The organism is uncultured Paraglaciecola sp. (assembly GCF_943787955.1).
GTDB lineage: Bacteria > Pseudomonadota > Gammaproteobacteria > Enterobacterales > Alteromonadaceae > Paraglaciecola.
The window spans coordinates 115,343-173,013 of the sequence record NZ_CALSOK010000008.1; the positions used below are offsets into that span (position 1 = coordinate 115,343).

Annotated in this window: 52 protein-coding genes, 1 tRNA gene, 4 pseudogenes and 1 riboswitch (1 of these 58 cut by a window edge); of the genes and pseudogenes, 36 read left to right on the plus strand and 21 right to left on the minus strand. The window is 39.6% G+C overall.

The genetic code is table 11. From position 1 onward, the window contains the following. The 8 genes from Q0Y52_RS06860 to Q0Y52_RS06895 form a co-directional block, all read left to right on the plus strand. A protein-coding gene (locus tag Q0Y52_RS06860) for a prolyl oligopeptidase family serine peptidase (RefSeq protein ID WP_297819791.1) crosses the window boundary here: on the plus strand, positions 1-181 show its end. Its footprint begins 1,763 nt before the window's first position; the window shows 181 of its 1,944 coding nt (coding positions 1,764-1,944); its start codon lies off the left edge, out of view; it ends in the stop codon at positions 179-181. Between the two features lie 1,075 nt (positions 182-1,256). Further along, complete coding sequence (locus Q0Y52_RS06865; RefSeq protein ID WP_297819794.1) at positions 1,257-2,021, plus strand: DUF3450 domain-containing protein; 765 nt, start codon at positions 1,257-1,259, stop codon at positions 2,019-2,021. 5 nt (positions 2,022-2,026) lie between these two features. Next, positions 2,027-3,379, plus strand: a complete 1,353-nt coding sequence (locus Q0Y52_RS06870) for a MotA/TolQ/ExbB proton channel family protein (RefSeq protein WP_297819796.1) — start codon at positions 2,027-2,029, stop codon at positions 3,377-3,379. Position 3,380: 1 nt separating this feature from the next. Beyond that, entirely contained in the window at positions 3,381-3,905 is a 525-nt protein-coding gene (locus tag Q0Y52_RS06875) for a MotA/TolQ/ExbB proton channel family protein (RefSeq protein ID WP_297819799.1), read from the plus strand. Between the two features lie 12 nt (positions 3,906-3,917). Beyond that, the gene (locus Q0Y52_RS06880) at positions 3,918-4,319 is read left to right on the plus strand and encodes a biopolymer transporter ExbD (protein WP_297819802.1); all 402 of its coding nucleotides are present in this window, start codon (positions 3,918-3,920) and stop codon (positions 4,317-4,319) included. A gap of 1 nt (position 4,320) precedes the next feature. Continuing rightward, on the plus strand, positions 4,321-4,932 hold the full coding sequence (locus Q0Y52_RS06885; protein WP_297819805.1) for an energy transducer TonB: 612 nt from the start codon (positions 4,321-4,323) through the stop codon (positions 4,930-4,932). Then, on the plus strand, positions 4,932-6,194 hold the full coding sequence (locus Q0Y52_RS06890; protein ID WP_297819808.1) for a hypothetical protein: 1,263 nt from the start codon (positions 4,932-4,934) through the stop codon (positions 6,192-6,194). Before Q0Y52_RS06885 ends, Q0Y52_RS06890 begins: the two co-directional genes overlap by 1 nt. A 409-nt stretch (positions 6,195-6,603) precedes the next feature. Then, complete coding sequence (locus Q0Y52_RS06895) at positions 6,604-8,391, plus strand: spermidine synthase (RefSeq protein ID WP_297819810.1); 1,788 nt, start codon at positions 6,604-6,606, stop codon at positions 8,389-8,391. 7 nt (positions 8,392-8,398) lie between these two features. Here Q0Y52_RS06895 and Q0Y52_RS06900 read toward each other — a convergent pair whose 3' ends face one another. Continuing rightward, positions 8,399-10,510: a GNAT family N-acetyltransferase gene (locus Q0Y52_RS06900; protein ID WP_297819814.1), complete on the minus strand. Its 2,112-nt coding sequence runs from the start codon at positions 10,508-10,510 to the stop codon at positions 8,399-8,401. A 783-nt stretch (positions 10,511-11,293) separates the two neighbouring features. Then, a riboswitch (TPP riboswitch) is annotated at positions 11,294-11,397 on the plus strand. 57 nt (positions 11,398-11,454) lie between these two features. Between Q0Y52_RS06900 and Q0Y52_RS06905 the strand changes: the two genes are divergently transcribed. The 8 genes from Q0Y52_RS06905 (at position 11,455) to Q0Y52_RS06940 (ending at position 16,533) form a co-directional block, all read left to right on the plus strand. After that, a complete protein-coding gene (locus tag Q0Y52_RS06905; protein ID WP_297819817.1) occupies positions 11,455-13,560 on the plus strand; it encodes a TonB-dependent receptor plug domain-containing protein in 2,106 nt (701 codons plus the stop codon). Between the two features lie 59 nt (positions 13,561-13,619). Then, a complete protein-coding gene (locus tag Q0Y52_RS06910) occupies positions 13,620-13,877 on the plus strand; it encodes a hypothetical protein (protein WP_297819820.1) in 258 nt (85 codons plus the stop codon). Next, positions 13,877-14,482, plus strand: a complete 606-nt coding sequence (pnuC, locus tag Q0Y52_RS06915; RefSeq protein ID WP_297819823.1) for a nicotinamide riboside transporter PnuC — start codon at positions 13,877-13,879, stop codon at positions 14,480-14,482. The genes Q0Y52_RS06910 and pnuC overlap by 1 nt, the downstream gene beginning before the upstream one ends. Continuing rightward, positions 14,479-15,270: a choline/ethanolamine kinase family protein gene (locus Q0Y52_RS06920; protein ID WP_297819825.1), complete on the plus strand. Its 792-nt coding sequence runs from the start codon at positions 14,479-14,481 to the stop codon at positions 15,268-15,270. The genes pnuC and Q0Y52_RS06920 overlap by 4 nt, the downstream gene beginning before the upstream one ends. Positions 15,271-15,383: 113 nt before the next feature. Further along, positions 15,384-15,460 (plus strand) — tRNA-Trp (locus Q0Y52_RS06925). 98 nt (positions 15,461-15,558) lie between these two features. Then, positions 15,559-16,002, plus strand: a complete 444-nt coding sequence (locus Q0Y52_RS06930) for a hypothetical protein (protein WP_297819828.1) — start codon at positions 15,559-15,561, stop codon at positions 16,000-16,002. Positions 16,003-16,085: 83 nt separating this feature from the next. Beyond that, positions 16,086-16,376 carry a hypothetical protein gene (locus Q0Y52_RS06935; protein ID WP_297820030.1) on the plus strand — a complete coding sequence of 97 codons (291 nt, stop codon included), beginning with the start codon at positions 16,086-16,088 and terminating at the stop codon, positions 16,374-16,376. Then, complete coding sequence (locus Q0Y52_RS06940) at positions 16,297-16,533, plus strand: GNAT family N-acetyltransferase (protein WP_297819831.1); 237 nt, start codon at positions 16,297-16,299, stop codon at positions 16,531-16,533. Before Q0Y52_RS06935 ends, Q0Y52_RS06940 begins: the two co-directional genes overlap by 80 nt. Before the next feature lie 79 nt (positions 16,534-16,612). Here the strand turns inward: Q0Y52_RS06940 and Q0Y52_RS06945 are convergent, their stop codons facing one another. Continuing rightward, complete coding sequence (locus Q0Y52_RS06945; RefSeq protein WP_297819834.1) at positions 16,613-16,804, minus strand: XRE family transcriptional regulator; 192 nt, start codon at positions 16,802-16,804, stop codon at positions 16,613-16,615. A gap of 115 nt (positions 16,805-16,919) precedes the next feature. Beyond that, on the minus strand, positions 16,920-17,069 hold the full coding sequence (locus Q0Y52_RS06950; RefSeq protein ID WP_297819837.1) for a hypothetical protein: 150 nt from the start codon (positions 17,067-17,069) through the stop codon (positions 16,920-16,922). Positions 17,070-17,343: 274 nt separating this feature from the next. On the opposite strand from Q0Y52_RS06950, the pseudogene prfC reads away from it, so the two are divergent. The 3 genes and pseudogenes from prfC to Q0Y52_RS06965 all read left to right on the plus strand — a co-directional run bounded on the left by prfC (position 17,344) and on the right by Q0Y52_RS06965 (position 21,438). Then, a pseudogene (gene prfC / locus Q0Y52_RS06955) lies at positions 17,344-18,929 on the plus strand (peptide chain release factor 3). Positions 18,930-18,971: 42 nt separating this feature from the next. Then, positions 18,972-20,708, plus strand: a complete 1,737-nt coding sequence (gene argS, locus Q0Y52_RS06960; protein WP_297819840.1) for an arginine--tRNA ligase — start codon at positions 18,972-18,974, stop codon at positions 20,706-20,708. Positions 20,709-20,856: 148 nt separating this feature from the next. After that, positions 20,857-21,438: an NAD(P)H-dependent oxidoreductase gene (locus tag Q0Y52_RS06965; RefSeq protein ID WP_297819842.1), complete on the plus strand. Its 582-nt coding sequence runs from the start codon at positions 20,857-20,859 to the stop codon at positions 21,436-21,438. Between the two features lie 49 nt (positions 21,439-21,487). Here Q0Y52_RS06965 and Q0Y52_RS06970 read toward each other — a convergent pair whose 3' ends face one another. The 3 genes from Q0Y52_RS06970 to rimK are packed head-to-tail and all read right to left on the minus strand — an operon-like array spanning position 21,488 to position 23,863. Beyond that, positions 21,488-21,916: a RimK/LysX family protein gene (locus Q0Y52_RS06970; protein WP_297819845.1), complete on the minus strand. Its 429-nt coding sequence runs from the start codon at positions 21,914-21,916 to the stop codon at positions 21,488-21,490. 15 nt (positions 21,917-21,931) lie between these two features. After that, complete coding sequence (locus Q0Y52_RS06975; protein WP_297819848.1) at positions 21,932-22,957, minus strand: succinylglutamate desuccinylase/aspartoacylase family protein; 1,026 nt, start codon at positions 22,955-22,957, stop codon at positions 21,932-21,934. Next, positions 22,958-23,863 (minus strand): 30S ribosomal protein S6--L-glutamate ligase, encoded by a 906-nt coding sequence (gene rimK, locus Q0Y52_RS06980; protein WP_297819850.1) that lies wholly within the window; start codon positions 23,861-23,863, stop codon positions 22,958-22,960. A gap of 155 nt (positions 23,864-24,018) precedes the next feature. On the opposite strand from rimK, the gene Q0Y52_RS06985 reads away from it, so the two are divergent. The 3 genes from Q0Y52_RS06985 to lysS all read left to right on the plus strand — a co-directional run bounded on the left by Q0Y52_RS06985 (position 24,019) and on the right by lysS (position 27,677). Beyond that, on the plus strand, positions 24,019-24,873 hold the full coding sequence (locus Q0Y52_RS06985) for a mechanosensitive ion channel family protein (protein WP_297819853.1): 855 nt from the start codon (positions 24,019-24,021) through the stop codon (positions 24,871-24,873). Between the two features lie 94 nt (positions 24,874-24,967). Then, a protein-coding gene (gene prfB, locus Q0Y52_RS06990; RefSeq protein WP_297819856.1) for a peptide chain release factor 2 occupies positions 24,968-26,066 on the plus strand; the annotation gives its coding sequence in 2 pieces (ribosomal slippage) (positions 24,968-25,042 and positions 25,044-26,066; 1,098 coding nt in all). Between the two features lie 66 nt (positions 26,067-26,132). Beyond that, positions 26,133-27,677, plus strand: coding sequence for a lysine--tRNA ligase (gene lysS, locus Q0Y52_RS06995; protein ID WP_297819859.1), 1,545 nt, complete (start codon positions 26,133-26,135; stop codon positions 27,675-27,677). A gap of 210 nt (positions 27,678-27,887) precedes the next feature. Here lysS and Q0Y52_RS07000 read toward each other — a convergent pair whose 3' ends face one another. The 3 genes from Q0Y52_RS07000 to Q0Y52_RS07010 are packed head-to-tail and all read right to left on the minus strand — an operon-like array spanning position 27,888 to position 30,054. Next, positions 27,888-28,799, minus strand: a complete 912-nt coding sequence (locus tag Q0Y52_RS07000; protein ID WP_297819862.1) for a 2-dehydropantoate 2-reductase — start codon at positions 28,797-28,799, stop codon at positions 27,888-27,890. Then, the gene (locus Q0Y52_RS07005; protein WP_297819866.1) at positions 28,789-29,496 is read right to left on the minus strand and encodes a TIGR01621 family pseudouridine synthase; all 708 of its coding nucleotides are present in this window, start codon (positions 29,494-29,496) and stop codon (positions 28,789-28,791) included. Before Q0Y52_RS07005 ends, Q0Y52_RS07000 begins: the two co-directional genes overlap by 11 nt. A 9-nt stretch (positions 29,497-29,505) precedes the next feature. Continuing rightward, entirely contained in the window at positions 29,506-30,054 is a 549-nt protein-coding gene (locus tag Q0Y52_RS07010; RefSeq protein ID WP_297819868.1) for an Hpt domain-containing protein, read from the minus strand. A gap of 191 nt (positions 30,055-30,245) precedes the next feature. Between Q0Y52_RS07010 and gshA the strand changes: the two genes are divergently transcribed. The 7 genes and pseudogenes from gshA to Q0Y52_RS07045 all read left to right on the plus strand — a co-directional run bounded on the left by gshA (position 30,246) and on the right by Q0Y52_RS07045 (position 38,409). After that, the gene (gene gshA / locus Q0Y52_RS07015) at positions 30,246-31,850 is read left to right on the plus strand and encodes a glutamate--cysteine ligase (protein ID WP_297819870.1); all 1,605 of its coding nucleotides are present in this window, start codon (positions 30,246-30,248) and stop codon (positions 31,848-31,850) included. 149 nt (positions 31,851-31,999) lie between these two features. Continuing rightward, positions 32,000-32,594, plus strand: a pseudogene (locus Q0Y52_RS07020) (hypothetical protein). Positions 32,595-32,850: 256 nt separating this feature from the next. Next, positions 32,851-34,038: pseudogene (locus Q0Y52_RS07025) on the plus strand (IS3 family transposase). A gap of 392 nt (positions 34,039-34,430) precedes the next feature. Next, the gene (locus Q0Y52_RS07030) at positions 34,431-35,126 is read left to right on the plus strand and encodes a sugar transferase (protein ID WP_297819873.1); all 696 of its coding nucleotides are present in this window, start codon (positions 34,431-34,433) and stop codon (positions 35,124-35,126) included. A 214-nt stretch (positions 35,127-35,340) separates the two neighbouring features. After that, positions 35,341-36,117 (plus strand): O-antigen ligase family protein, encoded by a 777-nt coding sequence (locus tag Q0Y52_RS07035; RefSeq protein ID WP_297819876.1) that lies wholly within the window; start codon positions 35,341-35,343, stop codon positions 36,115-36,117. Between the two features lie 241 nt (positions 36,118-36,358). Continuing rightward, positions 36,359-37,453, plus strand: a complete 1,095-nt coding sequence (locus Q0Y52_RS07040) for a polysaccharide pyruvyl transferase family protein (protein ID WP_297819878.1) — start codon at positions 36,359-36,361, stop codon at positions 37,451-37,453. 35 nt (positions 37,454-37,488) lie between these two features. Then, positions 37,489-38,409 (plus strand): glycosyltransferase family A protein, encoded by a 921-nt coding sequence (locus Q0Y52_RS07045; RefSeq protein WP_297819881.1) that lies wholly within the window; start codon positions 37,489-37,491, stop codon positions 38,407-38,409. A 307-nt stretch (positions 38,410-38,716) separates the two neighbouring features. Here Q0Y52_RS07045 and Q0Y52_RS07050 read toward each other — a convergent pair. Beyond that, positions 38,717-39,873 (minus strand): IS3 family transposase gene (locus tag Q0Y52_RS07050; RefSeq protein WP_297817955.1). Its coding sequence is split into 2 segments (ribosomal slippage): positions 38,717-39,627 and positions 39,627-39,873, totalling 1,158 coding nucleotides; the frame shifts between segments, so codons are not numbered across the junction. Between the two features lie 133 nt (positions 39,874-40,006). On the opposite strand from Q0Y52_RS07050, the gene Q0Y52_RS07055 reads away from it, so the two are divergent. Beyond that, positions 40,007-40,141: a hypothetical protein gene (locus Q0Y52_RS07055; protein WP_297819884.1), complete on the plus strand. Its 135-nt coding sequence runs from the start codon at positions 40,007-40,009 to the stop codon at positions 40,139-40,141. Between the two features lie 1,069 nt (positions 40,142-41,210). Here the strand turns inward: Q0Y52_RS07055 and Q0Y52_RS07060 are convergent. Beyond that, entirely contained in the window at positions 41,211-41,957 is a 747-nt protein-coding gene (locus Q0Y52_RS07060) for a PEP-CTERM sorting domain-containing protein (RefSeq protein ID WP_297819887.1), read from the minus strand. A 1,428-nt stretch (positions 41,958-43,385) separates the two neighbouring features. Next, positions 43,386-43,547 (minus strand): DUF2986 domain-containing protein, encoded by a 162-nt coding sequence (locus tag Q0Y52_RS07065; RefSeq protein ID WP_297819890.1) that lies wholly within the window; start codon positions 43,545-43,547, stop codon positions 43,386-43,388. A gap of 711 nt (positions 43,548-44,258) precedes the next feature. Here Q0Y52_RS07065 and Q0Y52_RS07070 point away from each other — a divergent pair. Together Q0Y52_RS07070 and Q0Y52_RS19420 are read left to right on the plus strand one after the other, a co-directional pair. After that, positions 44,259-44,414, plus strand: coding sequence for a winged helix-turn-helix domain-containing protein (locus Q0Y52_RS07070; RefSeq protein ID WP_297819893.1), 156 nt, complete (start codon positions 44,259-44,261; stop codon positions 44,412-44,414). Between the two features lie 348 nt (positions 44,415-44,762). Then, a complete protein-coding gene (locus Q0Y52_RS19420; RefSeq protein WP_366939259.1) occupies positions 44,763-44,837 on the plus strand; it encodes a hypothetical protein in 75 nt (24 codons plus the stop codon). A 188-nt stretch (positions 44,838-45,025) separates the two neighbouring features. Here Q0Y52_RS19420 and Q0Y52_RS07075 read toward each other — a convergent pair whose 3' ends face one another. The 8 genes from Q0Y52_RS07075 to Q0Y52_RS07110 all read right to left on the minus strand — a co-directional run bounded on the left by Q0Y52_RS07075 (position 45,026) and on the right by Q0Y52_RS07110 (position 53,176). After that, positions 45,026-46,063 (minus strand): ATP-binding protein, encoded by a 1,038-nt coding sequence (locus tag Q0Y52_RS07075; RefSeq protein WP_297819896.1) that lies wholly within the window; start codon positions 46,061-46,063, stop codon positions 45,026-45,028. Continuing rightward, complete coding sequence (locus Q0Y52_RS07080) at positions 46,056-46,595, minus strand: heme NO-binding domain-containing protein (protein ID WP_297819899.1); 540 nt, start codon at positions 46,593-46,595, stop codon at positions 46,056-46,058. The genes Q0Y52_RS07075 and Q0Y52_RS07080 overlap by 8 nt, the downstream gene beginning before the upstream one ends. A gap of 16 nt (positions 46,596-46,611) precedes the next feature. Beyond that, the gene (locus Q0Y52_RS07085) at positions 46,612-47,193 is read right to left on the minus strand and encodes a response regulator (protein WP_297819902.1); all 582 of its coding nucleotides are present in this window, start codon (positions 47,191-47,193) and stop codon (positions 46,612-46,614) included. Between the two features lie 5 nt (positions 47,194-47,198). Continuing rightward, entirely contained in the window at positions 47,199-47,438 is a 240-nt protein-coding gene (locus tag Q0Y52_RS07090; RefSeq protein WP_297819905.1) for a hypothetical protein, read from the minus strand. Between the two features lie 533 nt (positions 47,439-47,971). After that, positions 47,972-48,409 (minus strand): hypothetical protein, encoded by a 438-nt coding sequence (locus tag Q0Y52_RS07095; RefSeq protein ID WP_297819908.1) that lies wholly within the window; start codon positions 48,407-48,409, stop codon positions 47,972-47,974. 227 nt (positions 48,410-48,636) lie between these two features. Continuing rightward, entirely contained in the window at positions 48,637-50,373 is a 1,737-nt protein-coding gene (locus Q0Y52_RS07100; protein ID WP_297819911.1) for a sodium:solute symporter family protein, read from the minus strand. Further along, positions 50,373-50,627: a DUF4212 domain-containing protein gene (locus tag Q0Y52_RS07105; RefSeq protein WP_297819915.1), complete on the minus strand. Its 255-nt coding sequence runs from the start codon at positions 50,625-50,627 to the stop codon at positions 50,373-50,375. Before Q0Y52_RS07105 ends, Q0Y52_RS07100 begins: the two co-directional genes overlap by 1 nt. A gap of 788 nt (positions 50,628-51,415) precedes the next feature. Then, a complete protein-coding gene (locus Q0Y52_RS07110) occupies positions 51,416-53,176 on the minus strand; it encodes a protein adenylyltransferase SelO family protein (protein ID WP_297819918.1) in 1,761 nt (586 codons plus the stop codon). A 1,128-nt stretch (positions 53,177-54,304) separates the two neighbouring features. On the opposite strand from Q0Y52_RS07110, the gene Q0Y52_RS07115 reads away from it, so the two are divergent. Continuing rightward, positions 54,305-54,661, plus strand: coding sequence for a PilZ domain-containing protein (locus Q0Y52_RS07115; RefSeq protein ID WP_297819921.1), 357 nt, complete (start codon positions 54,305-54,307; stop codon positions 54,659-54,661). 298 nt (positions 54,662-54,959) lie between these two features. On the opposite strand, the gene Q0Y52_RS07120 is transcribed toward Q0Y52_RS07115, so the two are convergent. Then, on the minus strand, positions 54,960-55,508 hold the full coding sequence (locus tag Q0Y52_RS07120) for a TrmH family RNA methyltransferase (protein WP_297819924.1): 549 nt from the start codon (positions 55,506-55,508) through the stop codon (positions 54,960-54,962). 968 nt (positions 55,509-56,476) lie between these two features. On the opposite strand from Q0Y52_RS07120, the pseudogene Q0Y52_RS07125 reads away from it, so the two are divergent. The 3 genes and pseudogenes from Q0Y52_RS07125 to tnpB all read left to right on the plus strand — a co-directional run. Then, positions 56,477-56,866, plus strand: a pseudogene (locus tag Q0Y52_RS07125) (IS1595 family transposase); the annotation flags it as partial. A gap of 115 nt (positions 56,867-56,981) precedes the next feature. Next, positions 56,982-57,278 carry a hypothetical protein gene (locus Q0Y52_RS07130; protein WP_297816924.1) on the plus strand — a complete coding sequence of 99 codons (297 nt, stop codon included), beginning with the start codon at positions 56,982-56,984 and terminating at the stop codon, positions 57,276-57,278. Continuing rightward, positions 57,275-57,625 (plus strand): IS66 family insertion sequence element accessory protein TnpB, encoded by a 351-nt coding sequence (gene tnpB / locus Q0Y52_RS07135; RefSeq protein WP_297816922.1) that lies wholly within the window; start codon positions 57,275-57,277, stop codon positions 57,623-57,625. Before Q0Y52_RS07130 ends, tnpB begins: the two co-directional genes overlap by 4 nt. The last annotated feature ends 46 nt before the right edge of the window (positions 57,626-57,671 follow it).

Here is a 57,671-nt window from a genome sequence, read left to right on the forward strand (position 1 = left end):
TGGCCGAGAAGACGTGCGTGTTCCTATGGATCAGTATGATGTACTGAGTGATAATTTAAAACGCATTGGGAAGCCCTACCAATCTATGATAAGAGATGAAGGTCATGGTTATCAACAAGATAAAAATAAGTTTGATTTTTATCGAGCGATGGAAGGTTTTTTTGCGAAAAATCTTAAATAACAGCTTACGTATAAATTTCTAAAATTTAAAAAAGTTACGTTCTCGCGCAGTATCGCGGGAACGATTTTTATAATATTGCAAACGACACTACATTTACGCGCCTTGAGTAAGTGATTAAATTTTTCATAAGCTTCCTAACTTTAAAGCGGTTTTAGCAACAACCAAAGCATTTCTATTTATGTCAATAATATCAAAAGCCGGCTTGTTTTCTTTCAAGTAATTGGCCTCCTGATTGGCTATTAGATTGAATGTGATACTGTTTAAACTGCGACGTCTAAAATACTGAATAAAAGAGATATTTAACAATTGTGTTGAATCGTTTTAATAATGATAGGTTAAAATAGGATTGCCTTTTCTCCAACAGTTTATGTGTGGTGTACACTTTTCAGTGGTTGGCTTTGCCGTAACTATTTCGAAACGGTACGCATCGTTCCTTTTACTCTTGGGTGAAGCCGTCATATATTTTATGCCAAAAATTACAGATATCATGGCAGACGTTAAATATTGTTGTGTCAATAAATTCATTTCTTGGATCCTGTACTTAGGTCAAATTTTTAGAGCAAGATTGTTAATTTAATACCTTGATTATTGAGACGCCTAAACCACTCATTAACTATTTTTCGACCTTGGTGTGAATACTGTGGAGATTATATGCAACTAGTGTCGTTTTTAATATGAGGCAACCCCATAACTCTGACTCGTAGACGCCCATTTTTTCTTTTGCCATATTTTTAATTTTGCTATAGGGGCGAGGGCGTCTATATACTTTAAGGGATGCGTGAAAAAGACAACTAAAAGAATATACAATAGAATTAAACTAGCCACTTAGTATGATCTTTATGCATGTGTGTCTAATTTATAAACGGTGAGCAGTCATTTGTAATAAATTATTGGTTAAAGGCGTGTAGTTTCTTGACAATTTAGTTACATACGTGTGAAAATTCCATTGCATTAGTCTTTATATATATGAATTCTAAGCCCCTTAAACAAACAAAGCTTTAAAGCCCCTTGTCGGCAAATTATATGGCTCGACGAGGATTCAAAACAAGAAAATTGGTTGGGAATTATGTCCAAAATGAGCAAGAGAAACCTTATTGCTTCTGCCGTCGTTGGTGCTTTAGCACTCGGTAGCAGCGCTGTTGTCTCTGCAGACCCGTTAAACGAGCTTCATAAAGAAGAAGCTAAAATTCATGCGGCTGCAGCGAAATCCCAAGAGAAAATAAACAACCTGTATGAACAATCACAGGAATTGTTTGTTGAGTATCGTGGTGTTGTTGATGAAACTGAGAATTTGAAAGTCTACCACGATTATGTTGCAACCCTCGTCGCAGATCAGCAGCGTGGCATTGATTCCTTGCAAACTCAGATCGATGGTATTGGTGGCATTGAACGTGGCATAGTTCCGCTAATGTTTCGAATGATTGACAGTCTTGAACAATTTATAGAGCTAGATGTGCCTATTAAAATTGACGAGCGTAAAGAGCGCGTAGAACGGTTACGCGATATTATGGCTAATTCAGATGTCACAGTTTCTGAACGGTTCCGTCAGGTCATTGAGTCGTATCAAATTGAAAATGAATACGGACAATCTATGGCACCTTATACAGGTACCTTGGATTATCAGGGTACTGAAATCACAGTGGATTTTGTAAACCTAGGAAGAACAGCGCTTCTAGCACTGTCACTCGATCAAAAGAGTGCTTGGGTTTGGGATAATAACGCTAGAGCTTGGGAAGAGCTCGGTGCTGAATATCTAAATGCTATTGTAATAGCTGTGCGTATGGCAAACAAACGATTGCCAGCTAACCTTCTTAAACTACCAATTAAAGCTGCGGAGTGATATTGATGAAAACTATATTTAAATCTGTATTAGCTGCTGCTTCGATTACGTTAATGGCTGCTTCAGTTCAAGCGGCTACCTCCTTAGAGGAGCTCCTTCAAGAAGTTAAAAAAAGTCGTGTATCCGAAGCGCGTATTAACAAAAAGCGTGAAGCAGAGTTTCAATCGGCTCGTGCTGATAAACAAGCATTATTGAGAAAGGCGCAAGCTGAACTTAAATCTGAAAAGGCTCGTGGTGTCAGATTGGCAAAAGCATTTGCAAACAACGAAGTGAAATTGGCTGAGAAGGAAGTTGAGTTAGTAGCCGCAACAGGTAACTTAGGCGAAATGTTTGGTGTAGTGCGTCAGGCATCACAAGAAGCCTATGGTCAAATATCTACTTCAATTGTCAGTGCTGAGTTCCCTGGACGTGGTGCGTTTCTGAAACGTATGTCTGAGGAGTCTAAAGGTCTACCTAATATTAAAGAATTAGAAGATCTTTGGTTCGCTCTACAAACAGAAATGACAGAGTCTGGGCAGGTTTCACGTTTCACTACCGAAGTGATAAGTCTTGACGGCGGTTCAACGCAGCAAGAAGTGGTCCGTATTGGTACGTTTAACTTAATTGGTGAGCAAGGTTATTTAGTTTACGATGATCAAACCGGAATGGTGCAGCCTTTGGGTCGTCAACCTGACAGCTTCCAAACTAACACTGCGTTAGAACTTCATTCTGCAACATCAGGTATTATTCCCTTTTACGCTGATCCATCAAAGGGCGGTATTCTTAGTCTATTGAAAGAAAAAGCGACTATGTTAGAACGTTACCATGCTGGTAAAGAAGTAGGTTACATCATCACCGTTATGCTGCTTATAGGGCTACTAATAGGTATTTATAAAATTGTTACTCTATCATTGGTGGGTATTAGGATGAAAGCACAACTAAAAGATGTGTCTAACCCTTCTAGCGGTAACCCTCTTGGTCGTATTTTAGGGGTTTACTCAGAGAACAAGACAGCAGATGCAGAGAACTTAGAGTTGAAGTTAGATGAAGCTATTTTGAAAGAGTTACCTCAAATTGAAAGTGGTATTAATATCATTAAAATCTTCGCTGCCATCGCTCCTTTATTAGGCTTGTTAGGTACCGTTATCGGTATGATAGAAACCTTCCAACAAATTACTCTGTTCGGAACAGGGGACCCTAAATTAATGGCTGGCAGTATTTCACTTGCATTGGTCACCACTGCTTTAGGTATTATTGCTGCTTTACCACTACTGTTGACTCACAGCATTGTAGCTGGACGCAGTAAATCTATTGTCCACATTCTCGATGAGCAGACTGCGGGCATAATCGCCACGCATGCTGAGACGGAGAAAGCCTAGTATGTTATTTCTGATAGAACAATGGGAGTCTGTCAGGGATTTTATTGCTGCTGGCGGTAACGTACTTTACGTTGTTGCCTTAGCGCTCTTTCTTATGTGGGCATTTATGATAGAGCGTTTTTGGTATTTATCTTCAGTTTACCCAAAGGTTAGAGATGAGATTATTTCTAACTGGGATGCACGTGAAGATACTACCTCATGGTATGCGCATAGAATCCGTGACACATGGATTTCACAAGCTTCAGATGGTCTAGGCACAAGAATGTTATTAATAAAAACACTTGTGGCTATGTGCCCTCTAATTGGTCTGCTGGGAACAGTTACCGGAATGATCGGTGTGTTTGAGACCATGGCGACTCAGGGTACAAGTAACCCTCGTCTAATGGCTGCTGGGATTTCTATGGCTACTATTCCAACAATGGCTGGAATGGTTGCTGCTTTATCTGGTGTTTTCTTTAGCTCTCGTCTTGAGTCTAAAATTAAAATTGCCAGAGAAAAGTTAGTAGATGCCTTGCCCCATCATTAAAGAGAGGATCTTATGGGTCGTAAAGTTCGAGTAGAAGAAGATGCAGCAATTGACATGACACCAATGCTAGACATAGTTTTCATTATGTTGATCTTCTTCATTGTTACTACTGTTTTTGTAAAAGAAGCGGGTATTGAAGTTAATAAACCTAGTGGGACACTGGCAGTCTCGCCAAAAAATGCAAATATTTTCATTGCTATAACTGAAGATGGAAAGGTTTGGATGGATAAACGGGAAATTGATACGGACAGTGTTCGTGCCAATTTAGACCGTTTAATGGCAGAGCAACCGTCTGACGTAATAATTATTCAAGCTGACAGAGAAGCCGAGCATGGTCTTGTTGTTGAAGTGATGGATCAAATTAAAGCGGCAGGTATTGATCGTATCTCAATTGCAGCAACGGCAGGTAGTTAATATGGGTCGATTAATAGTTTCTATATTGTTAGGTGGGTTTATTGCCTTTGCTCTTTTTATTATAATGGCAAAGTTAATTGCAAATACAGGAAGACCTCCTGAAAAAGGTGCTGAAGCAGTTGTGATTGATATTGTTATGGCAACACCAGACGATGCAACACAATTAAGAAAAAGGGTGCCACCACCACCACCACCACCACCTAAACAACCACCTAAAATTCCGCCTGTTGAGCCTGATATTGCTCAAGTTGATACAGATGGTTTAGGTTTTAAAATGCCTAGTGTTGATGTTGGCGGTGCTTCGGTGAATATCGGTAGTGTAGGTGCGATGCGTGATGGCGATGCTACACCTATTGTACGAATTGAACCTAAATATCCAGTTCAGGCCGCACGTGATGGTAAAGAAGGGTGGGTTAAATTATCTTTTACTATCAATGAAGTGGGTGGTGTCGAGGACGTTAAAGTGCTTGATGCGGATCCAAAGCGTGTCTTTGACCGCGAAGCAAGACGTGCTTTGGGTAAATGGAAATACAAACCCAAAATTGAAGATGGTAAACCGATGAAACAATTCGGCCTAACAGTGCAACTAGACTTTAAGTTGGATCAATCATAATGAATAAACATCTAAAACATTTATGTGTGGTTTCAGTGATTTCTGTAGCTACTGTCATACCCACTAGCCTTTATGCTCAAGTTTCTGCACCTATCGCATGCGCAGATTACAAGCGAGGTCCAACTAATATTCCTGGACAAAAAGTAGGTAAAAAGGTCGGTAAGGCCTTAGATGCCTACAATAATGATCTTATCGACGAAGCATTAGATATTCTTTACGAAATAGATACGTCTAACACATTCGATAGGGCATTCACTGATCGGTTTATTGGTAACTTACTGGCTACTCAAACGGGTAAAGCAAAAAAATCCATTGAATATTTACAAAGAGCTGTTGCCCCGAGCAAATTAAATGATTCAGAGCAGGTTGGCACCATAAAACTGATTGCTGATTTAAGCCTTCAGGAAGAGCAATATGATAGTGCGATTAAGTACTATCAACAATGGATGAAGCTTACCTGTAAAGAAAACTTTGATGTCTATTTTAGAATGGCTAATGCCTATTATCAGACCAAAAAGTACTCTGAAATTATTATGCCCATTAATAAGGCCATAGCCTTAGCTGATAAGCCTAATAAAACAGCTTATGCCCTTAAAATGACTTCTTATTACAACCGCAAAATGTATAAAGAAACCATTGAAGTGCAAGAAGAAGCGGTGAGGATATTTCCTGATGATAAGGGACAGTGGACGCAACTAGGCTTCTTCTACATGCTTGTTGAAGATCACAAAAAAGCACTTTCTACATTTGAGATGGCCTACAATCAGGGGTACTTAACCAAACCAGCTGAAATAAAAGCGCTTAGCCAGTTGTATTCTATGAATGATATACCCGTGAAAGCGGCTAAAATATTAGAGACGCATATTAATTCTGGATTAGTTAAGAAAGAGTTAAGAATGATTAATAGTGTCGCATCATCTTATCAACAATCTAAGGAATTCAAAGAAGCTGCTAATTATTATGGTCAAGCCGCTTTATTGAGCTCCGATCCTGATACATATCAAAAGCAAGGTATGGTTTATTATGCATTGGAGCAATACGCTGATGCTATTGTATCTTTGCAAAAAGCTTTAGATGAAGGATCTGATAAAAAGGGAGCAATTTACTTAGCTATGATGCAAGCAAGTTTTGATAATGGTGACTTCAGGTCTGCTTTCAAGTATGTGAATGAAGCGAAAAAGGATAAGTCTACAGCTCGCAACGCACGGAGTTGGGAACCTTACATCAAAGAAAAAGCAAAAAACCGCAACATAAAACTTTAATGTAAAAAGCTCCCTCGGGAGCTTTTTTTACAATAATAAGTTTTTACCTTTTAGAAAGAATAGTCTTTTAGTGCATCTCAATAATGCTAGTTTTAACTTAACGCCTGAATAATCAATGCAATATTTCATCTCGGTTTTTATCAGTGCTTTTCTGATTTTTCAAATACAACCTATCATTTCTAAAATCATACTACCTTGGTTCGGTGGTGGTGCCAGTGTGTGGACCACTTGTATGTTGTTCTTTCAATTCTTTTTGTTGGTAGGTTATTTATATGCATATATCCTGGCCAAGATTTTCAGTGTCAAATATCAGATTGTTGTGCACTTGGTATGCCTATTATTCAGCTTGCTTTTGTTGCCTTACAATATTATGGATGTACAAAATATAATAATTAGCGGGCCACCAACTATGGCTGTATTGAAAGTATTGTTTTTGGGTCTCGGTTTTCCTTATTTAATCTTATCAGCTAACACACCCCTATTGCAGCATTGGTTTACTAGACAAACTAATGGCGCTAACCCTTACAGATTGTATGCTATTTCTAATGTTGGGGCATTTTTGGCTCTGGTGAGTTATCCTGTAGTGTTCGAACCATTTATGACACTGGACTGGCAAGTTAAGTTCTGGTCCAGTATTTATTGGCTATTCGTTCTTTTAGTCGGTTGGATATTATTTGTAGTTGCTAAACAATATAACAAAGAGAGACTAATTACCTCCGAACCATTTATTAATCCTAGGGTGTGTTTTTTCAGGCTTATCTTATGGTTTCTGTTGTCGGCCTTAGGTGTGGTCTTGTTGGTGTCTACCACCAATGCACTAACGCAAAATGTACCTCCGATACCTTTTTTGTGGCTTGCTCCTTTATCGATATATTTGCTGACCTATGTGGTGGCATTCAGTAATTTTGCCATCTATGTTAGATACCTTTGGTTACCTTTCTTTATGTTGCTGTCATTTGTTGCCTTGTTAATTTATTTTATAGGCGGGCAATTTGACATTATTACTCAGTTATTGATTTATCTGTTGATTTTATTGTGTGGTTGTATGATTTGCCATGGTGAATTGGACTCACTTAAACCAAAGCAGGGCAATACAACCCTGTTTTATTTGGTTTTATCTGCTGGTGGTGTTTTCGGTAGTTTTCTAGTTTCGTTCGTGGCTAAAAATCTGTTTAATGAGTTTTTGGAATTCCCATTTGCGATTTTCAGTGTACTAGTACTGGCTATTTTTTCCTTGTGGTGGAACAAACAGGATGAGCATGCTGATGTCAAATCCACTATGTCTGGAGTTGTTGCTAATAGTCAGCTTTTAAGACTAGCGATATGTAGCTCAGTTGTTGCCCTACTTTGGTTATTAGTTTTCACCAAACTCAACAATCAATATCAACAATACGACATCGCTAAGGCTCGAAACTTTTACGGCATTCTGACGGTCAAAGACATAAAAGAGGGGAAAGTTAACGAGAGAAGGTTAATTGACGGTACTACCTCACACGGGAGTCAACATTTGCCTCTGTCTAAATTAGCTTTACCTCTGAGTTATTATCGCCCAGGTACAGGTGTACAACTAGCTATTGAAGGGCTTTCTAGTGACAGCAATTTACAAGTTGGGATTATAGGTTTAGGGGTAGGGGCATTAGCAGCCTATGGTCAATTTGGCGACCATTATACTTTTTATGAGATAAACCCACTAGTATCAGACTTTGCTCATAAATACTTTAGTTACTTGAGCAATTCTAAGGCTGATGTTGAAGTTAAGTTAGGTGATGCTCGGGTATCTTTGCAAAAAGAATTAGATTTAGGGCAAAAAAATGCATTTGATTTGCTTATTATTGACGCCTTTTCAGGTGATTTAATTCCTACACATTTAATGACTCATGAAGCTTTTTTATTGTATCAGCAGCATATCAAGGACCATGGTGTTCTGGCTTTACACATCTCTAATCGGCATTTGTCACTCCTGCCTGTCATTATTAACCATAGTCAAACCTTGGATATGCAAGTTATGTTGTTTGAAACTCCTGGTAATGGCGATGAACATGATGCTCAGTGGGTGGTATTGACAAATAATACTCTATTGACACAATCACCAACATTAATCTATCAGCAAACCGTAATATCTAAAGACCAATATCAAAAGGTCTTATGGACGGATGACTATTCAAGTTTACTGGCTATTTTAAAAGTCTTTAATTAAACAATCATTATTGGCTTATTAGGACTTTTTCCAAGCTAGTCTTTAATACTTGTTCGATTTGTTTTTTGCCACTCAAATTATATTTTGAACAAAGTTCCTTGTCTTCAAAGTTTTGTAATAGTGCAGCCACCAACAAAGCTTGCTCTTGTGTTTCTAATTTTAAGAAGCAAGCAGGATTGACTATCAGGTATTCTTTTAGTAAACGTTTACAGGTGAAATATGCCCGTTTACCTATAGCAAATTGCCTAAGTATTTCCATGTTTTTAGATACACCTACATTTGCAGATGGCCTCAACAAAAGTATTTGAATGAGTAAAGACTCAGACAACCTTTTAAAATTTTTGTCCATCTGATAAAGCAATTCTTGGTAAAAATCTTTATGGATAGAGTCAGATATTTTCAATGCCTCATTTGTCAAAGGTTTAATACAAATAGCACTGTGCTCACCACTTGAAACCTCAGGTTTTACACTGAGTTTAGCTAGAAAAAATTCGCTTTTGTACCAAAAATTTAGGATGTTAGTATTGCAACCAAAAGACGTAGTTAGAAATGAAATATGTTGCTTTCTTGCCTGCTGTTCTATGAAGTCTACTAATTTTTTTCCTAATCCAGTGTGCTGATGCTCAGGTGCCACTGCAATTCTGCTAATTCGCCATTGTTGGGCTAATAGAAAGGGGAGGGTGTTGTAAGATGACGTAATGTTTTGTGCTACTAAATGCCCCTTGACGCGTCGTGTACAATCAGCAATATTATTGGCAATTTCGTCAAGACAATCCCCCCCTTCTTTGATTATTTGGGCCACACCAAGCAAAGTGTTCCCGTTGGTTAATATAAAGCATTCTATTTCAGGAGCGTCTAACAAACGTTGTAAATCATCTTGACTGGTTTGGTAGTGGGCGTCTATCAATAACCTAAATAGACCCCCTAGTAATGTTTTGTTGAGGAGTAATTCTGCTTTTGTTAGGTGTCGACAGTTAATTGATTGGCTCTCAGACTCTAATATTTCAGTTACTTGTTGCACATTATGAAACAAGCTAGTGAACCAGAATTGTTCCAACGTGTCGTGTTTATACCAACGGATCGGTTGTAACATCTGAGACCTTTTAAAGCCTGGTTTAAGAAGTGATAGTTGCCTTATAAAGCGTGTTTCAAAACCACGACCACTGCCCTCATATCCATGAACCGTTGCACTAAAAACGATGCGTGGAAACTTTTTCGCAAGTTTATTAAGGATATACACAGGAATGGCGGATGCTTCATCTATTAATAACAAATCTGCCGATATTTCGTCTGATAATAATACATCGATGGACTTAAATGTTAATGAACTTGACCCATGTAAAACACTATTTTTATACATTACAGCTTCAGGTAATAAGCGTTTGTTATGAATAAATACCTGTTCGAGGCTACGAATATGAGGAGCCGTTATATATATCCTTTTATCTGAAGTTTGCATTAATTTAGCGGCGGCTATCCCTAAAGCTGAAGATTTACCCCGGCCTCTATCTGCGGTCAATATTAAAGGTCTATTTCTATGTCCTTGAGCTACCTTACAGATGTTTGTTACAGTAATTTCTTGCTCGTAATATCGTTCTTTATCTGAGTTGTCTTCTACAAAACTTGTCTTACCAGAAAATTTATCGGCAGATAACATTGCGACGCCACTATCTTCGTTAAAGGAAGATATTAAGTGTTGAATAAAATGACTTTTTGGAAAGTGTTGTTGATAACCATAAGAAATACGATTGATTTGTTCTGGATCCGTATAGTTTGGCCATTCAGATAATTCAGGACATAAAATAACCATTAATCCTTGAGCTCTTATTGTGCCACTTAATGCCATAGCCGCGTTGGCTCTAAATCCACTAAAGCAGTTTAGTACCACCCAATCATATTCGTACCCTAATTTACAGCGGTAGTCTTTTACACTAATGTTTTCATATTTGGTTTGAGTATTTGAGACCCATAAAATACTTTGTATGTCATTCTTATCTAATAAGGTAACAGCAGCGGTTTTTGTCCATTCCTCTTGCCCCGTTATGACCAATAATTGCCTGTGACTTAACCTTGACTGGCGTTGTTGAAACCAATGAAATAGCTGCTTGGGTAAATTCACAAAATATTCTTATTTAAGGCATCTGAATAATGATTGCTAGTGTAAGCAAACTTATTCAAAAATACGAATATGGTTTTGGTTAGTTGCGGTGCTAACCTAATTACAACTCAATTGAGTATTAACTTATTTAATAGGGATGCTTGCGATATCTCACTTAAGTTTTGATTAGTTGTATGGAGAAGACCCTGATACTTAGCGTTATTTTACTTAATGGCATAAATTTATTAAAAATCTGTGGTTCATTCATCACTAGTGCTTCTGTTTATGTCATTTGAGAAGATAATCATTCACCTGATGAGTTGAAAGAAATCTCGGATTTATTCTGTCCAGAAATCGGTTCAGCTTTCATTCTTAATAATTCTGGGAAAAAACTATTATTTACAATATTGATGCCTCTGGTGGGATCATCAGTAAAAATTTGGTCCCTACTAAAAATACAGAGCGGGTATCATTGACTGGAGATAAACAGTTTTTATAGGTGATGTGGGTAACAACAATGGTAAGCGAAAGTTCGTCCAGATCCATCCAGTGCCTAAACAAGAGAACAACAATATAACCTTTGCCCTCTCAAGCTATGGACAAGTTGAGGGAGCATGCGTGGTACCAAATGGTGAGGTATGGTTTACCCAATAAGGTTCTATTTTATGCAATCATAAAATAGTAAAACTAAAAATCATGAAATAAATACTATTATGCTCTTATAAATTTCCATTCATCTATTGCGAAGCTTTATTTGCCTGTTACACTACTTTGCCTGAATACTGGTAAATTAACAACCTGTATTTAGCAACCAAGGGGAGCCTTTTTGGCTGAGATTTGAGAAAACACTCATAACCCTTATACCTGATCCGGATAATGCCGGCGTAGGAATGGTCATGCACTTATCCCCATTTACCTGCCGTACAGCCGGATCTTTTCAAACTATACTGAAGAGATCCCTTAAAATGAAATGTAGTAAAAAGCCACTGGCTAGTTTAATAAGCCTATGTTTAATAAGCACTTATGCATCTGCGCAAAATATTGATGAGCAACTGTCTGAACAAAAAGAATTAGAGCGTATTATCGTGCGAGGTGCATTGTCTGCTACACCTTTGTTTGAAATGGCAACCAGCATTTCTGTATTAGATGCGCAAGCAATACAACAGCGCCAAGCTCAGCACCTTGAGGACATCCTGAATCGCGCTGCCAATGTTAATTTTGCCAGCGGCGCTAGCCGTGGGCGTTTTTTGCAAATACGTGGAATTGGTGAACGCAGCCAGTTTACTGATCCAGTGAATCCTTCTGTTGGTTATTTGGTTGACGGTATTAATTATTCTGGCCTGCTCGCTGGGGCGAGTACCTTTGATATCGAACAAGTAGAAATCTTCAAAGGTCCAAACAGTGCGCGATTTGGTGCTGACGGACTTGCCGGGATGATCAACGTGCTGAGCAAAGATGCATCTGAACAAACCAGTATTGACGCTCAGTTTGGTGTGGCCAACTACGGCAGTTGGCAAATAGGAGCCGCTGTTGGCGGTGGGCTAAGCGACACACTTGACTACCGCTTATCGGTGCATCAAAACACCAGTGATGGCTTTGTAGATAATACTTGGCTGGGTACAGATGATAACAATGGTGTGGATGAGTTAACTGCACGGGCCAAATTGAATTGGCAAGCTAGCGATGACTTATCAATTAAAACAGTCATTCATTTGATAGATGTTGATAATGGTTATGATGCTTTTTCACTTAATAGAGATAGAACCACTTTATCTGATGAGCCTGGATTTGATTCCCAACAGAGCGAAGCTATAGGTTTCACTGCAGATTATCAAGGTCTAGATTGGGCTAATGTGCAGATTCAGAGCAGTTTTATGCAGGCCGATTTAGCGTATGGTTATGATGAGGATTGGAGTTATGTGGGCATAGCCCGGGGTTGGGAATACTCATCTACCGATTATTACTTCCGCGAGCGTAAAGACAGCACCATTCAAGCAAAATTCACCAGCAAAAGTGATAATGCTAACACCTGGGTGTTTGGATTTTACTTTGCAGATAAAACAGAAGATTTAACACGCGAATACACTTGGTTGGCAGGACCGTTTGAGAGTCAAGTCGGACGTGTAGACAGTGCGTTGTTTGGACAATTTAAACATGTATGGTCAGATGAACAGTGGATTACTACAAGTTTACGTTTAGCTTCGCAGACTCTTAATTATGATGACTCCAATGTGATTAATGAAGACCTTGACCATAATGATTGGGGGGCTGAAATTAGCTATCATCAAAAAGTGGGTGACAACAGCATGCTTTACCTCAGCCTACTGCGCAGTTATAAAATGGGTGGGGTAAATGGCCAAGCTCTAGGTAAGATTGACGACGAAGACATTGTAGAGTTCAGACAAGACTTACTCGACAACGCAGTTTTTGATGCTGAATCTTTAGTAGGCGTAGAATTTGGCGTAAAAGGTACCAATCAAGATGGAAGTTTACTGTTGGATTTCAGCACTTTTTATCAAAAACGTGACAACGTACAATACAAAAATTCTATTGTAAACGCACAATCTTTTGTCGATTTTTATAATAACGCCGCAGATGGGAAAAACTACGGTATTGAAGTCAGCTTAAATTATATGTTGACTGATAAACTGAATACCTTTGTTAATATTGGCTACCTGAAAACTGAAATTAGCGGTATTACTCGTCAGGACGGGAGTATTATTGATAACCGAGACCAAGCCCATGCGCCTAGTTACCATGTTAACGCAGGTTTAAATTGGCGTGTTGCTGATAGCTTAAACTGGTTAATTGAATTTGATGCCAAAGATGAGTTCTTTTATTCTTTTAGTCATGATCAGCAGTCAGACAATATTTTTATTACTCATACTAGCCTCGATTATCAGATAGAAAATTGGCAATTTAGTCTATATGCCCGCAATTTGTTCGACCAGCAATATGCTAATCGGGGGTTCTTTTTTGGCAACGACCCAAGAGATGAATATGTAACACATCTCTATGAACAGTTTGGTGAGCCTCGTCGTGTAGGTATCAACTTTACATATCAGTATTAAAAACGTGAATTCAAGCCGGAGATGGTCTGCCACTCTGGCTTTTATCATGAGGAAGCAATATGAAATTAGTTGCCGAAATATCCATGTATCCTCTTAAAGAGCAGTACATTAAGCCAATTCAAGAGTTTATTGACCGTTTAAATACCTATGAAAGCATCAAGGTTGTGACGACTGCCACAAGCACAACGATAAGTGGTGAGTATCTCCCTACTATGCAGTTGCTAGCCGAAGAAATGCAACATAGTCATCAAAAAATAGGACAGGCAATATTTGTCTGCAAGTTTTTAAATGGTGACAAGATGAGTACTGAAATTTAATGGAAAATTTTCTAGGACAACTAGTCGCAACCCCTTTTTTGGAAGGCTTAGCAGTGGCTTTAGCTCTGGCTTATGTATGGCTGGCGGCTAGGCAAAATATCTGGTGTTGGCCCTGTGCTTTGGTGAGCACAGGAATATATACCTGGCTGTTTTGGAGCGTGTCTTTACCTTTTCACACGGGTCTCAATTTTTATTACTTGATTATGGCTGTTTATGGCTTGTTAAAGTGGCGCGGTAATCATGCTGATACTGTGTTTGTAAAAAGCTGGCCGATATATCGGCATGTGATTTGTATTACAGGGATGATCATTGGGGCTCTATTACTGAGTCATTTTGCGAGTACTGTGCTGGATGCAAATTATATACATTTAGATGCATTTATAACCGTTTTTAGTGTTTTCACAACTGTGCTAATGGCCCATAAAGTACGGGAGAATTGGTTGTACTGGATTATCATTAACCTCTTTGCAGCCTATCTCTACTTTGCTAACGATTTAGTGTTAACAGGTGTCTTATTTTTATGTTACAGCGGATTTGCGGTTTATGGTTTTATTCAATGGCGTTTAGAACCTGTTAAATTAAAAGGTCAGACAGAGGCTCTATGAGCGATTTAAAGATCATGCTGGAGGCTGAGTTAGAAAATTTGGAGTGTGTTGAATCAGACTTTCATCTAAAACCTGTTAATGGAGGAACCATAAATAGCAGTTATCGCCTTGAAACATCCAACAAAAATTATTTTGTCAAAACTTTTGAGTCAGATACAATCACGTTGTTAGATAGAAAAAGGCTCTTTGATATTCAACTGGCCCTTGCTGAAAAAGGGCTTGCAGTAAAGCCAATCTATCTTTCAACGTCACTGAATTTTCAAATTGACCAATGGCTGGATACCCCCACCTTAGATCAGGCAGATATATCTAACCTAACCATTACCAAAAGCTTAGCTTCTGCGTTATCAATAATACATAACACTAAGATTAATGCCCCAGAACTAGATTTGCCCAGCCAATGGCAACATTATATGAGTTTGCTTAATGTGCCAATTTCAGCTTCAGAACAGCAAATTGTCGATAGTTATGGGGTTATTTGGCAGCAAGCTTGCTCAACTAAAGCGGTGTTTTGTCACAACGATTTGGCTTTATCTCATGTCACTCATTCTGTGCCCAGTAAATTTTTTGATTGGGAATACTGCGCTATATCTTGCCCGTATTTCGATCTCGCATCATGTATTATTGTAAACGGTTTTAGCTTAACGGATGAAACTAGCTTATGTGTCTCCTATGCACAATATAGTGAGCAACGTTTATCTGAGGTGATTGCTAAAGTAACCATTATGAAACCCCTAGTCGAATTAACCAATAAGCTTTGGTACAAGGCTGCTAGTCAGTCAATTTAAGGTACTTTTGATACGGATAGTTTATTAAATGTGCAGTTGTTCGTTAGATGTCTATAGTAAAAGCAAAATCACTTTACCTTTCGATTCCCGTCAGTATAATTCAGTCGGTCAGCAGGGGTGTAGTTCGAATTGGTAGAACAGCGGTCTCCAAAACCGATGGTTGGGGGTTCGAATCCCTCCACCCCTGCCAAATTTTGTCAAACTCGATATTTCTTAGTCGTAATTTTATTAATTGCCACAAGTATTAAAGCTAACTTATCTAAAGTAAATTCATGTTAATCTGTTGAAATGGAAAAATCCTTTTATCTTGCATTAAGTGATTATCAACACGCCATTTTGAATGAAATGGGTATATCGTCATGGCAGTTAGCCAGTGAAGAGAAAACTCAAGTAAAGGCCGACAACCAACCCCCTGACGTTATGACTTCTTCATCTGTGGTCAGATCAAAAGATGATGCCTTAGCTAAGTTAAAACAACTCAAAGCTCAAACACGAACAAGTGAAGCCATTGATGCTGTTCTAGTGACTTTCCCCCCAAGTGAAACCAAATTTCAAGTTTTTACCGATGTATTAATCGCCTTGGACTTAGAAGCTAAGCCACAAAAACATATTTCAAACGAACAACTGAGTCACTATTCAGCTTATCCCCTAAGTTGGGCACAAGGCGAAAAGGTTAGTTTTAAGCAAAAAAAAACTGATTACACCCGCTTTAATCGATTTACAGCACGGTGATACTAAAAAGCAGCTTTGGTTGGAATTACAAGGCGCTTTACTTCTTGAATCAAATTAACCAAATAGGGGGCTCACGCATTTAGATGAAATCACAATTCTCCCCATTAACGGCTCAAAACAGTGATCCTTATTTTGATTTGCATAAACAAGGACAGTTTTCACCTTGGTCCCGTAAGATCTTTGAAGACTGTTTAACTAAGCCCTATTTTGCTTACTCACTCAATCAATATAATCAGCCATTAGGTTATTATATTGGTATGACAGTTCTCGATGAAGTGACCTTGATGGGACATTGTGGTCAGCGCTGCGCATCAAGGCAAGGGTTTAGGGCAATCCTTGTTGCAACACTTTATGGCACAATGCAACCAAAATAATATTCAACAAATTTGGCTTGAGGTACGTGAATCTAACGCTGCTGCCATTAATCTTTATGACAATGCTGGTTTTATTTTGGTCGAGCAGCGAGTGGATTATTACCCAAGCGCAAAAGGTAAAGAAGATGCTTTGATTATGTGTTGTTATTTAGGGTAAAGATTGAGTAATCTAAAACATAATAATGAGGCATTGTTCAAAATGATGATAAGAGGGGGACCAAGCCCCCACGTATATCTTAACAACTTGCAGCAGTTATATTTAGACTTTCTGACATGTCTTGACGTTCAACTGCTAATTTTACAAAATTAGCATGGTTGTAGTTACAGCCCACACACATAGCAATAAATTGGTTCATATTCGGCGCACCAATATTTTTCTCCGAATTTTCGTAGGTTTTACGAGTTTTAACGTTAACAAGTTTTGCCATTTTAACTGTGGTTAACCTGCATACAAGACACACTTTTCTTACGTTCGAACCATAAATATACATTTTTGACTTAATCTTATTATCGAAACAGCAGAAAATATTGAATTAATTCTTATTAATAATTCCTGCTTTTAGGTTTGTCATCTTCGATAGAAGAGACAGTTTTACCGCTTGTGCCCACTCGTTGAGCCAGCTTTTCTTGGGTATAAACAGCTTCCCTGGACACTGATTTGAGTTGAGCGCGACTAAATTTTTTACGTGACATGATAAAACGTTTCTTGATGGTAAAATGTGAATATTAGTTATTTTAAGGTGCAACGTAAAAATTCTCATTATATTGAATGTAATTTAAACATTGGTTTGAGTAAATAGAAACGTTAATAATAAACAGTGCCGATAAAGGCCTTTTTTATGTTCAAAATTATGAAACCTTATTAAACAATATACAAAGCTACTAAATGACAACAGATCAGCGACTTTTTTATTGGAGTCATATACAATGCGTGCCCAAATTATTTAGTAACCAGTAACTTAAGAGTATTCCATGTCTTTCCAACAAGAAGTTGATAAAACGCCGCACTTTCGCGATTATCTCTCACCCCGATGCGGGTAAAACTACTATCACCGAAAAAGTATTGTTGTTCGGTAATGCCTTACAAAAAGCCGGTACGGTAAAAGGCAAAAAGTCAGGACAACATGCTAAGTCTGATTGGATGGAAATGGAAAAAGAGCGAGGCATATCTGTCACGACCTCAGTGATGCAATTTCCGTATCGTGAATGCACAGTAAACTTATTAGATACTCCAGGGCATGAAGATTTCTCAGAAGATACCTATCGTACATTAACTGCTGTCGATTCTTGTTTGATGGTCATTGACGCGGCAAAAGGTGTAGAAGCCCGCACCATAAAATTAATGGACGTCACCCGCTTACGTGATACTCCCATTATTACTTTTATGAATAAACTCGATAGGGACACGCGTGATCCTATCGATTTATTAGATGAAGTTGAAAAAGTGCTCAATATAAAATGTGCGCCTATCACTTGGCCAATTGGCATGGGCAAAGAATTTAAAGGTGTATATCACCTGCTCAAAGATGAAACTTATCTCTATCAAACAGGTTTAGGCCACACCATTCAAGAAGTGCGTGTTGTTAAAGGTTTACATAATCCTGAATTAGATGATGCCATCGGTGTTTACGCCGAAGAAATACGCGATATGCTCGAACTGGTGAAAGGTGCATCCCACGAATTTAATCAGGATGAATTTTTGGCCGGAGAATTAACCCCTGTATTTTTTGGCACTGCCATGGGGAACTTTGGTGTTGATCATATGCTTGATGGTTTAGTCGAATGGGCACCATTACCCCAAGGACGTGAAACCAGTGAAACGCAAGGTCGAATCTAGTGAACAAAAATTCAGTGGTTTTGTATTTAAAATTCAAGCCAATATGGATCCTAAACACCGCGACCGTATCGCATTTTGCCGCATAGTATCGGGTAAATACGAGAAAGGCATGAAGATGCACCATAGCCGCATAGGCAAAGATGTGAGAATTTCAGATGCTGTGACTTTTTTAGCCAGCGACCGAGAGTTGTTGGAAGAGGCCTATGCGGGTGACATTATTGGTTTGCATAACCACGGCTCTATTCAGATTGGCGATACGTTTACTGCAGGCGAAAAAATACCGCTTTGCGGGTATTCCTAATTTTGCCCCAGAATTATTTAAGCGTATTCGATTAAAAGATCCTCTTAAACAAAAACAATTGCAAAAGGGGTTGATTCAATTAGCCGAAGAGGGCGCTGTTCAAGTATTTAGGCCTTTACAAAATAATGATTTGATAGTTGGGGCTGTCGGCGTATTGCAATTTGATGTGGTGGTGGCTCGTTTAAAAGTTGAGTACAACGTTGATGCAATGTATGAACATATTAACGTCTATACAGCACAGTGGGTGACATCTAAAGACCCAAGAAAGCTCGACGAATTCAGACGCAAAGCAGAAGTTAATTTATCATTAGATGGTGGTGACAATTTGGCTTACATTGCACCCACTAGAGTGAATTTGGCTTTAGCCAAAGAGCGTTACCCTGATATTGAATTTCATACTACCAGAGAGCACTAAGGTGTTTTTAGCAGCCTGAAGCATTTTTAAACAAGAGCAGACATGAACTTACACACATTTTTACTAGCAAAATTTAAAGCCGCGCTTACTGCCATAGGCGCACCAGAAGACGCGTTAGTCCCACTTAGTCGCAGCACCCGTGTTGGGTTTGGGCATTATCAGTTCAATGGGGCTATGGCTCTATCAAAAGTGCTCAAACAAAACCCTCGTGATATTGCTCAAAAAATTGTGGATGCAGTCGATTTAGATGACGAAGCAGAAAAACTCGAAGTTGCGGGTCCAGGTTTTATTAACGTTTACCTAAAACCCCAGTGGCTTGCCCAGCAACTACAAACAGCTAATGCTGACATTCGTCTTGGCATCGAAGCAGAGCAGCAACAAACTGTTGTGGTAGATTACTCAGCGCCTAACCTGGCTAAAGAAATGCACGTTGGACATTTACGCAGCACCATCATTGGTGACGCCGTGGCTAAAACGCTAGAATTTTTAGGTCATAAAGTTATTCGTCAAAATCATATGGGTGATTGGGGGACACAATTTGGCATGTTACTAGCGCACTTAAATGACAAGTTAGTCGCTAATGAAGTAGCCGAAACCGCATTATCTGATTTAGAAGATTTTTACCGAGCTGCGAAAGTTCGCTTTGATAATGAAGAGGGTTTTGCCGATCGCGCCCGAGATTATGTGGTGAAGTTACAGGGCGGCGATGCCCAGTGTATGCTGTTATGGCAAAACTTTATTGATGTATCTATCGCCCACAGCGAAGAAGTGTATGACAAGCTTAATGTAAGCCTCAAGCGCAGCGATGTGATGGGTGAAAGTGCATACAACAATGATTTGGCAGCAACGGTCGCAGAGCTTAAAGCTTCTGGTATCGTAGTCGAAAGTCAAGGTGCACAAGTCGCATTTTTGCAGGAAATGGCTGACAAAGAAGGCAACCCGGCTGCCTATATAGTGCAAAAATCTGGTGGTGGGTATTTGTATGCTACTACCGATCAAGCGGCTATTCGATATCGCAATGGTGTATTAGGCGCCGATCGTACATTGATTTTTACAGATGTCCGTCAAGCTTTGCATTTTAAACAAACAGAAATTGTTGCCCGTAAAGCAGGATTTATTAATGCACAACAAAGTTATGAACATTGCCCATTTGGTATGATGTTAGGTAGCGATAGTAAACCTTTTAAAACCCGTTCTGGTGGAACCGTTAAGTTGGCCGAATTATTAGAAGAAGCCATTGAAAGAGCTGAAATTCTGATTAATAAACGTGAATCTGATTTGTCAGTACAAGAGCGTAAAACCATCGCTGACAAGGTGGGTATTGGTGCTGTCAAATATGCCGATCTCAGTAAAAATCGCACAACAGATTACATTTTTAACTGGGACACTATGCTCAGTTTTGAAGGCAATACCGCTCCTTATTTGCAATATGCCTTCGCACGTGTACAAAGTATATTCAGAAAAGCTCATGCTGATGATGTGAACTTACAAGCGGATATTCAGCTTAAAGAGGTGCAAGAACAACTTCTAGCAGTCAAGTTAATGCAATTTGTTGAAGCTATTAAACAAGTATCAAGCGAAGCAACACCTCATGTGCTTTGTACTTACATATATGAGTTAGCCAGTTTGTTTATGAGTTTTTACGAAGCTTGTCCAATTTTAAAAGATGATATTGATGAGCAAACTAAAAATAGTCGTCTGATGTTAGCTCAGTTGACCGCTAAAACCTTGCAATCAGGTTTGGACTTGTTAGGTATCGAGACTATGGAAAAGATGTAAGCTTTTAGCAACCAGTGAGAGTGTTTAAAACAAAACCCGCCATTGGCGGGTTTACTATTTTTGTAGACTGAAAAAGTAAAATAGACCTAAATGCTGATATATTGGTATCTGCTTTATAATAATATTTACATCAAATGAGAACACCAACATGGTAAAAATTTTAGCGTTTGCAGGCAGTGGTAGAAAAAACTCAGTTAATAAAAAAGTCGTAGCTGTTGCAGCTAAAGGTGCAGAAGAGGCCGGTGCTGTGGTAACGATAGTCAATTTGGAAGATTATGACTTGCCTATTTTTAATGAAGACTTAGAAGCAGAGCAAGGCATGCCTGTTGCAGCTCAAGCTTTTAAAGAGTTGCTGATCAATCATGATGGTTTTTTAATTTCATCTCCAGAATATAATAGTTCTTACAGTAGCCTATTTAAAAATGCGATTGATTGGGCTTCCAGAAAAAGCAGTGATGAGGCTCCCATGGCAGCTTATCGAGGTAAAGTTGCTGCGATTATGGCAGCATCACCTGGTGCTTTGGGTGGTATACGAGTTCTGGTGACCTTGCGTATGTTATTGGAAAATATTGGGACCATGGTGCTCCCATCACAAAAAGCGGTAGGTGGTGCATTTAAGTTGTTTGATGAACAAGGCAATGTCACCGATGAAAAAACAGAAAAAGCCTTAAAATCTCTCGGAAAGGAGTTGGCTGAAACTCTAACTAAGTTAAAAGTTAAACTCAGTTAAAATGTTAGTCAGGTCTGAGCCAGTATATTTTCAATACCAATATATTGGCTTACTCGGCTAGTAAAAACTCGTGTTCAGGGTCAACAATTAAACGCCCAGACATGGCTTCTCTGCCAAGTAGCATAAGATATTTCATTTCTGAGCGGTCTGTGAGTGTGAGCTCGATACTCCAATGCATACCGGCAATAAATATTTCAGTTTCGATTACGTGGCGTTTTTGGTAAGTAGCATTTGAACTTTTAACCTTACGTACACTTTTAACTTTGGCTTGACGTTGTACTACTTGATTCACATCATGTGAGTCTGGATGAATATCAAATCGGATCCAAAGCTCTGAGTTCTTATTAAACTCTTCGATATTATCAACATGCAGTGAAGATGTTGTGGCTCCGGTATCGACTCTTGCTTCTAAGCTTGTTAAATAAAGTTGTGGTAGATCACATAATTCTAATGCGCCTACTAAATGTTTGTCACTCATTATAAATGTCACTCTTTAATAAACAATGGAGGGTTCATCTAACACCAAGTTGTCTTGCAAAAGCTCAAGATGTTCGGCGACTGAATCAGGTTTCCTAAAATAGGCAATGTGGTACATAGCTTCGCCTTCTTGGGTCAATGGAATGTTTTGTTTGCCTATGACCACACCTTCTTCGGGGCAAAGCACTCTACTTAACTCTGTACCGTAAGGGTCGGCAATAATGGCCAGTACCCCACCTTTATTAACGTGATCACCTAACTGTGCAATGTGACTGACAAAGCCGCTTTCTGTTGCACGTACCCAACCACTTTGGCGAGCAACAAACTTAGATATTTTATGACCTTTGCGTTGGCGCTTATTTAACATACCGACTTCACGCATCACGTTGATAATCCCCTTCACCCCAGCACGTATAGAATATTCATCGTACCTAAGGGCTTCTCCAGCTTCATATAGGATCATTTTTACGCCTAAATTCTCTGCTGCTTGCCTGAGTGTGCCAGGTCGGATGTCGGCATTGAGTAAAACAGGTAAACCAAACGATTCTGCCATGGCGAATGTTTCGGCGTCGTCTAAGTTTGCACGGATTTGAGGAAGATTACTGCGATGAATCGCACCTGTGTGTAAGTCAATACCAATATCACACTTGGATACTATTTCATTCAAAAATAAGTGCGCCAGTCTCCCGGCAATAGAACCTTTTGGGCTGCCAGGGAAGCTACGATTAAGATCCCTTCGATCAGGTAAGTAGCGACTTTGACTGAGCACTCCATAACCATTTACGATAGGCACTGCGATAAGTGTGCCTCGTAAAAACTTGATTGATTTACTTTTCAGTAATCGATTGACGATTTCAATACCGTTGAGTTCATCGCCATGCACAGCGGCACTGACAAACATAGTCGGGCCATCTCGTTTACCCCTTTGCACATGGACTGGCATCGACATTCGGGTATCAGTATAAAGAGGTGGCATAGGCAGTTCTATACGTTTTGTTTCACCTGGTTTTATTTTTACGCCTCCAATTTCAAGTACTTGCATTTAGCCTTTCCCTCGTGTTTTGTTGTTATTGGGTTTGGCGTTTTTTTCTAAAAACTGAATAATCATACTGGCGACATCTTTATTTGTAGCGGTTTCAATACCACCTAAGCCCGGTGAAGAGTTAACTTCCATGACCACCGGTCCAGAGTTGGCACGTAAGATATCAACCCCACACATATTTAAGCCCATAGTTTTTGCTGCATCAATGGCAGTTTTACGTTCCGCAGGCGATAGTCTGACTATGCTTGCAGAACCACCTCTATGTAGATTTGAACGGAATTCTCCTTCTGCAGCTTGTCGTTTCATTGCTGCAATGACTTTACCACCTACCACTAAACATCGGATATCGGCACCGCCTGCTTCTTTGATATATTCTTGGACTAAAATGTTGGCGTTTAAGCCCATAAAGGCTTCAATAATAGCTTCTGCTGTTTTTTGAGTATCGGCTAACACTACTCCTATGCCTTGCGTTCCTTCAAGTAACTTAATTACCACGGGTGCACCACCGACATTTTTGATTAAATCGTCAATTTTGTCGGGGTGGTGAGCAAAGCCTGTTCGAGGCATGCCTATGCCTTTTCGGGATAATAGTTGCAGTGATCGAAGTTTGTCTCTGGAGCGGCTAATGGCCACTGATTCGTTAATACTAAAGGTGCCCATCATTTCAAATTGCCTCACTACAGAGGTGCCATAAAACGTTACCGATGCACCTATTCTGGGTATAACGGCGTCATAATAAGGTAAGGGTTTACCTTTATATCTGACTGAAGGGCGACTGCTAGTAATATCCATATAACAGTGCATGGTATCAATTACATCGACTTGATGGCCAAGGGCTGTCCCGGCCTCAACTAAGCGGCGAGTCGAATAAAGTTTTGGGTTACGAGACAAAATGGCAATACGCATGTTAGGCGTCCAATGATGCTAAATTTTTTGCATGTTACTCGGAGCCTATGCTTAAGGTAAAGTGTTATTTTTATATGAAAGAGTAATCAATATATTCTCTTATTCATAGTTGTGTATACTCTGCATTTTAGACCCATTAAAGCTAAGTATTCTATATGGAATCTGTAAAGCACTTTTTTGAAAACAAACTGATGTTAACCATATCTGTCACATTTTTGGCATTGCTGACGAAATATGTACTCGTAAAACTGGTACGTAAATACGCTAAAAATAAAGGTGAAGACAGAAGAGATTTAGTTAACAATGTTAAAAACTTTTTAAATTTTGTACTACTCGTTTCATTGTTTAGCCTTTGGGCTCGAGAGATGCAAACATTCGCATTTTCAATTGCTGCTTTTTCTGTAGCTATTGTCTTGGCGACCCGAGAATTCATTCAATGTGTTATTGGTTTTTTCTATTTAGTTTCAACTCGGCCTTTTCGTATAGGCGACTGGATTGAAGTCGAGCATTTTGTTGGCGAGGTTTCGGCTACAGATTGGATAAAAACCACATTATTAGAAGTCAACATTAAGAGTTACGAATACACAGGTAAAACATTATTTATCCCTAATAATAAATTGATGACTAGCCCAATCAAAAACTTAAATTTTTTAAAACGTTATGCCACACATCATTTTATTATTACCAGGGACCAGAGTGTCAATCCCTTTGTGTTTATTGATAAAATAGTCGAGAACGCAAAATCTTATTGCGCAGATTTTTACGATGTAGCAGTGCGTTATAATCAAATGATTGAAAGACGTTTAGACATTACCATCGCTGGTCCCGACCCACATATTAAAGTATCAACCACTGAACTTGGAGATACAGAAATCGGAATTACTATTTTTTGTCCTACTGAACGAGCGATAGAAATTGAACAAGCTATTTATGCTGATTTTATGGGGCATTGGTATTCTGAAAAAGACAAACCTCAATCTCAATCTAAAGAACTAACGACAAAACAATAAGTTTGCTCACTTAATTCTATGACTCTCCCTATTATTAGCACGTAAAATCCGTTAAAATTATAGTCTTTTTATTTCGAGTAAAACCCAATTATTTATGTTTGAAATCAACCCAGTACATAATGCGTTAGCGGATATAAAACAACGCGCCGATTCGCTTCGGGGGTACCTTTGACTATGATCAAAAGAAAGAACGCCTTGAAGAAGTTAATCGCGAGTTAGAAAGTTCAGAAGTGTGGAACGAACCTGCTCGCGCCCAAGCCTTAGGTAAAGAAAAAGTGGCGTTAGAGTTAGTGGTCGAAACCATAGTTCATCTTGAGCAAGGCTCAGAAGATGTGGCTGGACTAATTGAATTAGCTGTTGAAGCCGAAGATCAAGAAACCTTTGATGAAGCGGAGTCTGAATTAGCCGAACTGATTAAAAAACTCGAAACCTTAGAGTTTAGGCGCATGTTTTCTGGGCCCAATGATGCTAACGATGGATACATTGATATTCAGTCAGGATCAGGTGGTACCGAAGCCCAAGATTGGGCGAATATGTTACTTCGCATGTATTTACGTTGGGGTGAAGCCCACGGATTTAAAACTGAGTTAATTGAATGTTCTGATGGTGACGTGGCGGGCATAAAAAGTGCCACAATTCGTTTTAGTGGTGAATATGCTTTTGGCTGGATACGCACTGAGACTGGGGTGCATCGTTTGGTACGAAAATCACCTTTTGATTCTGGTAGCCGCAGGCATACTTCGTTCGCCTCTGCATTTGCTTATCCAGAAGTGGATGACGATATTGAAATCGAAATCGATCCATCTGATTTACGCATTGATACTTATCGAGCATCGGGCGCAGGTGGACAGCACGTTAACCGAACTGATTCTGCGGTGCGTATAACTCATGAACCCACAAATATTGTGGTGCAGTGTCAGAACGACCGTTCACAACATAAAAATAAAGCACAGGCTATGAAACAATTAAAAGCCAAACTTTATGAATATGAAATGCAAAAGCAAAACGAAGAAAAACAAATCATGGAAGATGGCAAGTCAGACATTGGTTGGGGCAGCCAGATACGTTCGTACGTGTTGGATGACTCGCGCATTAAAGATTTGCGAACCGGGGTAGAAAGCCACAATACTCAAGCCGTTTTAGATGGCGATTTAGATAAATTTATACAAGCTAGTTTAAAATCTGGGCTTTAATCTTAGACAAATGCCTTAAATAAATAGCCATAAACAAGTAACAGTAAACCAAATTTGGAAATGACGATGACTGAACACACCCAAGATGAAAACAAATTGATTGCAGAGCGCCGCGCTAAACTTGCGCAAATTCGCGAGAATTGCCCATCAAATGGTTTCCCCAATAATTTTCGTCGTGAATTTTACAGTGATGAATTACAACAAGCCTTTGGTGAACATGAAAAACTGGCTTTAGAAGAGCTTGGGGAAGTAGTGAGTATTGCGGGGCGTATCTTAGCTAAGCGTGGACCATTCTTGTTGTTGCAAGATATGACTGGTCGGATCCAATCTTATGCTTCCAAAGATACCCAAAGAGATATTAAAGAACGTTATGGTAGCTTAGACATCGGTGACATCATTGGTGTGAAAGGTGTATTACACAAATCAGGTAAAGGTGATTTGTATGTCGACATGGCTGAATATCAACTGCTGACTAAATCATTGCGTCCATTACCAGAAAAGTTTCACGGTTTGGCTGATCAAGAAACAAAATATCGTCAACGTTATGTGGACTTGATCACTAATCAGCAAACCCGTGATACTTTTATGATCCGCAGTAAAGTGGTCAGCGGTATTCGTAATTTTTTAATTGAACGTGATTTTATGGAAGTGGAAACTCCCATGTTGCAAGTGATACCAGGCGGAGCAACCGCTAAACCTTTCACCACTCATCACAACGCACTTGATATTGATATGTATTTACGTGTTGCTCCTGAACTCTATCTTAAACGTTTAGTGGTGGGTGGTTTTGAGCGTGTGTTCGAAATTAACCGTAACTTCAGAAATGAAGGCCTGTCTACTAGGCACAACCCTGAGTTTACTATGCTAGAGTTTTATCAGTCCTATGCTGATTATCATGATTTGATGAACTTAACCGAAGAGATGTTACGCAAAGTGGCTCAAGACGTGTTGGGTACCACCATCATTAAAAACACCACTAAAGATGCTGAAGGCAATATAGTCAGTGAAGTAAACTACGATTTTGGCCAGCCATTTGCTCGTTTAACCATGAATGATGCCGTTGTCAAATATTGGCCTGAAGCTAATGTTGAAGCGATTAATGATCCTGAAAACCATTTAGCCGAGCTTAAAGTCATGGCTAAGCAGCTGCATATTAAAGAGCCAGAAGTCGACGGGATTTGGGGTGCAGGCAAATATTTGTGTGAAATTTTCGAAGCAACGGCTGAAGAGAAACTCGATCAGCCTACCTTTATCACCGCTTACCCTTGGGAAGTATCGCCGCTAGCACGCAGGAACGATAACGACAGTTTTGTCACTGACCGTTTTGAGTTTTTTGTGGGGGGGCGTGAACTGGCTAACGGTTTCTCGGAATTAAATGACTCTGAAGACCAAGCTGCCCGTTTCCGCAAACAAGTTGAAGAAAAAGACGCTGGCGACGATGAAGCTATGCACTTTGACGAAGATTACATTCGTGCTTTGGAGTATGGCCTTCCGCCAACAGCCGGTGAGGGAATAGGCATAGACCGTTTGGTGATGTTATTTACTGACAGCCCAACGATCAAAGACGTGATCTTGTTTCCGCATATGAAGCCAGAAGTACCAGCAGAATAACGAATACAAAACGCAGAGGTTTTATATATTCACAACTGCATGAATATAAGAAAGCCCGCTTGTTGTATGAAGAAACTGATGGTAAACCGTTTGTGCTTATCTATTGAAGGCATCCAAAGCATAAAGAAATCGCTTTAAAGGATTATTGCAACAAAGGTTTAGGGGATGGTTTAGGGTGTTTTAACAGAAGCATCAGAGCAGCCTGGGTTGTTATTCTCGTTGCTTTATTTGCTCAAGTAAACGTAGATTATGTGGCACCTCTATATTTAGCTCTGCAGCTTTAGAGGTGACATAACCATTAATAAACTCTACCTCTGTATGACGTTTGAACTTCAGATCTTGATGCATTGATGAGAAGTTGTTAGCTGTGGCTGTTATCACTTGATGTACAATTTTAACTAGTTCAGCGCTGTCCATCGGGTAATCAAGTGCTCTCATCACCTGTGAGACTTCAAAACAAATATTAGTAATGTTGACGTTATATTTTGTATCCATCAGCCCGCCATTTTTTATGTTGTGAATTGCGGTAAGGGGATTAATCACCGCATTGATGGCTAACTTTTTCCATAATGCTAAACCAATATCTTGATGCCAGTTACTTGGTGGTAGTAGGGATGAAAGTATGGGCTCTACTGATTGTTTTAACGTTGAATCAACTGTGCCAATCCAGCCGAGATGAGTTTGACCTAAACCCGTTTCTATCAGGCTGTTTGCATCAGGTTTCAACGCTCCATAACTGGTGGTGGCAGCGACCAATGGATTGTTAGGGTGCTTATTTTTAACCTGCTCTATGGTACCCATACCGTTATGCAGTAGCATTATAATATGTTTCGGTTGAATAAAAGGTGCTAATTGCTCTAGCACTGACATAACTTGGTAAGCTTTGACGGGTAATATCAGTAAATCAAATGGGGCAGGCTTAGTTATTACACAGGCATTGGGTGTAAAACTATGATACAGACCCGCTATATCGGTTACCTTAATTGGTGGCTGCGATTGATTTTTTATTAAGTGCTGATAATCATAGCCAAGCTGGTGGCACTTAAAACCTACTAATCCGCCGATAGCACCCTTACCAACAATCGCTAATTTAGGAAATCTAAGCCTAGATTTAACCTGCATGTTGTTGGGTCAACGTGATCTTTGGCCATTTGAGTGTCCAAGGTGATACTAAACTGGCGATTTGCTGCTTTGTATTATCACTCACAAATACATCGCCTTTATTTGGAGGGCACATGATGCAAATGGGTTGCTCTTGATAATTAAAACGAATGCAATAAGCATGAAGGTAAGTGCGGTCAGAGCTCGTCCCTTTGTATAACTCATCCCCTAAGATAGGACTGCCTATACTTTTCAAGGCAACCCGAATTTGATGTGTCTTGCCAGTAAGAGGTTTTACCAAAAACAATCGAATACCTGGGTAAATGGAGAAACTAAAAAATTGGCTAATAGCCACAGCAGTATCACTACTTTCCAACATCCACTTACCATCTCGAACTTTTTTCATGCCGCCTTTGACGGTACCTTGTTTTTTCTTGGGTTTTTTCGCTGAGATAGCCAAGTAGTACTTTTCTATTTGTTTTTGCTCAAATAATTGGCCAAACACAGCTGCAGCTTGTGAGTGTTTGGCTAGGATTAAAATACCAGAAGTTACCTTGTCCAATCTGTGTACCAACCATAATTTTTCAACTTTAAGTTGTTGACAAAGGATTGGCAAAAGACCTGATTGGTGAAACTCATTTTGAACAGAAATATTGCTGGGTTTGTTGACCACCACAAAATCAGGATGATCAAACAAAATATCTATCAAATTTAACAAAATATATAATTACTCCAACAGTGCAATGGCGTTGGAATAATCCAAATTATCAATAGCCTGTTTCAGTTCACTTAATTTTTCAGTCGACAAATCTAATGATTGACCATAACTTTTAATCTCACTCTCAGAAATAAACATATTTTGCTTTAATGCAGCGATCAGTAATGCTTTTCTATCTTTTTGTGGGGCAATGTCAGGGATGTCTTCAACACCATTTTTTGCGGAAAAACTTTGTATTAAGGTTAAGGTTTGTTTAAAAACCTGCAAAAGATTTTCTAAGGTATATTCGATTTTTGGGTTAACTAAGTTTTCTTCTAAATTTTTACAAGCCTGGTGCAAGGCCTTCATACCTAAATTACCACTGACACCTTTTAAGGTATGCAATTGTTTTTTGACTGATTGCAAGTCCTCTTGTTGAAGTTGTTCTGTGATCAATGTATCAAAATGCTGATACTCTTTAATAAATTTTTCTAAAATTTGAACCAGTAAAAATTTATTACCGCTAAACTGATTTATTGCAAATTGGGCATCAAAAGTACATGGAACAGAACCATACAAAATAGCGTTTCCTCCAATGTGGTCGAATATATAAATTCATTACATGATATTAGTTTTGTATATTTTAGCAAACAATATGGGGTATTTGTTACTCGATGTAAATTTCCCATATACCTTAGTTACTTTATTTAAGAACTGCAGGTAGACTAGAAGTCACAAGTTGTTTATTTTTATTTTAGTTGGATAGTATTTTGCAAGTAAAACCGACATCTTTTTCAGAGCGATTAATTGTATTACAAGACCAAGCAGTTGCACAAACCTTAACGGGCATTCGTCATGGGATAGAGCGTGAAACCTTGCGTATCAATCCAAACGGCGGTTTGGCACAGAGCCCTCATCAAGAGGCATTGGGGTCAGCCTTGACCCATGAGTTTATTACGACTGATTTTTCTGAATCGTTACTGGAATTTATTACACCGCCAGAGGTATCTGTGCAAAAAACTCTCGGGCAGTTAAATGATGTGCATAAATTTGCCGTGTCCAATATGGGTGATGAACGTTTATGGCCTATGAGTATGCCTTGTTTTATCGAAAATCAAGATGCCATCCCTATCGCTAACTTTGGAACATCCAATGTAGGAAAAATGAAAACGCTGTATCGAGTAGGTTTAAAAAACCGCTATGGCAGTATGATGCAAGCTATATCGGGGGTACATTTTAACTTTTCTCTTCCAGACGAATTCTGGCAAAAATGGTTAGAAAAAACATCATTAGAAAAATCTGATGAAAAAGCCAATAAACACACTATTTCTGCCGCATATTTTGCTTTAATCAGAAATTATCGCCGCTTTTGTTGGTTAATACCCTACCTGTATGGTGCTTCTCCTGCAATTTGTGGATCGTTTATCAAAGGGAAAAAAACTGATCTACCTTTTAAGAAATTGGGCAGTGGCACTTATTATTTACCTTACGCCACATCCCTTAGAATGAGTGATTTGGGATACACCAATAGTGCACAGTCGGGTTTAAATATTTGTTACAATAATGTAGATAGTTATATTGCATCGTTAAAAGCCGCGATTAACCAGCCGTCTGAGGCTTTCCAAAAATATATACCCAGCAAAGATGGAAAGAAGCAACAGTTAAATGCTAACGTATTGCAGATTGAAAATGAGTTGTATTCACCTATTAGACCCAAACAGCCAACTCAGTCGTTAGAAAAACCCTCTGATGCCTTAGATAAAAGAGGCGTGAGCTACGTAGAAATTCGAGCATTAGACGTTAATCCATTTAGTGCAATAGGCATTGAGGAAAATCAATTTTATTTTCTTGATGTGTTTTTATTGTATTGTGTTACCAAACCAAGTGCGATGATGGATGCAGAGCAGTATCATGAAACTGAAGTCAATTTAAGTGCGGTTGTCGATCACGGGCGAGACCCTGAGTTAATGCTTTTAAATGTGCAACAACCAATAGGTTTATCTACCTGGGCATTACAGATGTTTTCTGAAATGCAAGAAGTGGCTTTGGTCTTAGACAATGCGAATAGCACCACAGATTATTCAGTTGCGTTAGAGCTTGAAAAACAAAAAATAATAGATCCTAGTTTGACTCCCTCAGCCAAAATTTTAGAGCGACTAGTTAGACAGCAATCTGATAATGGTAGCTTTGGTTTAGCTTTGGCTGAAGATTACAAACAACAATTGATAGATTCTGATTATGAATTTATGAATGCTGAGGTATTGGCAGAACATGCGAGATTATCTATAGATAAGCAACGTATTATTGAGCAGCAGGACAATGTTTCTTTCGATGATTTTCTAGGTAGTTATTTTGCAGTTACCACAACTGATTAATTTCAGGCAAAAAAAAAGCCTGAAATTAATCAGGCTTGAAAGCTACTACCAGGGAAAACATTTAATAACTAGAACACACCAATTATGAGTAGTTTATGCAACAAAAGTTCACAAATAAAAATCATTTTTTTAAAGTTATTTTAATAACTATGGCTAGCACCCTATTTTTAGCAGCCTGTACTACTAGTCCGCCTCAAAATATTAGTAATATTTGTGATATTTTTACTGAAAAACGCGATTGGTTTGAAACTGCAATCGACATGAAAGAGAAGTGGGGCATACCTATTCATGTGCCTATGGCAATGATGTATCAGGAAAGTTCTTTTAAAGCAAAAGCCCGTCCACCCAAGGATTATTTATTTTTTGGTTTGATACCTTGGGGGCGTATCAGCAGTGCCTATGGTTATTCTCAGGCTAAAACACCCACTTGGGAAGATTACAAGCGTGAAACAGACAATTCTTGGGCTGAGAGAACTGACTTTGGTGATGCTATGGATTTTATGGGGTGGTTTATTAATAAAACCAATAAAATAAACGCTGTGTCAAAATGGAACGCAGAATTACAGTATCTTAACTATCACGAGGGCTGGGGGGGGCTATAGTCGAGGCAGTTATAATCAAAAACCATGGCTTAAGAACGTTGCTAAAATTGTACATTCACGTTCCTTAAAGTATGCAACTCAATTAAAAACTTGTGAAGAAGAGCTATCCAAAGGTTGGTTTTGGCGATTGTTTAGCTTATAACCTGACATAAATACAGGGCATTCATTGGCCTGTATTTATGTTAATGTTTCAAGTCTATTCTATGTTGTTACTGCTTACATTAAGAAGATACCCATCCCAATCTTCACTGCCCTCACGGCTATCCAACCACCCTTAGTTGTAAATCTGGGTTAGGTCAAAAATTGTCAGATATCTGCTCAACAACGGAACGCATTCTCTTTGAACAATCTGTTGCTTTTGTTAACCGTTGTTACCTGCACCTATCTGAGTTTAATCAATAATGCATAAACGTAGTTATAAACAATATTCAAAAGAATTCAAAGACGAAGTTTTTGTGTTGGTATTAGATCAAGGTTACTCGGCAGCAGATGCCGCTAAATCATTGGGAATAGCGACCAGTTTACTGAACCGTTTGAAGGAACCGCATGAGCAGCAAGTAACGGGTAAAGCTATAGCAGAGGATGAGCGTGATGAGTTAAAACGCCAGCGTAAAGAAAATAAAGAATTATGCATGGAGAAATAGATATTAAAAAAGGCGAGTATAGATTCAAGTGAACATCGCAACACATTTTTCAGTCATGTCTGATGGTGTTTTAAATTTCAATGTCTTTCGCGGCCTTTGATTTAATTGAGTCGCCACCTCGTTTAGCCTTTCTTGCAAGTGGAACGATAAATCTGTCTTTTTATACCTGGACAAGACGTTCAGGGCGGTTGATAAACGCTCTAGAGCTGGCACTGTATTGCCAAGCCTAGGTACTGTTCAAATCTAGTAGGAATAGTTTGGGCAGTCGAGAACTGTCTAAAAAGCTGAATGAAGTTGGCTTCAACATCAGCCGAAATTTAACACGTAAGCTAATGAAAAAATTTAAGTTTAAAGTGGATCAGCGACTCGCTTACAAAGTAACTACAACGCGTAAACACAGCAATAATGTGGAGTATAATTTGTTAAACCAGAACTTTAATCCGGTGGCACCTGATGAAATGTGAGCTGGTGATATTACCTATTTAAGGACAGCAGAAGGTTGAATGTATCTGGCGATTGTGACGGGTTTATATTTACGACGAATCGTTGGTTGGCATGCAGAAAGGTCTATGACAACGAATTTGATAAGCAAAGCTATTATTAGTGCGGCAAATTTAAGACAACTCAAAAAAGCTCATATTTCAAAGTGAACGAGGCACTCAATACACTAGTCAGCTCTTTGACAAACTGCTCAAAGGTTTTGGTATTCATGCATCAATTGGCGATGTAGGCGGGTGTTGGGTCAACAAGGTGGTGAAACGATTCTTCGGTAGTGTTAAACATGACTGGATATTAAAAATAGCGCAAACGACCCGCGAACATATGAAGCAATATGTCACGGCTTATATCAAGTATTTTAACCAGGAACGACTACATACTGCCAATAGCAATTTGTCACCGCTTATTCTCGTAATAGAAAAAATTTCTAATTTGCATTATTAAAATGAAAATAACCATTCTGAAAAATTCCTCATAAAAATTAAATCTGCTAAATAACAATGACTTAGGTTATTTTTTGAAGTTGGCACAAGATACGCAACGAGACTACTAAATAGCTCCTAGTGAGACAGCTATTCCATAGGTAAATCAATGTCAGTCGTGATTGGAGAACGATATGTCAACTAAGCCACTTTTTCTGAATGTTAGAAGTCGTGATGTCGATGACGCCCAGCAACAACTTTCAATAGCACCTATGTGGATGTGAGAATTAGGTTTGGAGTGGATATTGATACTCATACAAGAGCCAAAAATAAGCTTAACCGCTTCGTAATTAGTACTCCACTGTTTTTAATTAGCACCTTTGTTTTTAACCGCGCAAATCGAGGATTTTAATCATGATTATTTCTACAATTTTAACTGCCACTACTGATCAGTATGTTTATGCCACTGAACTCATCACGCCTAACCAACAATCAAAGTTGAGCGGTAAACACAAGGGTGTACCCATGTTTATACAACGTTCTGTAGCTTTGACTGCCTTAATTATTTTGTCACCTTTGTTATTGACGGTAATGTTGCTTATTCGCTTAGAAAGCCCTGGCAGTTGCTTTTTTAGCCAAGACCGCATTGGTAAATATGGTCGCCATTTTAAAATGTATAAATTTCGCTCGATGTATTTAAAGTTAGATAGTCGTTATTCTGAGCCTGATCCTAGTACTAGCGACCGAGATGGTATTTGTAAAAAATACAAAAACGACCCGCGTATTTCTAAGGTTGGTGCATTTATTCGCAAGTTCTCAATCGACGAACTTCCCCAGTTAATTAACATTGTTAAAGGTGACATGGCATTAATCGGACCTCGTCCAGCCTTGGCTATAGAGGTAAACGCTTATCCTACTTCAGCGTTATGCCGTCTTAACGGTATGCCTGGGTTATCTGGTTTGTGGCAGGTATCAGGAAGAGCGGATACCGATTTTGATACCCAAGTTGCATTAGATGACAGTTACCTGCAACAGCAAAGCATCGGTTTTGATATTAAAATATTACTCGCAACCTTACCTTGTGTGATTGGCGCTAAAGGAGCGTATTAACTGTTAAGTAAATGAGTACCTGCGATAAACAAGTCGTCACCCTATAGCTTGTTTATCGCCAATTCTCCTCACTGATCCACTTGATATTACTCTCTAATCCCTTCGCAATTCGCACTTTACAAATCAAAAACAACTTAAAATATCTTTGTATTATGCAAACCTCTAATCACATTAATAAAATAGCTATGTTCCCGTAAATTGTTGTTAGCTTGGGATGGGCCACGCTGATTGGTCGTTAGGCACCACTCAAACCATCAAAAGCACAGTGGGTTGGGCTAAAGGGTGGGCTTTATTGGGGTTGTTTCCATTATTAGGCGCGGTTGTTAACCTCAAACCTGAAAGGATAATCAGAGCCGTGTGTGTTGCTGGTAAACACACAGCTATCTTTGGCGTAATCACATTTATCCTATATGTAGCAGGTTTACCAGGACAGTTGTTTATTTCTCCCTTACAAATTTTGGGTGGGGCAGGTGATAACTTCTTTATGGTTAGCTTGTTCGGATTAAGTCCTGAAACAGGGGTGGGTTGCTGGCAGTTTTTTGCGCCGTGGGCATCTTCTGTGTGGTTCTTGAACTGTATTTTTGTGATTTTCTGCTTACAAGAAAAGGACAACGTATGGAGAAACTGGAGCATAGCAGGTTGTGTGGTGATGGCGCTGCTATCACAATCACGAGTGGGCTGGGCAATATTCATCATGATAATTCCGCTGTTCTTGTTTACCCGTCAGTTGAAAACCCCACGGTTATTACTGGGTCTTGGTTTTCTGTTACCCATTATTTTGTTGTCAGGCGAGCCAATCTACGAATCGGTGATAGATGCCTTTCAGCAAGTTAAAGAAGCACGCCCTGCGTCAAATAGAGTGCGAACAGCCTTAGAAAACCTAGGCGTACAACGCTGGCGCGACGAGGCGCCGATGTGGGGCCATGGCAAAGTTGAATCAGGGCCTAAATTGGTCGAGTTTATATCAATAGGCTCACATCATACTTGGTAAAGCTTACTGTTTGTTAAGGGTTTAGTGAGGCTATTTACCTTGGTAATCCCAATGGTTTTAAGCCTTATCTACCTAATTGTATTTTCGGCATACAATGTGCAGGCACGTACTGCAATGTGTATGTTAATTGTGTTTGCTTGCTACAGCTTTTTTAAAAACTTAGAAATTCTTGCATACCTGTATTGGCCTGCTTTTTTTTGGCTGGGTTTCACTTTTAAAAATTTACGAAACGGAGAATCACATGTTTAAACCATACCATGCTTACCTTACAGGCTATTACGGCATGGAAAACACTGGTGATGATGTGCTTTTGTATACTACGCGTTGGGCCAGCCACCATTTACTCGGTGCTACCTATAACAAAGTCAGCAGTGCAGGTTTGATTAAATGTGTAGAATTTGGCGACATTCAAGCTATGTCTGAATCGCGTTTTCGTGGCCATCAGCGACTTTTGCATTATAAGAATGCGTTGCAAAGTGAAAAAGTGATATTTGGTGGTGGCTCAGTGTTACATAGCACTAAAGATATCGAATTGAAGCGCCACCTGATTAAGTTGGCAGGGCGTAAAGCTAGTCGTGCAGTGGGTGTGGGTATTGGCCCATTTGAGTCGCATGAAGCAGAAAAAGTCTGCGCTAAATTTCTTAATGAATGTGGTTTCATAGGCGTAAGAGACCCACAAAGCCTAGTGATAGCCCAAACTATTGCACCTAATGCCAATGTGAAATTAACCTTCGATCTCTCGCCACTCATGCTCTGCCATCAAACTAAGCGGTTAGTAGACATAGAGCGCAATGGGATCATGTTTAACTTTTGCCAGCAAGCCGTTGACGCATTTGGCAATGTAAACAAGGACAACGAGCAAAACCGAGTTGACATGGCTGTAGAGGCAATAGAGCAAACTTGGCAGCAAACCCAAGAGCCAATTTTTTTATTGGATTTTAATAATCATTCGCAATTTGGGGATTTTTATATTCATCAAAAAATTATGTCCCGGGTTTCAAGTGATGTATATATGACCCATATTGCGTACGATCCTAACCCCTTTAAAGTACTCCAACGGATTGCCAGTTTTAAGGCAGCGGTATCCATGAGATTACATTCGGCAATTATGTCTTTTATGGCAAATACTCCATCAATATCAATTAATTACCATAAAAAATGTCGCAGCTGGTGTGAGCAAGTTGGCGTCTCTGAAAAATATCAATTTGATTCGCAAAATATTGATCCACAACAGCTATCACTACAGCTAAAACAAGGCGTTGGCACAGGCTTTGCGGAACCGACTATGAAATCCGATGAAGCGGTACAAGCTGCGTTACTCAATTGGAAAGAATAAATTTTAATTAGTAAGAGTAAATTGGAGTGAATATTATGAGCACACTGAGATTTTCAGTCGTTATACCTTTGTACAATAAGGTTGATAGTGTTAGCCGTACACTTTTTTCAGTCTGTGAACAGCGTTTTGCTGCTGCAGAAATTATTGTGATTGACGATGGTTCAACCGATGGCAGTGCTGCCAAAGTGACCACACTCAACATTCCCAATTTGATTTTAGTGAAGCAAAAAAATAAGGGGGTTTCTGCTGCTCGTAATTTGGGTGTGACATTAGCTCAACATCGACATATCGCCTTCATTGATGCAGATGATCAATGGTCACCGTTTTATTTATATGAAATGTGCAATTTGATCCAGCGTTTTCCTGAGTACCAATGTTTTGCCAGTAATTACCAAAAAGTGTTCGAAGATGGCGTTTATCGAAACCCTAAATTAGCTATAGGTGATATATCACCAACAGGCTGTATTATGGACAATTACTTTGAGGTTTGTGCTAAAGGTGACTTGCCTTTTATGCCTTCAAGTTTAGTGATAAGTCGTCAATTATTTAAGCAGATAGGTGGTTTTCCTGTTGGCGAAGCCATGGGTGGAGATCAAGCGCTTTTTTCTCAAATTGCATTACTGGGTGGCCTTATTTATTCACCGCTAGTATTAATGCTATATCACACCGATAATGAAAATAGGGCCTGTGATAGGCACATACCTCAAGATATATTACCTTTTGCCAAGCGTTTATTGGCAGAAGTAGAAGCAGGTCAGGTAGATAAGCTTACTGCACCTTTTGTGTTGCAGTATTGTGCGGCGCACATTTGTCACTTAGCCAAAATGAATATTCAGACAGGTCAATTAACTGCTGCCAAGCAACTACTCAAACACCCTGTTAGCAAATTAAAACCGTTACATCGTAATTTATTTGGTTTGTGGTTAATCACACAATCCATGTTTCAAAGATGGTAAATTTGAAGCGAGTAAACCGTCAAGCTGCCCGTCCAAATTCATTCTAGTTAGAGGAAAAAACATAAAACTTAACGCAATTTGTATTATTAAAAACGAAGCAGACATTATGCTAGAAACCTTAAATAATGCCCTTAGGTTTTGCGACACTATTTATGTGTTTGATAACGGCTCACTGATGGTAGTTGGGAACTCATTTGTGAAAAAGCACTCAATAATAAGCGTATTGCAGATAACTGCCCATAACGATGAAGTCTACCGCAACCAATTTAGGAACCGTGTGTACAACATGTTTCACCACCTGTTCTGGTCAACTCCAACCGGACACTTTCCTAAAGGAGTTTTCAAATTCAATTGGCGATTGATCCAAATTGGCTGAATGCAGTCGCTCAACATTATAATATTTCATGTACCTAGCAACATCTTCTCGCATATGTGTTCGAGTGGGCTGCGGTACTTTAAACAACCAATCATACTTTAAACTTCCAAAGAAGCGTTCTACAACAGCATTATCCCAGCAAGCTCCAACGTCACCCATACTAGCTCGACAACCTAATCGCGACAGTAGGTTTCTAAAGCCTTTACTCGTGTACTGAGAGCCTCTGTCACTGTGAAACACCAAACCTTTGCCTGGCTTGCGTAAATTATGAGCCTTTGTCAGTGCTTGCTCGACCAAATCACGCGTCATGCGTTTTGATATATGCCAACCTACAATCCGGCGTGAATACAAATCCATGACAATGGCTAAGTACAACCAGCCCTCACCAGTCTTTAAATAGGACACATCACCCGCCCAAATTTGATTGGGTCCAACAGGATTGAAATTCATATTTAGCAAGTTGTCAGCAACAGCATCACTGTGTTTGCGCTTGGTTGTCACTTTATAAGCTATTCGCTGAGTCACAACTAATTTAAGCCGTTCCATTAACTTAATGGCGCGATACCGCGTTATTTCAAAGCCTTCTTTGCGTAGTGCTTTAGCAAGCTCTCTGCTGCCTAAACTGTTTCGACTTGCCTTGAATAATACTTTTGCTCGTCGATACAGTCTAAGCGTTTGAGCGCTAATGAGTTCACCAGGTTTTTTTAGCCATGCGTAATATGCTGACGAACTCACTTCCATCACTTTACAAGCGACTGACACAGGATACTTAGCATCAAGCTCACTTATAAAAGAATATCTTACTTCATTTCTTTCGCGAAGAAGGCACTTGCCTTTTTTAGGATTTCACGCTCCATTTGTAGACGTTTATTATCCTTCCTGAGTTGAATTAACTCTGCTCGTTCATCGCCAGACAACACGTCACCTAGTGCCTCTTTTTTATGCTTGGCTACCCAGTTGTAAAGTAGTTTGTCTGTCACACCCAAAGATGCAGCAGCTTGTAAGATTGGATAGTCTTGCTCTATTACCAGAGCGACCGCTTCTTGTTTAAATTCTTCGGGATAATGTTTATTTGTTCGTTTAGTCATATTCACCTCAATTAACAGGATTATAATCCTTTATTGAAGTGTCCGGTTAATTCAACCACAACAACCGTTATTCACCTTCAGACTGGTGGTACATCTTAGACGCCGATGAAATTCTGACCGAAGATCCAAGGCTATGTTAGAGAAAGCCATGCAACACAGCAAAGAACAAATGCGCGTTTGGCAAGCACAGTTTTACTTCACTGATAATGACCTAGCCGTTTATGACCAAGAAAATAAATCATTAAAGGTATCTGAACGTCGCCGTTAACATCGAATTAACTGGTATCGAATTAACTGGCGCGAACCACTTTTTTTAGAAATTCACCTAGTGAAAAATGGCCAAAAAATATAAGTGGTAAAGTGCCACCTTTCTGTCAAAAACTGTATCGTCCGTCACCAATATGTCGTCATTATGCAAAGCGCACTCCTGAGCAAATTAAGATGCGCCGCGACATTAGACTCAGTAATCCTTACAGCTTTCTGCAAGTTAAAAATAAATTAGATGATGACTGGTTAAAATATTCAAAAGACTGTTTCTATTATCAAGCAGGAGAAAAAATGGTTTTCCCTCTGATTGACAGAGTGACCTACTACGCTAGCCAGATTCGATACTGGTTAATCTGGAGATCTAAGGATTTTTTGTCTTTAAAGACGAAGTTGTTAAATAAGTTCGCTAATTGTTCTTAGTTTTTTAATGAGGTCATGAAGGCAGAGAAAGCTGCCTTTTTTGTTTTCGACTTAAATGGTTTTTGAGTTGGTAACATTGTGTGTCTTTGTAACTCACAAACTGTATTACCGTTTTGAGCGAATTGCAGACGGTTGGAAGATTAGCTTTTCTAACCGTTTAAATACCAAGTACACGCTGAAAGCTGGTATCTAACGGCGAAAATCGAGCACTGCCTCAGATAAGTCTGTTTGAATAAAAGTAGTTCATCATCATAAACAAAAGCAATATTCAAAATTGTTTTGCACAACAGCGGTAGACGTTTGTTTTGCATTTTGAATTATTTGAGAACAGTTGAGTAATAGACGAGAAATCGCCGGTTTGCGCTCCCTCAGGGATATAAAAGATAGGTAAATATGAGGCAAAATGACGTTTTAATCTACCTATACACTGTTTATTTACGTGTTCTTTTGGCGGCCTCTGTTATGAAGGGTGAATACGGGCGATTGACTTGAATAGCGAGGGAGATATTTGCTTATCTTTTTAACCATGCCTGTTCAATTTTATAGGTTGCGTGAGTTCAAAATTTAGTAGTAACACTTTGATAGAGATAGAGATCGAGAGTGGTAAAGTGATCTATTTACCGCTCTACGTTAAGTCGATAGCGTCAGGTTTAAGGTTGTTTTTTTAATCGACGTGATGCTAAGCCAATCATTCCCAAGGCAAGCATGGCAAGTGAAGATGGTTCCGGCACACTTACTGGTGGGCTGATGTCTTCCACGGGAGAAAAGTTGTTAAAAGCAAGGCCTATACCTTTTGTTTTACTACCAGTAAACGTGATATTAATTTGTGTGATATCGCTTAGGCCATTAAAACCGAACGCCCATGGCATACCATCTAAAGTGCGGTCGATGCCCAGTGGTGATTGAATTGAGTCAAGCAAGGTAGATCCATTGAATGCTTGAACTAAGAATCTTTCAGTTGCCTTACCTCCATCAATGTCCCAAATCTCACCAGACGCTGCAGTAACAGGGTTATCTGCTTCATATAAAATGGTAAAGACTCCAAAAGGTTCGTAAGGAGTACTTTGCCTTAAGAAAAAATCACCTAACAACGATGTATAACCAGGAGCTGCAGTATCTTTAGCGGAACCAGCGCCCCAGAACCCAGTATCATTGCCAGCATCACTATTCCCAGCGCCCTCAAAAACAGCTTTAGTGTCTAAAACGCCATCGAAATTACTATCAAAACCAAAACGTACGGTTACTCCATCTGCCATAAAAGCATCCGTAAATTCTATTGTACCATTATCTGTCGGTACACCACCTGATGCTGTTGTTTCAAAATCAATAAGCCCAGCGTTTACGTTTAATGCCATTGGCAAAAAAAGAATACCGCATAAGATTTGTTTCACATTCATAATAACTCCTGATTACAAAAATATTTAGTTCAACAACCTATATCAATATTTGCGCCAACACGCATAAATTGATAAACCATATATTTATCATAAACTTAAGTGCAATCCTCTTTTTGCTGTTTAGATTGTAATTTGCTTTATGCATTGCAATTTGTAAATACCCCAAACGGACAGACTAAAAAAGAACGTTAGTGACCGTATAACATGCTTAACTTGGTGGTAAAAATTACTGTTCCATACAATGAAGGAATCTTTAGTTATTCGCCTAATTACATGGATATACATGGAACTCTTGTGAATTTCCTCTAAATAACCCATATGGTAGTGACATGAAAAATTCCGGAACCACTATGCTGCTGGTTAGCTTAACAAGCAAAGCCAGCGGATAAACCGCTGCTTTAGGCGTTAGAGCGTCAAGTTTAATCTTGATGCATCTTGCAGGGTGTAAGTCCCTGTCGGGTAAGGTCTAACCAACCGCGCGTATCGAGTGTTGCGCTTGTGGCGGAAAGAATCTTTGAACTCGAACAATACAAGTGAAGCGTACACAGATAAATGTATAGGCCGTAGGGGTTTCGCAGACCCTAAGAACTGGCATAGCAGACAGCTTCGAAATAAAAATTGAGGTCGGTGAGGGGCTTAACGCCCACCGAAACCTATACAGAAGCATCCACTAATGGTGAGGATGTGGAGGGCCTCCGGAGTCAAAAGGTTGTGGCATGTACATACAGATGCACTTGAGAACTTGAGAGATCCATTTATTCCCCTCATGATATTATTCCCGCGAATTGAATTGCTAGAGACACGAAGCTCTGCTGAGACCGGACTACGCTGGTGCGCGAGAATAATTAATCAGCATGAGGAACGTCGAGCGTCCCGTAACGGGGATATTGGCCGATGGTTAAATGGAAGTCGGATCATGCATAGTACTCTGAGGTTGGGAGAGCCAACTACATGGGGAAGGACTTGACGGAAGTACATAGCTCTCAGAGGACACTCATCCCCGACGCAGAAGATTGGGAATATTATGAGCTACCCGCACTGAGAGGAATAGCCAGAAAAGCAAAACAAGAACCCACACATCGCTTTCGCGATTTGTCTCGCTGTTTAAACGAAACCCATTGGCGCTATGCATTCAGTAAAATGAACAAAAGGCGGCGAGCGGGGTCGATAATGTTACCTATCAAGATTATCAAAAACACTTTGATGAAAATGCAGAGGAGCTTATAGGCCGTTTAAAGAGGCAAAGCTACAAAGCCCGGTTGGTGAAACGGAATAAAAGGGTCAGTGTAAAATTAAGCAAATCAAAATTGAGGGGGAAGATCACTTGATTTGCCACTCGCTTTATTTGGAGATGTTAATGTCCGCTATTGGCCGATAGCCGAGCATACAATATCTGTTCTCCGACGAGAATTAGAGGAGAAACTAAGGTCACTTCTCAGAATTGACGTTTGTGTCTTCAGCAGACTCAGTGAGTATTGTTTCCCGATCGCCTTTGCTAATATATTTAGGTTTGATTTTTGAAGACAATTTAGCATTTGCTTTTTTCGCACGCGCTTTTAAAATCTGATTACCTTTTTTACGACGGTTCATTGTATTATTCCAATCTATCTGTTCTTATATAATATCACTTTCGAACATGTAACCAAATATAATACCGCACTCTTTGGTGTATGAGTAAAACACTGGTAGTAAATATCTAGTGTGTAAAGTGAAACCGAGCAAACTGTTATCTGTGTGGTATTAAATTGTGGTGAAACATTAATAATAAAACCAACTAAATTTTATCCGCTTCTATTTCGAAACGTGCATAGTCATCTTCATGGAACGTGATACGTTTAGTCGGTAACTGCTCTGTTACGTGACCATCGACCCATCGAAAGTATCACCCTTTGACCTATCTCCGTGATCAATGAAAATACTTGATTTTGCCTGTCTTGAGAATAATGCTTTATATATGATTGATATTTCCTTCACACCTTAGCAAAAGCTGCCATAGGAGCACGGTATATGAAAGCCCGTGACGGAAGGAAACGTGATCGTATTATAGCGCTAATATTGCGAAGTTAAGGTTGGCACGTCACTAAAATTGCACAAGCACTACGTAAAAGTGAAGCCAGCATTACACTGCATATCGGTGATTATGCCAAGCGTCTGAAGCTTAATACAGCGGATGACGGCTCTGCCAGCCACTTAAATACTGAGCAACCCCAGAAATTGGTTACACACTTGTCAGAGATCACTGACTTAAACGCCGCTCAAATAGTGGCCTACATTCAAAAGACGTGGAAGATTACCTAATCAGTGTCTGGGTTAAATAAATGGCTCCACCCAAACGGCTTGAGTTATAAACAACCTAAAGGTGTACTGCATAAGTTTGATGAGCAAAACCAAGCTGTGTTCATCGAAGAATATGAAAGATTACGGACAGCGTATCAGATGATAAGCCTATTCTATTAATGGATGGCGTGCATCCTACTCAAGCGACCAAAGTAACATCTGGATGGATACTTTGAGGAGTAAATAAATCTATTTAAACCACAGGCAGACTTACCACGAATGAACGTGGTAGACGCGAACCGGTCGAATCATTTATCTGTATCCGTGGTAAATAATTATGAGACCGAGAAAGTCAGCACTATCAAGGTTTTTCTGGATCTCGTCAAGCAGAAATACTTATTAAGTCATACGCTTCATTTAGTGTTGGATGGGGCGGGTTATCATCTCTCCAAGGAGGCTAAAGACAAACCGGCTGAATGAGGCATTACACTGGATTATCTTCCCATTTGTAGCCCTAATCTCAACCTAATGGTGCGTTTATGGAAAGTTATGAATGAGTATGCTCGTAATAATCAATATTACTCTAGCGCAAAAGATTTTTGACAACACATTATATATTTTTTTAATGTCACCCTTACCAAAATTGCTGACACGCTAAATAGCCGAATAAATGATAACTTTCAGGTGTTAAAACCTGCAAGTTGAAGTGAATTGGCTATGTATTCTGAACATATGTCTTGATAACGGATAATACGGTGCAAAAGTTGGTTAAGTTTTTGCTGTTCTTACAGTCATGCTGGCGACACGTCTTCACCATTAAGTGGAAGTCGGACTGAGAAAGTAGTACCTACACCAACTTCGCTGTCAACTTCAATTGTGCCGCCATGTCTTTGAATGATCCCATAAGAGATTGAGAGTCCGAGTCCGGTGCCCGACCCGATGGGTTTGGTTGTGAAAAATGGGTCGAATATTGAGCCGATTTTGTTGGCCGGTATGCCTGAAGCATTGTCTCGAAATTCCAAAACTGCGTTAGCGCCGTCGATTTTTGTCGTTATTGTAATTGTGCCTTGTGATTCCATAGCCTGTGCGGCATTGACTATAAGGTTCATGAAGACCTGATTAACCTGCGCAAGATTGCAAGAAACTAACGGCAAAACACCAAAATTTTTAATAACTTCGCAGTTATATTTAATTTCATTAGCTACGACTTTTAGCGTTGAATTGATACCTTCGTGGATGTCTTCGTTCGATACCTGCGCATCGTCTACGCGTGAGAAACTCATCAATCCTTGCACAATATCCTTAATGCGTTTTGATCCCTCAATCGAGTCTGTCAGCAGGCCTTCAATATCCTCCAGTACAAATTCGATGTCTTCTTCTTCTTCTTCCAGTTGATGCATTTTCTCTAGAATGTCGGGTTGCACCGATCCTTGTTTGGCGCATTTTAAGTAACTTCGATAACCTGCGGTTAATTGGGCCATGACTTCTACGTAGCTTTTGAGTGTGCCAAGATTACTTGTGATGAAACTAATGGGGTTGTTGATTTCGTGAGCGACGCCGGCTGCAAGCTGACCGACAGAAGCCAATTTTTCAGACCGAACTAACTGTGCCTGCGCATCTTGCAGTGCTCGATGGGCCCTCTCTATTTCCGATTTTTGTCGTTTGACTAGCCGATGTTCATTTTGCAGCGCTTCGTTTGAAAGATACAGTTCACGCGACTTTGACTCAAGTAGAAACTCCGCTTGTTCGCGCGCTGCTCTTTCCCGCTTCATAGCTCGTTCGAATATTGCCGGCAGACTGTTGTTTGCGAGGACAGGTTGACTAGCCAAAACGCAACTCCAAGCGACATTTTTCCGCTCCGTCGTGCATACATTCTGTTTGTTGAATGTCTATCGACTCATCGAATACTTCACCAACTCCTTCGATAAGACCTTCGGCAAGGTAGCAAAGCTTTCGCTTCGAAGAGTAAATCATTGTTAATGTGTCGGAGCTATTGTCCTCAAATTCGAACGTTGGCAGCAGCGTATCCGGATGCAGTTTCTTCACCTCGACGTGAATCACATTATGAACACTGGCCAGAAACGTTTTGGCAGTGTGGTTATTCAGGAATTTTGGGTGCATCACCTTAAATTTGTGCATCATATATTTGCCGAATACTCTGAAAAGGTCCGCAGCATCTGTATCGGTGATTTTTGAGAGCTCAGTCAGGTATGAAACGAGCTCTTCATCCGGGTAAACTTGTGCGCTGGTATAGATGGCTCCTGATTCGGGTTTAGACTTCTCAATTAGCTGATCCCAAATTTCCAAACCGAATGACTCGGTTACCATGTCGCTTAAAACGTTAAAAACAATACCTTTCATTATGCTGTCTTTTTGGTCATTTTTGTTGGGTTATATAGCGATTAATGTATGTATGTGGCCGCCGATTTCTGTACGTTAGATTTGCCTTTCGGATTGTTGGTTTTCGCGATGAGTTCAGTAGTGTTTGTTGTAACTCAATTAACTCAGCAAACTTCACGCTTTCTTCTTCGAGAACTGTCGCCCGATTTTCCAGAGATGCGCGATCACTGCGCTCTTTAGCTTTGCTCATGGCGACAGTCAAACACTCATTTACGGCACCTATTATCTCCGTGTCGTCCCATGGTTTATAAATAAATCGGTACACATTGCCATCATTGATCGCGGCAATAACGGAGTCCATTTCGGCGTACCCAGACAGGATACATCTTACTGTGTCTGGGTAACTCGCTCTGACATTTTTTAGAAAATCTGTTCCGCACATTTCCGTCATACGTTGATCGGTCACAACGACACTGATCGAATGCTGGTCAAGCAGTTTTAATCCTTCTGCAGCGCTGGGCGCAGTCATGATAGTGACGTTTTCTTTTCGGAATAACCTGTTCAACGCGCGAAGAACGCTGGTTTCATCATCAACAAATAGTACAATTGGTTTGTTCATCTCATCTATCCGCTAAAACCTTTGTGCTGGTGATTTTTTGCGACAGCGAGCGGTTTAGCTTTAGAGTCGCATATATTAGTGCAATCGATGCTGCCGCCATCTATATTAACTTCACAACTATTATAATCTTGAGAAAAGGTCGTATTGAATAACTGATGCAAGAATTCCAATTTATTGCATGCAAGACAAATTACCCTAACTAATGGTAAAGGGGATGTCATTGCTAATATTTCTTTTGCTGCCACTAAATACTCCCTATCTCAGCAACATTTTGATAATGAACTTATCTCAGTTTTGCAGAAACTTTCTAACCAAAACTTCCCATTTATTATTCACTTTTTCTTAATTTATTTATTGATCTAAGTCAGGTTTGTTAGATTTTCATTGTTAATAAGCAATCGCTCACAAACTTTGCCTTGCTGCTGAGTAACAATTCTGAATTACTTTTATACGCATGTTAAAACGTTATGGGATATCTGTTTAATGACAACAAAAATAATATTCTTGATGAAGATATTAAAACTGAAACGTTATCACTAAGTTCATATTGGGCCAGGATATACAAACTAATTCGGCATTCAATCACAGACACTGATGCTCAGGCTTCAGGATACCAAAAGGTGTTTTAGCCGTGGCACGAATTTATAACGTTTATAATTTAAGAGGGCTGCAGTTAATTTAAATAATAGCTTTCTCACTAATCTGGGGGATTCTCATAGAGGTTGAAAATTGATATGGCTTTTATCAGCTATCAGGCAATTTTTGTCGTTAACCAATACTATTTTGTTTTTGTATAAAACTCTGAGATATAACGTCCACCTTTAATGTTCACGATAAGTCGAAGTTTGTAACGTTGTCCTGAATGCCCGGTTAATTCTCTCAAATTAGTTTCTGTATGCCAATAATAAGGGCTTTGTATCATGCCTAATGGATAGGCAGTGGGGTGATTATTTTCATCAACCAAAAATAGTGTTGCGCTGCCTAAGGGAAACGTTGAGTTGACTGTTGTCAGGTTGTTTTTGTCAAAGACGTTCACCTCGAAATCGCCAGCCTTTAAAATACACTGTCGATTAATCACATCACAATCTCCAAAAGGCACTAACTGGATCACTTTCTCTTTTTCAGCTTGGTCTTCTTCATAATAATCTGCAGCAATATATCCAATTACAGCTAAAATTGGTGCCACCATAAATGCAGTTCTTGTATGTTTATTCATTAATTTATCTTTTTTAAGGCTTTACAGTTTTTGATGATTGAATATCAAATAAAAGTGTTTTGCACTTCATTTTTTTGATCCATGCGAACTGATTTTCACTTAAGGTTTTTAATTAAAGCATTTAGAAAAATAAAGGCTAAAGAGCAACTCTTTAACCTTTGATGTGAAATGGTTCATCCTTATCTAATCATGTCAACAAAACGTTCTCTCCAATAGACAATTAATGCCTAGTGATAGTTGACTGAAGCGTTGCCACTAGGGCGACGCATATTTTCAACTAAATCTTGAATGTTTTTTGGCGCAGGCCCTGTGAACTGCAGCACGATAAAAGCGACGCCAAAGTTCACAAGGGCACCTACTACACCAAATGCATTGGGTGAGATACCAAAGAACCAATTTGGACCCATATCGCCTAAGAATGATGTCCCTGGTACAAACATAATGCCTTTGTGTTGGAACACATAAAGCATGGTGACTCCGATACCCAAACACATCCCTGCAATGGCTGCGGTGCCACTCATTCTCTTAGAGAATATCCCCATCATCAATGCTGGGAATATTGATGATGCCGCCAAACCAAAGGCTAACGCCACCGTCCCTGCGGCAAATCCAGGCGGATTTAAACCAAGGTAACCCGAGACTAGTATGGCAAGTGTCATAACAATTCGTCCCGTCAGTAACTCATTTTTCTCAGATAAGTTAGGTGTGAATACCCCTTTCATTAAGTCATGGGAAATGGATGATGATATAGCCAGTAGTAAACCTGCCGCAGTTGACAGCGCCGCCGCTAAACCTCCGGCAGCCACTAATGCAATTACCCAGTTAGGTAAGTTAGCGATAGCAGGGTTGGCTAGTACCATAATGTCATTATCAACTTTTACCATCTCATTGCTTGCTTTGTATGCAGAATATTGAATTTTACCGTCACCATTTTTATCTTCAAATTCTAATAAGCCTGTGTTTTCCCAGTCTTTAAACCACTGAGGACGCTTTGAATATTCTAAATGTTGACCGGCAGTGGGTTCGATTGTACTCATCAAATTCAGACGTGCCATTGCGCCAACGGCTGGAGCAACTGTGTATAATAACGAGATGAAAACTAATGCATACCCTGCTGAAGAACGGGCTGCTTTTACAGAAGGAACCGTAAAGAAGCGCATAATAACGTGGGGTAAACCAGCAGTACCAATCATTAACGACATGGTATAGGCGAACATATCTAATGAGCCATTCATGTTGTCTGTGGTGTATTCTTTAAAGCCTAATTCGGTTACAACCAAGTCCAATTTATCAAGTAAGTAAACACCACTACCATCAGCCAGTGTAGAGCCTAAACCAAGTTGTGGGATCGGATTACCGGTTAATTGGAAAGAGATGAAAACGGCGGGAATGGTATAAGCAAAGATCATGACAACGTATTGCGCTATTTGCGTATACGTAATGCCCTTCATACCCCCTAGTACAGCGTAGAACCAAACAACAGCCATACCAATGGCCAATCCTAAACCGTAGTCAACTTCTAAAAAGCGAGAAAATGCTACTCCCACACCTTTCATTTGACCGATGATATAGGTTAATGATGCAATGATTAAACAAACAACTGCTACAATTCGAGCCGTTTTTGAGTAATAACGATCAGCAATAAATTCAGGAACGGTGAACTTACCGTGTTTACGCATATAGGGTGCTAGCAACATGGCTAATAAGACATAACCACCTGTCCAACCCATTAAAAATACAGAGCCGCCATATCCTAAAAAGGCAATTAAACCAGCCATTGAAATGAATGAAGCTGCACTCATCCAATCCGCACCAATTGCCATGCCATTTTGTATGGGGGTGATGCCACCGCCTGCTACATAAAAGTCACTGGTTGAGGCGGCACGAGCCCACCATGCGATAACAAAATATAGGGTGAAAGTGCCAAAGACTGCAATGTAGGTATAAAGTTTTAACTCATCCACTATGACTCATCCTCAGATGCGTATTTTTTATCAAGTGTGTTCATTTTATGGCTATACCAAAAAATCAAACCAACAAAAGTATAAATTGAACCTTGCTGAGCAAACCAGAATCCAAGCTTATAGCCACCGAGACGGAACTCGTTAAGTGGTTCGACTAATAACAAGCCAAACCCAAAAGACACAATAAACCAAATGACTAGACATATTGCTATTAAGCGAAGATTTTCCTGCCAATATGTTGTCTTTTTTTCCATATTATTCCCCTAGCACTGCATGCTATTTATATATTAGATACGTCGTTTATTATTGTTATCACTCTATATTTAAGAAAAAGCTTGAATATAAACATGCCGCCACGTGCTTTCGCAAAAACTTGAAAACAATTTACAGTAATTTATGTGCAACGTTAAGTGTCTGCAACATTAGCAAGCTTTGTTTTTATCATAAATACCACCTTGGTCTTATATCCGCATTTACCAATTGACTTAATGATATCTTATTGGGGTGTACGATAATATCAAAGGCCAAGTGCCAAGTGCCAAGCGCTATTAGGGTTAACCTTCTTTTAAAAGATGCTGTGGAAATAAATGCAACAGGCCTGCAAGCTGAATGGGTCGTTATGGTACAAAAAGAATTGTGTGCGGTTGCCTGTATGAAGCAAACATTCATCGTTGAACGTTTACCCAAACCCCAAACCCCAAACCCCGAACAGGAAAAACATTGCGACAATTGTTGTGTCAAATCGCAAACAATCAAGAGTTTGCCACCGCCTCAACTATTGATGACCCTGCAAGTATCAATAAAATTAACATTTTTATGCCAAACAATGGGGGGGAATCAATCGCATAAATATGAGGTTAGTACATCAAGCTTTATTGAGTAGATGGGTCACATTGTTTAAGGCAAGTATGGCGTTTTCGAATGCTAAAAAATGGCTAGCCGATCAAGGTTGATGTGAACTAATAATAAGCGTAAAAGTCAGCAATGTAAGCAGTGGGTAGGCTGCATACATTGCTTTGCTGATCCAAGTTGTTTTCGAAAATTACGACGAACAACTATAATGCGACGTACCACCCAGCTCAAAAAATTCAAAGGGTTTTAGCCTGTAGTACTTTTCCTCAATTTCTCTCGATTGCTCGGCATATGGCTGCGTCATGACTGCTTGCAACTCTCTTACTAGCGTGTAGTTTCCACCAGTCGCTTGTTGATAAGCCGGCACCACAAACCATTCTCTCAAAATATATTTTGGATTAACGCGTTTCATCTGCCTAGATATTTCATCGGTGGAGCGGGGCGCAGCAACATTATCACTAGCAATGTGCGAGTGCCATTTTGTGAGCCACCCTGACCATTGTTGGTCCATGCCTTCTGAATCCTTGTAGAAGCTTTTTTTAAGGGGGGCGATGGTCTTAGGCAACATTGAGAGCTCGCGGAAAAAGATAGTATAGTCAACGGGCGTTTGTGTCATCAGAGTTCTAAGCTCAGTAAACAAGCCCTTGTGAAAAGTATTAAGGCCAAGTTTGGCTGCCCACATTTTTTCCATTTGGACTTGCATCACGTCTGAAAATCCATCTTGGATCTCATCAAGCTGCTGTAGATAGTCTTGTTGCAGCGAGTCTGGTTGTAGAGAGCTATGTTGCAATGGCTCCTGATACGATGCCAGCAATGGCCTCAGTGCAGTACAGAAGCTTTTAAAATTTTGTTGTGCTGCAACTGGCTGGTTCATAAACGAGAAGTGATGTCCACCACCGGTCCATGACTGGAAATGCGGGTCAAATACATCACAGAAACCAAATGGACCATAATCAAGTGTGAATCCACCTAATGCGCAGTTGTCACTATTGAAATTGCCCTGACAAAAGCCAACGCGTATCCAGTTTGCCATCAGCGAGGTTAGGCGGCTGCGAAACTCACGCGCTAACATCACCACTTTTTCGGGGCTGGTGAGTTGATTGTCAATCACATCTGCATATTCACGGTCGATTGCGTGCAACACTATTTTCTCTAGCTCTTGTATCGCTTTAGGGTGTGTATTTTTGCGGGCACGGCGACCAAAGAGCTCAAGTTGACCAACTCGAATGAACGAGGGGGCAACGCGAGTCGAGATAGCCACCGCCTCAGATATTAGCATGTCAGGATCCTTCGAACGTGAACCTTCGGAGTACCATGGCCGCTTGACTTCTTCCGTCTTCGAAACATACAAGCTCAAAGCCCGTGATGTTTCCACCCCAAGTGCATGCATATGATCCTGCGCTAGGAACTCGCGAATACTCGAACGCAGCACAGCGCGCCCATCAGCACCGCGGCAATAGGGTGTCCGTCCACCACCTTTGAGTTGCATTTCCCAGCGTTGGTCTTTGATGACAGCTTCAAGTACTGAAACAGCGCGACCGTCGCCATATCCGTTACCCGTTTGGAAGGGACACTGCTGCACATATTCGGTGCCGTAGATGGAAAGGGCATAGCCACTCGCCCAACCGACTTTGCGCATCGGCTTTGGCAGGTGCGATATATCGCCAGAGAACATCCGGATGAAGTCGGGGGAGGTTGCCATACTGTCAGAGAAACCAAGTTCATGAAAAAAACTTTTGCTGTGGGCTATATACTCTGGGTTTTCGATTGGGGTGGGATTGACGGGGACATAATGGCCAGAGAAAACTTGTCGAGGCAAGTAATCATTACCGTTTGCTTTCGCATCAGGATCGCAGCTAAGCGTGTCCATAAGCGAGTAATTTGCCAACTCTGCGAGCTGGTTGAGCGTCACGACTGTTGGGGATGTTTCTTTGGGTAGTTGTTCAGACATAAATTACACCGCACCAAAAGCATTGTCTGTGTAACATTCCATGGGAAAAGCCACACAGCCACAATTGTGGCTTAATGTTATGTGGCACGTGATAGTGTGCACAGTGATATGATTTCGAATTTTTTTATGTAAGTTCATTTTGCATTTCCATAATTATTTGATGGACGGTGTTGTCTAGACTTAGGGTACTATTTTAGTGCCTGATTTTTAATCAATGCCATTGAGATTAATGGTGCTCAAAACAACGTTTAATATCCGCAATAGAATGTGTTTAATCATCATCATCATCATCATTGCTTTTATTCTATGTGTATTTTGTTGCTTAAAATGTCGATTGGAGCAACGTTAATAAAAGATGTGTTTGTGCATAAAGAATGATGTTAACTGCATTTCGACTTTAAGGTGTCCACATTAAATTAATGGTTTTATTTTTTAGGATGTGGGCTCAGCACTCAGTTTTTTGATATTTAAACGATTTTCATCTCAAAGCAGTGACCCAATATATCATTGATGTCTTCAAATTTGTTTAAGTCTAAGACAGATAGGGTCATTGAAATGACGAATTAAAGGGGTAATGCGGGTTAAGTACATCTTAATATTGCATGATGCACGGTTAGTTTAACGATTAACTCTCATCACATTGCAAGGTAAAAACCGTTTTGAACGCATAATTTTACCCTAGTAAATGTCAGTTAACTCACATTGCAAGAAGTAACAGCGGGCGCGGTTTAAGGTATATTTCAATTAGCCCTAAACTGTTTTTTAGTGCTTATTTTCGAACATCCACTTTAATGAAATAGCTATGGTTTATTGGACAATATTAACGTTACTTTGTGTGCATGTCTCATCGCATTGCTAATATCATAATCAATCCATAACTCAGCGCTATTGAGATCCCGTTCGGCGTCGCAAACTTATAAGAAGAACTAGCATAGAAGAGCCCTTGCTTGATTACAGTCCAAGTATTGCCCGTCACTGATTCGTTAATCTGATAATAATGTTTATCCTTATTTTTCTATTATTCTAAATTGATTCAAATCAATTTTATCAAAAGAGATACACATATACTGAACTATACTAATAGTGAATCAAGGCTTACGTCTTCTAAATTGAATCACAGGAGTTGAAGTGTCGCTTCATCATCGTACTTATACCCGAATCCCCTTAGCTTTAGATGTCCAGCTTCAATTTAAGGGGGCAAGCTTGGGGCATGCTATTACACGAAATATTAATCTTTTTGGCGCTTTTATAGAATTACCCGAGCCTGAACTGGTAACGAATGACTTCATTAAAATCTATTTTACCCACAAAGAACAAGACCAGACTTGTTTAGAACAAAAAGGCATGGTGATACATAGCAACAAAGAAGGTGTAGGTATCATATTTGCTTCTGACACTGCAGAATTTCGTGCCATGTTAGATCAGGAAATGAAGCATGCAGGTATCACCGCAATGAGTATTCGACTTAGTGAATTAGCCCCCTGAACTATAAAGTTCGGGTACTTATCTCGCCTAAATATGTATTTTTATGAGCATGTAATAGTATCAATGAATACACTAATTTCACTAAAAGTGCCTTATTTCAAAACCAATCAAGGTTGAGACTACCAAGCGGTCTCATTCAAAGTTATCAGGAGATGAACGTTTTTTGCTCAAACCGTAAGTGATGTATTTTTGTAATGTACTATTTATCTCAATTTATTAAAAAAATGTTAAGGTGATTTGCCTTTTAATATTGTTTAAATTAGCGTTGTTTCAATATGAGGCAATATTTTAAGATTTTTTAAATATATGGCAATTTTCTAATTTGATTAGCACATTCGGCCAAGACAATCGCACCAGCTGTTGAAACATTCAAAGAGTTACCCATACCAAACATCGGAATATGTATGTGTTGATGGCTTAACTTTAATGCGGCTTCACTCACTCCTTTACGTTCATTGCCAAACACCAATACACAGCGTGCCGGATAGGCAACATCACTATAATCAAGCGACTCGTGACATAACTCAACACTGTAAACGGTATATCCATCGTCCAATAATGTTTGCAAGCTTGAAGTGCTACTATCACTGTATTCAACGCAAACCCATTTCGCTTCATTTCTAGAGGCTTTATTTAACTTCTTATCTGAAATGGTTAGCTCACCGCAAACAATCACTTTTTCGATTGCAAACGCGTCAGCCAAGCGGATAAATGCCCCAATATTATGGCTGTTAGTGACATTATCTAACACCACTATTAAGGGGGTTTTGCGTTTAGTTAAGTAGTCATCTCGTGCTGGTTTGTTTTTTCTGAGATCTTCTTTGGTGAGTTGTATTTTTGAATGCATTGATTTTCTCTTCATCACTAAATTAACATGTTGGTTATGCTCATATTGGTTTATGCACTGATGAGCACTGTCATCTCGATAACCGCAGTTGCGTTATTCTACCTTTAACATTCATGTTGGTCCCAAGCTTTTTAAAATTTAACCCTCTTTACCTGATCAACTTTTTGCCTGCTGCAGCAAAATTAAGCATATCGTGTCTAGGAAATATTTTATTCGCTACACAGGTTAGCTGAAACTATTAAGGCCAGTAAGGGCAGACACAATTAAAAGTTGCGCAATCATTTATTTCTGCCCCTCACATATCTTGACTCTGTCGCTGTCTTAAAGCTGGCTATTTTTTTGTGCTTTGTAGAGCAAAAATATTACAGAAACCGTAGAAAAGATAAAACTAACTATAATGGCGCTGATGAACATAGTTAAATATGTCTGTGAGTCAATAAAATTTAGGTTGAAATATTGGGCAATACCACTGGCGGTGTTAATCACAGTATGGACCAAAATAGGCGCTCAGATTGTTTTGGTGTATACCAATAATCCAGCAAAACCAAGACCAAAAAATGTTGCATAGACCATTTGTGCTCAAACAAATAGGGGGTCCAGTATCATTATGTTGACGCTGTGGGCAAAACCAAAGATTATGGCCTGTGCGAATGCAGCTAAACACCAACAACATCGAGAACGTAAACGGACGGTTAGTCAGTTTACTTTTTAAATCATTCATAATGGATCTTTAGGTAAACATATAATGTTGGGCTAACATGATTTTATTGTGAATTTCGGCCAGTGAAATTTTCTGAAACTCATATTTTTCAATTAATTAGAGCTTAATATTTTAGTGACAAATACTATTTTTGATGCCGGATAAAGTCATTTCGAGGCACAAGCTTATTGAATCTCAGGCGGCATCCTTCGTTGATAGCTCGTCAGACATAACATGTTGCCGTCACTGTACTAGCCCACAAATTAAGAAGTGGGGTAAATCAGCAGGTCTGCAACGTTATAAATGCAAAAATATCGAGTGTGGTAAAACGTTTAATGCGCTTACAGGTATTGCTTTATATGGCCTTCGCCAAGAAGACAAGTGGTTCAATTATCTCAAATGTATATACGACAGCTTACCTCAGAGAAAAGCAGCACAGCGAGTGAATATTTATCTGACCACCGCATTCAGATGGCGACATCGTTTTCTAAAAGCGCCAACCGTGATACAAACTAAGAACGTTTCGGGGATCGTTGAGGCAGATGAAACCTTCTTTCTGGAGTCATTTAAGGGTAAACGTACCATTGAGCACAGAAAGCCTCGAAAGCGCGGAGGAGATGGAAAAAAGTCAAAGAAGGAAGATAAAATATCGGTGTTAAACGTTGCTTTAATCAGGCCAACTTAGACGCTGTTACGTAAGCGTCCGGTGATCCACGCCTAGCAGTCATCCATTATTCATTCGAAAATACTTCCTCACTGTAATGGGAGGTATTATGAAGCATAAAACACTAGATGAATGGCAGAAATTGATAAGCCAACAACAAACGAGTGGGTTAGCCATTGTTGATTTCTGTAAAGAGCACAGAGTTAGCACATCAAGTTTTTATAAATTTCGTGGGCGATTACAACAGCAAGTTAACCCGCCTCGTTTTGTAAAAGCTAGCAAGTCTGCTATCGACGCGACTATTCAACCATCAGTATCTGTCAGATTGGGCGAGGTTTCGTTATCTTTTTCGACGTCTTGCGAGCCTGTTTGGTTGGCAAGTTTCGTTAAGGCACTGCAATCATGAGAATGTTCGTTGAGCCAGATGACATTTATTTGCACCTTGAGCATGTTGATTTTAGAAAGTCGATTAATGGCTTGCTGGCGATTATCGAAAGTGAATTAACATTAAACGCATTCTCCGGTGCATTATTTATCTTCTGTAACAAAAAACAAGACAAACTCAAACTCTTATACTGGGATAAAACCGGGTTTGCATTATGGTACAAACGGTTGGAGAAACAACGCTTCAAATGGCCTAAGTGTGGCCAACTCAAACACACTAATTTGAGTGAGCAGCAGTTAACATGGTTGCTCGGTGGCTATGATGTCGTTGGACATCGCAGCTTGGATTACACGGCCTCTGGGTTATAACGTACGATCATAAGTAGCATTTAACGATCACGTTTTAATCTAATTG

Excerpts from the sequence above, each read along its gene's own strand:
- Q0Y52_RS07000 (WP_297819862.1), bottom strand. The coding sequence starts at position 28,799 with ATGCAGGTTAAATCTAGGCTTAGATTTCCTAAATTAGCGATTGTTGGT.
- Q0Y52_RS06975 (WP_297819848.1), bottom strand. The coding sequence starts at position 22,957 with ATGCAAGTACTTGAAATTGGAGGCGTAAAAATAAAACCAGGTGAAACA.
- Q0Y52_RS06930 (WP_297819828.1), top strand. The coding sequence starts at position 15,559 with ATGGAAAAATCCTTTTATCTTGCATTAAGTGATTATCAACACGCCATT.
- Q0Y52_RS06870 (WP_297819796.1), top strand. The coding sequence starts at position 2,027 with ATGAAAACTATATTTAAATCTGTATTAGCTGCTGCTTCGATTACGTTA.
- Q0Y52_RS07080 (WP_297819899.1), bottom strand. The coding sequence starts at position 46,595 with ATGAAAGGTATTGTTTTTAACGTTTTAAGCGACATGGTAACCGAGTCA.
- Q0Y52_RS06875 (WP_297819799.1), top strand. The coding sequence starts at position 3,381 with ATGTTATTTCTGATAGAACAATGGGAGTCTGTCAGGGATTTTATTGCT.
- Q0Y52_RS06950 (WP_297819837.1), bottom strand. The coding sequence starts at position 17,069 with ATGTCACGTAAAAAATTTAGTCGCGCTCAACTCAAATCAGTGTCCAGG.
- Q0Y52_RS07045 (WP_297819881.1), top strand. The coding sequence starts at position 37,489 with ATGAGCACACTGAGATTTTCAGTCGTTATACCTTTGTACAATAAGGTT.
- Q0Y52_RS07105 (WP_297819915.1), bottom strand. The coding sequence starts at position 50,627 with ATGGAAAAAAAGACAACATATTGGCAGGAAAATCTTCGCTTAATAGCA.
- Q0Y52_RS07110 (WP_297819918.1), bottom strand. The coding sequence starts at position 53,176 with ATGTCTGAACAACTACCCAAAGAAACATCCCCAACAGTCGTGACGCTC.
- Q0Y52_RS06920 (WP_297819825.1), top strand. The coding sequence starts at position 14,479 with ATGAGCGATTTAAAGATCATGCTGGAGGCTGAGTTAGAAAATTTGGAG.
- Q0Y52_RS07065 (WP_297819890.1), bottom strand. The coding sequence starts at position 43,547 with ATGAACCGTCGTAAAAAAGGTAATCAGATTTTAAAAGCGCGTGCGAAA.
- rimK (WP_297819850.1), bottom strand. The coding sequence starts at position 23,863 with ATGCGTATTGCCATTTTGTCTCGTAACCCAAAACTTTATTCGACTCGC.
- Q0Y52_RS07060 (WP_297819887.1), bottom strand. The coding sequence starts at position 41,957 with ATGAATGTGAAACAAATCTTATGCGGTATTCTTTTTTTGCCAATGGCA.
- argS (WP_297819840.1), top strand. The coding sequence starts at position 18,972 with ATGAACTTACACACATTTTTACTAGCAAAATTTAAAGCCGCGCTTACT.
- Q0Y52_RS06895 (WP_297819810.1), top strand. The coding sequence starts at position 6,604 with ATGGCTGTATTGAAAGTATTGTTTTTGGGTCTCGGTTTTCCTTATTTA.
- Q0Y52_RS06880 (WP_297819802.1), top strand. The coding sequence starts at position 3,918 with ATGGGTCGTAAAGTTCGAGTAGAAGAAGATGCAGCAATTGACATGACA.
- Q0Y52_RS07030 (WP_297819873.1), top strand. The coding sequence starts at position 34,431 with ATGATTATTTCTACAATTTTAACTGCCACTACTGATCAGTATGTTTAT.
- Q0Y52_RS06890 (WP_297819808.1), top strand. The coding sequence starts at position 4,932 with ATGAATAAACATCTAAAACATTTATGTGTGGTTTCAGTGATTTCTGTA.
- Q0Y52_RS06885 (WP_297819805.1), top strand. The coding sequence starts at position 4,321 with ATGGGTCGATTAATAGTTTCTATATTGTTAGGTGGGTTTATTGCCTTT.
- Q0Y52_RS06910 (WP_297819820.1), top strand. The coding sequence starts at position 13,620 with ATGAAATTAGTTGCCGAAATATCCATGTATCCTCTTAAAGAGCAGTAC.
- Q0Y52_RS06985 (WP_297819853.1), top strand. The coding sequence starts at position 24,019 with ATGGAATCTGTAAAGCACTTTTTTGAAAACAAACTGATGTTAACCATA.
- pnuC (WP_297819823.1), top strand. The coding sequence starts at position 13,877 with ATGGAAAATTTTCTAGGACAACTAGTCGCAACCCCTTTTTTGGAAGGC.
- Q0Y52_RS07040 (WP_297819878.1), top strand. The coding sequence starts at position 36,359 with ATGTTTAAACCATACCATGCTTACCTTACAGGCTATTACGGCATGGAA.
- Q0Y52_RS07120 (WP_297819924.1), bottom strand. The coding sequence starts at position 55,508 with ATGCATTCAAAAATACAACTCACCAAAGAAGATCTCAGAAAAAACAAA.
- Q0Y52_RS06865 (WP_297819794.1), top strand. The coding sequence starts at position 1,257 with ATGAGCAAGAGAAACCTTATTGCTTCTGCCGTCGTTGGTGCTTTAGCA.
- lysS (WP_297819859.1), top strand. The coding sequence starts at position 26,133 with ATGACTGAACACACCCAAGATGAAAACAAATTGATTGCAGAGCGCCGC.
- Q0Y52_RS06945 (WP_297819834.1), bottom strand. The coding sequence starts at position 16,804 with ATGGCAAAACTTGTTAACGTTAAAACTCGTAAAACCTACGAAAATTCG.
- Q0Y52_RS07055 (WP_297819884.1), top strand. The coding sequence starts at position 40,007 with ATGTTAGAGAAAGCCATGCAACACAGCAAAGAACAAATGCGCGTTTGG.
- Q0Y52_RS06965 (WP_297819842.1), top strand. The coding sequence starts at position 20,857 with ATGGTAAAAATTTTAGCGTTTGCAGGCAGTGGTAGAAAAAACTCAGTT.
- Q0Y52_RS07035 (WP_297819876.1), top strand. The coding sequence starts at position 35,341 with ATGGGCCACGCTGATTGGTCGTTAGGCACCACTCAAACCATCAAAAGC.
- tnpB (WP_297816922.1), top strand. The coding sequence starts at position 57,275 with ATGAGAATGTTCGTTGAGCCAGATGACATTTATTTGCACCTTGAGCAT.
- Q0Y52_RS07095 (WP_297819908.1), bottom strand. The coding sequence starts at position 48,409 with ATGAATAAACATACAAGAACTGCATTTATGGTGGCACCAATTTTAGCT.
- Q0Y52_RS07130 (WP_297816924.1), top strand. The coding sequence starts at position 56,982 with ATGAAGCATAAAACACTAGATGAATGGCAGAAATTGATAAGCCAACAA.
- Q0Y52_RS06935 (WP_297820030.1), top strand. The coding sequence starts at position 16,086 with ATGAAATCACAATTCTCCCCATTAACGGCTCAAAACAGTGATCCTTAT.
- Q0Y52_RS06905 (WP_297819817.1), top strand. The coding sequence starts at position 11,455 with ATGAAATGTAGTAAAAAGCCACTGGCTAGTTTAATAAGCCTATGTTTA.
- Q0Y52_RS06970 (WP_297819845.1), bottom strand. The coding sequence starts at position 21,916 with ATGAGTGACAAACATTTAGTAGGCGCATTAGAATTATGTGATCTACCA.
- Q0Y52_RS07085 (WP_297819902.1), bottom strand. The coding sequence starts at position 47,193 with ATGAACAAACCAATTGTACTATTTGTTGATGATGAAACCAGCGTTCTT.